Here is a 53524-nt window from a genome sequence, read left to right as displayed (position 1 = left end):
CGTAGAAGCGGATGGTCTTGACCGTGAGCCCAGCGTGCTCCGCCAGTTCGCCGATCCGCATCGGTTCACCGTAGGCGGCTTGACCTTCCACCGCAGGGGAAGCTTTACGGTCCGGCTCGACCGTCTCCCTCGACCTCTGCAGGAGTGACCGTGGATCGGCTCGATCTGGTCGTCGTCGGTACCGGCGGTGCCGCGATGGCCGCGGGCATCCACGCCCGTGCCCAGGGCAAGAGCGTCGTTCTGGTCGAACGCGGCGTGATCGGGGGCACCTGCCTGAACGTCGGCTGCCTGCCGAGCAAGACGCTGCTGGCCGTCAGCGGGCAGCGCGAGCACGCCCTGCGTAATCCGTTTCCGGGCGTGCCGACCAGCGCAGGGCCCGCGGACCTGGACTCGCTGGTCGACCAGAAGGACGCCCTGATCGAGCACATGCGCCACGCCAAGTACCTGGACGTGGCCGAGGCTCACGGGTTCGAGATACGCCGCGGCCAGGCGCGCTTCGCCGACCCGCAGACGTTGCTGGTGGACGGCGAGCCGCTGCCCGCCGCCGCGTATGTCATCGCCACCGGCTCCGTGCCCGCCACTCCGGACCTGCCGGGCCTGGACGGCGTGGAGTGGCTGACCTCGACCACGGCGATGGAACTGGAGGAGCTGCCGGAGAGCCTGATCGTGATCGGCGGCGGTTACGTCGGCATGGAGCAGGCCCAGCTGTTCGCCGGGCTGGGCACCCGCGTGTCCCTCATCGGCCGGCTGGCTCCGCACACCGAGCCCGAACTCGCCGACGTGATGCGCCAGGCGTTCACGCGCGTGGGCATCACCGTCATCGAGCAGCGCGCCGGCCGGGTCACCGCGGAGGCGGACGGGGTGAGCGTGACCACCAACGCCGGGCAGACGGTGACCGCGCAGCGGCTGCTCGTGGCAACCGGCAGACAGGCGAGGACCGACGGGCTCGACCTCGCCGCGGCCGGGATCGAGGTCGACGAGCGCGGGTTCATCGCCGTCGACGCCCGGCAGCACACCTTGAACCCGAAGGTGTGGGCGGCTGGGGACGTGTCCGGGGCGCCGCAGTACGTCTACGTCGCCGCCGAGACCGGTCGGGCCGCCGCGGTCAACGCCCTCGGCGGCAAGGCCGAGGTCGACTACACCGGCCTGCCCGCGGTCATCTTCACCCGCCCGCAGATCGCCAGCGCCGGGATGACCGAGGCCCAGGCGCTGGCTGCCGGGCACGCCTGCGACTGCCGGGTGCTCGGTGGTGAGGACATTCCCCGAGCGCTGACCAACCAGGACACCCTGGGCGCGCTGAAGATCGTGGTCGACGCCGACACCGGCAAGGTGCTCGGCGTGCACGCCGCACTCGACGGCGCCGGCGACGTGATGCTAGCGGCCACCTACGCCATCAAGGCCGGGATGACCGCCGACGACGTCGCCGACACCTGGGCGCCCTACCTGACGATGAGCGAGGCCCTGCGCATCGCCGCCGGACTGTTCCGCACCGACAAGCCCACCAGCTGCTGCGCGTGACCGACCCCGACCAGAGACCAGGCCGCGGCGGTCGAGGACTCCTGGCGCTACTGGCACTGCCCGTCTTGTACTGCCTCGGCCACACCGCCCTGCTCGTATCCGGCTCCGGGGCGGTGGGCGCACTGGCCTCCGCCAGCCGCCGATGGACCGCGCTGGCTGCCACCCTGGCGCTGGCGGCGCTGACTCCGCTCGCCGTCCTTACCGTCCGCCGCCACAGGAAGGGAAACGGTCGGTGAGCCGTGCGACCACAGCCCTTACCGATCTCGGCATCGGCGCCGTCGCCGGGTACGTCGGAACCAAGGCGATGGAGCCGGTGAGCATGTAGCCCTACCAACGGGAGACCGCCGCCGACCGGGCACGTGAAGACGGCGCCCGCCCGGGACCGCCCTACCGGATCGCCGCGAAGAAGACCACCGCGCTGCTCAGCCTGAACCTGACCGATCACGCGATTGACCAACCTGTCAGGGCAGTACACCAAATCGAGCACGGCCGGCCGCCCCAGACCCCGGTCGCCGTCATCCGCAACGGGTCGGTTGCCGGCCAGCGGCTCGCTCGGACCACCCTCGCCGGGGTACCGGCCGCCCTCGCCGCCGAGGAAGTCCGCCCGCCGGCGGTGTGGGTCATCGGCGATGTGGTGGCGTTGGGCGCGGGCACACCGTGGTCCACGCCGCACTGACCAGCGGCCGCTCACCGGTGGCACGACGGGGCCCTCGAGACTCCTCTGCGGGGACGACGGGCGCGGCAACGCAGGTGTCCCAGGGAACAGGCCCTCAGGCAGGCGGCAGATCCGTGACGACGCCGCGTACCCAGCCGACGATCGGGTCCACCCGGGCCGTCGTCTCCTGCGAACTGTGCGGGCAGGCCGGGCCGTCGCTCTCCACGGAGACCAGCAGCGGTGCCGATCCCGTCCGCGGCATGAAGTACGGGGCGCCGGAGTCGTAGGGACAGGCGCTGGTGTCCGGGGCGGGCCAGTGGCCCACGACCTGGACAGTGCTCGGTCGGACGCCGGCGACCTTCACCTGTCCCCAGTAGAGCTGGTCGCTCCACGACCCGGTGCTCGAGGTGGCTCCCCAGCCGGCGAAGGTCAGGATCTGCCCGCGGACCGGCTTCTGCGTGTTCAGGGCCAGGGGCGTGACGCCGTCGACCGGCGCATCCAGCTGGGTCACTGCAATGTCGGTCGTACCAGACTGCTCGACCCAGACGACCGAGCGTGTCACGCCGGCAGCAGGGTCGGCCGTGTTCGCAGTGCCGAGGCGGGCTGTGGTGCCGTACCGCGGCACGCCACCGACGCGGTTCCGGTCGCCGTCGTGGAAGCAGTGGCCGGCCGTCATGATCCATGTCGGAGAGATCAGCGCTCCCGAACAGGCGCTGTCGTATGTCGACCCATCCGAACGGGCGATGTCGTTCAGCCTCAGCTGGACAGCGAGGGGAAGGCGCCGTTCCCCGCCGCGACGCCGTTGGCGATCGCCGCGGCCGGCGCCAGCCCCAGCGCGCCCACGGTGAGTACCGAACTCAGAACCGCGATGGCTCCGGTCAGCAGCCGACGCGCGCGCATGGCATTCCCCCGTGATCGACCTGATGTGAGTTCGCGGAAGCTATCACCCAGGCCTCCTCGGGAGGCCCGCAGGCCACGAGCAGTGGCCTCCCTCCCCCAGCTTCAGGGCATGAGCACGGCCCTGCCGACGACCCGACCTGCGCGGAGGTCGTCGAGCACCCGTCCCGCATCGCTGAGCGGGTGCTCGGTGACCCTGGTGACGAGCCGCCCGCGGGCGGCGAGGTCGAGGGCGTCCACCAGCTCCGAACGCCGGTTGCCCACGGAGGTCACGATGCGCTGTTCCGGAACGACGAGCGACAGCGGGTCGATCTCGACGCGGTCGAAGCTGTAGCCGACGTAGACGAGGGTGCCGCGCTTGCCGAGTGAGGCGAGCGCCGCGGCGCTGGTCTCCCGCGTGCCGACCAGCTCGAAGACGACGTCGGCACCGGCGCCGCCGGTCGCTTCCCGGATCACGGCAGCCACGTCCTCGGTGGCGGCGTTCACCGTCGTCTCGGCCCCCAGCTCCCGCGCCAGCGCGAGCCGCTCCGGGTTGCGGGCCACGGCGATGGGTCGCGCCCCGGCCTCGCGCAGCACCTGCACGAGCGCCAGGCCCACTCCGCCGGTGCCGTAGACGACCGCCGCCGCACCTGCCGCGACGCCGGCCACGTCCACGGCGTGGAGCGCCGTGGTGCCGCTGCAGCACAGGGCGGCGGCCGACGCGAGGTCGAGCCCGTGCGGGACCGGCACGGTGGCGGAGGCAGGCACCACGATCTGTTCCGCGAAGCCCCCGTCCGTGGCGAAGGCCAGGAAGCCGAGCGGCGCGTCGCAGAGGTGGTCGTCCCCCACGCGGCACCAACGGCAGCGGCCGCAGGCGTGCAGATAGTGCACGGCGACCCGGTCACCCACGGCGAGGTCCTCGACCGCCTCGCCGACCTCCGCGACGACGCCGGCCACCTCGTGCCCGAGGGTGATCGGCGTCCGGGCCGGGGTGAGCAGGCCGTCCAGGAAGTGCAGCTCGGTGCCGCAGACCCCGGCCGCCGCCACATCGATCAGCACATCCCGCGGACCGGGTCGAGGGGTGTCGACGTCATCGACCACCAACGGCCGACCGGCCCGGTGAAAACGCACAGCACGCACAGCTGTCTCCCTACGCCGGCATGACCCGGACAGGTTCGAACGGTCGGCGGCCCCAGCCGCCCTCTCAGCCCATTCGGATGGGCTCCCGTGGTACGGACGGGCACGCTACCGGGGCCTGCGGATCCGCTCCAGCGGGGGTCGCCCGCCCATGGGGCTGTTAGGTTCGAGTCGTACGTGGCACGGGGTGTCCCGCCCGGGACTGAGAACACACCCGTCGAACCTGCTCCAGTTCGTACTGGCGAAGGGATGTCACCGGCATGGAATCCGTCGACCTGCGCGCGGCCCGGACGGCGCTGCGCGAGGCGGCACCCCTGGTGCACTGCCTGACCAACACAGTGGTGCAGACGCTCACCGCCAACGCGCTGCTCGCGGCCGGAGCCGCGCCGGCCATGGTGGACGCACCGCAGGAGGCCGGCGACTTCGCCGCCCTCGCCTCCGCGGTGCTGGTCAACGTCGGAACGGTGCACGAGCGCACCGCCGAGGCGATGCGGATCGCCGCCCGCTCCGCCGGAACGGCCGGCACGCCGTGGGTCCTCGACCCGGTCGCCGTCGGCGCCCTGGCCTACCGGACGGCGCTGGCGGCGGAGCTCGTGACGCTGCGGCCGACGGTGGTGCGCGGCAACGCCTCGGAGGTGATGGCGCTCGCCGGGGCCGGCGCCGGAGGTCGGGGCGTGGACAGCACCGCGGGCGCCGACGACGCCGCGGCGGCCGCCGCGGAGTTGGCCCGGCGGACCGGTGGCGTGGTGGCGGTCAGCGGGGCGGTCGATCTCCTGACCGACGGCTCCCGGACGGTGCGCGTGGGCGGCGGTTCGGCCCTGCTCACCCGGACCACCGGGGCCGGGTGCGCGCTCGGCGCCCTGGTCGCCGCCTATCTGGCCGTCACCGACGACCCGCTCGCCGGGGCGGTCGCCGCGCACGCCCACGTGGCGCTGGCCGCTGAACGGGCCGCGGTCACGGCCGGCGGGCCGGGCACGTTCGCGGCCGCGTGGCTGGATGCTCTCGACGCGGTCGACGGGGACACGCTGGCGAAGGCCGACGTGCGCATCGCCGGATGAGACCGCCGTTCGACCCGACGCTCTACCTGGTCACCGACACCGAGCTCTGCGGGCCGCGGCCGGTGGCCGACGTCGTCCGGGCTGCGGTGGCCGGCGGGGTGACCGCGGTTCAGGTGCGCGACAAGAACGCGTCCCGTCGCGATCTGCTGGCGCTCACGCGCGCCGTGCAGGCGGCGGTCGTGGACGCCCCGGGGGTGTGCGTCGTGGTCAACGACGCGGTCGACGTCGCGCTGCTGGCCGATGCGGACGGCGTTCATGTCGGCCAGGACGATCTCTCCGTCGTCGAGGTCCGCGCGTTGGTCGGGCCGGACCGCCTGCTCGGGCTGTCGGTGTCCTCGCGTGCCGAGCTCGACGCCGCCCTGGCGCTGCCGACCGGAACGCTCGACCTGGTGGGTCTCAGCCCCGTGTGGAGCACCCCGACCAAGCCCGATGCCGGTCCGGCGCTGGGCCTGGCCGGCATCCGGGATTTGGCCGCCGCCGCCCGTGCCGGTGGGCTGGCCGCCGTGGCGATCGGCGGGATCAGCGCCGGCCGGGCCGCCGAGGTCGCCGCCACCGGGGTGGACGGGATCTGCGTGGTGTCCGCCCTGTGCACGGCCGCCGACCCCACGGACGCGGCCAGGACGCTGCGTCAGGAACTCGGCCGGAGCCGGCCGGCGGAGGTGACGCGATGACCGCCGTGGCCCTCACGGTGGCCGGCAGCGACCCCAGCGGGGGCGCCGGTGTGCAGGCCGACCTGAAGACGTTCAGCGCGCTCGGCACCTACGGCACCGCCGTCCTCACCGCCCTCACCGCGCAGAGCACCCGCGGGGTCACCGGGGTGCACGGGGTGCCGGCCGCGTTCGTCGGGTTGCAGCTGCGCACGCTGCTCGACGACGTCGACGTGCACGCCACCAAGCTTGGCATGCTGGGCACCGCCGAGGTGGTACGGGAGGTGGCCGCCGTGCTGGGCGAGCGTCGGGTCGGACCGGTCGTCTGCGACCCCGTCATGGTCGCCACCAGCGGTGACCGGCTGATCGACGAGGAGGCGGTGGCCGCCGTCCGCACCGACCTACTGCCGCTCGCCGACCTGATCACGCCCAACGTGCCGGAGTCGGCGGCGCTGCTCGGCGTCGCTCCGGCCACCCACGTCGACGAACTGCCGGAGCAGGCGGTGGCCCTGTTGGCGCTGGGACCCGGCGCCGTCCTGCTCAAGGGCGGGCACCTCGGCGGCGCCGACAGCGTCGACGTGCTCGCCTCCCCCGAGGGGGTGCACGTCACCCGGCGCCCGCGGGTGAGGACGAACGCGACCCATGGCACCGGCTGCACGCTCTCCTCAGCGATCGCCGCGCTCGCCGCCCGGAGCCCGGACGCGGGGTGGCCGGCACTCGTCGAGCGCGCGCGCGACTACCTGCAAGGGGCCCTGGAGGCTGGCGGCGCGTTGGGCATCGGCTCCGGGCACGGACCGGTGCACCACTTCGCCGGGATCTGGCCGGACTGACCGGCTCGGCTCAGCGGTCGACCTGCGCAGTACCGCGCCGCAGCTGAAGACCGTCCAGGAGCAAACCGGTGGCTAGCGCCGCGCCCACCCCTTCACCGGCGCGCATGCGCACGTCCAGCAGGGGCTCGCAGCCCAGGTGTTCGAGGACCAGGGCGTGTCCCCGCTCGCGGCTGCGCTGGCCGGCGACCAGGCAGGCCTGCACGGCGGGTTCGAGCTGCACCGCCACGAGGGCCGCCAGCGAAACGGCGAAGCCGTCGACGACGACGACCGCGCGCGCCTGCGCCGCCCCCCACGCCACGCCCGCGAGCACCGCCAGTTCGGGACCGCCCACTTCCGCCAGCGCGGTCAGCGGATCCTCGCCCAGCGCCGGGTGGTTCCGCCGCGCCCGGTCAACCGCAGCGGAGACGACACCGCGCTTGCGGTCGAGCATGGCCGCGTCCGCGCCGGAGCCCAGGCCGATCACCGCGTCAGCGTCGGTACCGAGCATTCCGCAGGCGAGAGCCGCCGCCACCGTGGTGTTGGCGACGCCGACCTCCCCGAGCGCGACGATGCCGGCCGCACCGGCTTCCCGCCCCAGCCGCCGCCCGGATGCCACCAGGCGCCGCGTGTCGGCCAGCGTCATCGCCGGTGCGTTCACCAGGTCCCCGCGGTATCCCGACGGTCGCGTGGCCGTGACACCGGGGACCGGGTCCCCGGCCACGCCGGCATCGACGATCCGCAACTCCAGCCCGACCGCTCGCGCAGCGGTGGCACCGAGCGACGTCCCCGCCACCGCGGCGCGCAGCACGTCGCCGGTGACCGACTGGCTGTAGGGCGAGACCTGGTGCGCCGCCAATGGATGGTCCGCCGCGGCGAGCACGAGCACCCCTCCGGTGGCCGCTGACCGACCCAGCGCGACGGCGCGGTCGACGGCCCTGTCCAGGACCCCGAGGGAGCCGGGCACGGCCAGCAGCCGATCGGCCTCGTCGCGGGCGCCGACCACCGCCGGCTGGTCAGGAGCGCGCAGCCGCGACGGCGGTGGAGGTGGCGCGCCGGCCTCGTCCGGCCACCGGTCGGCGAGCACGACGTCGCGCAACGGGAGCCGCCGGGACCAGCCGGCGCGCTCGAGGCCGGGTGCCGGCGGGCGCTCGTCGGGCCAGCCGAGACAGAGCCAGCCGAGCGTGACCACGCCCTCCGGGAGCCTGAGCAGTTCGGCGAGGTCCTCGGGACGGAAGAGGGTCACCCAGCCGAGGCCCAGTCCCTCGGCCCGGGCGGCCAGCCACAGGTTCTGGATCGCGGCCGCGCAGCTCCACAGGTCGGCGTCGGGGAACGTCGCCCGGCCCAGCACTCCGGCGGCGGGGGCGCGCCGGTCACAGCACACGACGATCCCGAGCGGGGCCTCCCGCACCCCCTCGAGTTGGAGGTCGAGGAGACGACGGGCCGCGTCGGCCTCGAGCCGTTCGGCCTGGCGGAGCCGTTCGCGGTCGGTGAGGACTGCCGCCCGGTCCCGGATCCCGGGATCGCGGACGACGAGGAACCGCCAGGGCTGGCTGTGCCCGACCGACGGGGCTGCGTGGGCGGCGCCGAGGACACGCTCCAGCACCTCGTCGGGCACCGGATCGGGCCGGAACCGTCGGACATCGCGTCGAGCCCCGATGGCCTCGTACACGCCGGCCCGGGTGCCGGGCGGCAGCCGCCAGGCCGTGGGATCCGCCGCGCGCTCGGAGGCAGCGGTCGCGTCGCCGACGAGCGGCACCGGGCGGGGCCAGGGGTGGCCGGGCTGCGTCACGCGGCTACGGGACGACGGGCAGCTGGATACGGCCTCCGCTGGCGCTGAACTCGGCGGCCTTCTCCCGCAGCCCGGCCTCGATCGCTTCTCCCGACGTCAACCCCCGTTCCTCGGCGTAGCGGCGGACGTCCTGGGAGATGCGCATGGAGCAGAAGTGCGGGCCGCACATCGAGCAGAAGTGCGCCGTCTTGGCGGGAGCGGCGGGCAGGGTCTCGTCGTGCATCGAGCGGGCGGTGTCCGGGTCGAGGGCCAGGTTGAACTGGTCCTCCCAGCGGAACTGGAACCGCGCGTCCGAGAGTGCGTCGTCCCAGGCCTGGGCACCCGGGTGTCCCTTGGCGACATCGGCGGCGTGCGCGGCGATCTTGTAGGCGATCATGCCGTCCTTGACGTCGTCCCGGTCGGGCAGGCCGAGGTGTTCCTTGGGGGTGACGTAGCAGAGCATGGCCGTGCCGTGCCAGGCGATCATGGCTGCACCGATCGCCGAGGTGATGTGGTCGTACCCGGGTGCGATGTCGGTGGTGAGTGGCCCGAGCGTGTAGAAGGGCGCCTCGTGGCAGAGCTCGAGCTGCAGGTCCACGTTCTCCTTGATCTTGTTCATCGGCACGTGACCGGGGCCCTCGATCATGACCTGCACGTCGTGCTCCCAGGCGATTGTCGTGAGCTCACCGAGGGTGCGCAGCTCGGCCAGCTGCGCCTCGTCGTTCGCGTCGTACACCGACCCCGGCCGCAGCCCGTCGCCCAGGGAGAACGTCACGTCGTAGGCGCGCAGGATCTGGCACAGCTCCCCGAAGTGCGTGTAGAGGAAGTTCTCCTCGTGGTGGGCCAGGCACCAGGCCGCCATGATCGACCCGCCGCGGGACACGATGCCGGTCTTCCGGGCGGCGGTAAGCGGCACGTAGCGCAGCAGGACGCCGGCGTGCACCGTCATGTAGTCGACGCCCTGCTCGCACTGCTCGATCACGGTGTCGCGGTAGACCTCCCAGGACAGTTCTTCCGCCTTGCCGCCGACCTTCTCCAGCGCCTGGTAGATCGGCACCGTCCCGATCGGCACCGGGGAGTTGCGCAGGATCCACTCGCGGGTGCTGTGGATGTTGCGGCCGGTGGACAGGTCCATCACGGTGTCGGCACCCCAGCGGGTCGCCCAGGTCATCTTGTCCACCTCCTCCTCGATGGAGGAGGCGACGGCCGAGTTGCCGATGTTGGCGTTCACCTTCACCAGGAACTCCCGGCCGATGATCATCGGCTCGGACTCGGGGTGGTTGACGTTCGCCGGGATGACGGCGCGCCCGCGGGCGACCTCGGCCCGCACCTGCTCGGCCGGCACGCCCTCCCGGACGGCGATGAACTCCATCTCGGCGGTGACCAGCCCGCGGCGGGCGTAGGCGAGCTGCGTGACCGCGGCGTTCCCCGCGGCGCGCAGGGGACGGCGGCCGTCGCCCGCGAAGACCGCGTCGAGGTTGCGCAGGTCGCCGGGCCTGCGCCCGTCGTCCTCGGCACGGACCGGCCGTCCGTCGTAGTCCTCGGTGTCCCCGCGCTCGGCGATCCACGCCGAGCGCACGCCTGGCACTCCTCGTCGGACGTCGGCGTCGAAGGCCGGGTCGGTGTACGGGCCGGATGTGTCGTAGAGCACGACGGAGTCGCCGGTGCTGAGCACGATCTCGCGCATCGGCACCCGCATGTCCGGCCGTGGACCCGCCAGGTACGTCTTGCGGCTACCGGGGCGAGCGCCGGACTCGGCCGAGGTGGTGGACGGAGCTGTCAAGGGAATCCCCTCCCTACGCCGGTATGACCCGGATCAGGTTGTGGCGGTCAGCGGCCGTTGAGCCGTCTTCTCAGCCCGGTACGCCGGGCTCCCGCGGTGGCGAGGGGGACCCTAGACCTCACCCCGGAGGGTCTCGCCACGACCCCCGACGAGTCGCGTCGCACGCCTCGCTCTGGCCGCGGAGGGCGGCAGGATCGACGTGACAACCGTGTAGCGCCCCTCGGCCATGCCGGTGCGCCCATCGCACTGAGCACACTGAGGTGGGGCCGGTCCGGGGGGCATGGGTAGTCATCGACGGCGAACGGGCGGTTGAGCCCCGCCGGGCGCCCTGATCAGGGAGGCAACGATGCAACGTCACGCACGAAGTCGGGACCAAAAGCCAAGGAGCGTCCCGTGGCCGGTGAACGGCGATGCCGACGTCGTCGCGGTAGACACCACCTGGGGGGACCTCCAGCGGCTGGGTGCAGCGCCCGGGGTGCAGACCGTCGGCGAACTGGAGCTCGCCGAGCTGGTCGAACAGGGCGGCGTAGTCGTGGACTGCCGCACCGCCGGCTCCTTCGGCGGGCGCACCATCCCCGGTTCGGTGAACATCCCCCACGACGAGATCGTTGACCGCAAGGACGACCTGGACCCGGAGCGCACCTCGATCCTGTTCTGCAACGGCCCCCAGTGTCCCCAGTCACCCGACGCAATCCGGCGGCTGCTCGACGCTGGCTATCCCGCCTCCGCGCTGGCCTACTACCGGGGCGGGATGCACGACTGGGTGACCCTGTCGATGCCCACGGAGCCACGCGAGGACTGAACGAGTGGCTCGCCACGCCCGATCGGTGAACTCCGCCGCCGTCGCATCCACGGCTCGACCGGCGGATGGGTACAGGACCGAGGAGCCGTGGGACGCGAGACGATGCACAGTGGAGGCTTGGTCTGATGAGGAAGCCGTTTGCAGCTCGGGCGCGACGAGATCACGCTGGCCGAGCTGGCTGACCTGACCCCCCGCCCGCTTGCTGACCAGGGCATCTATTTCGGCTCGTGCGGCACCATGGCCGCGCCCGACGACGAGCTGCGTGACTTCGCCGCACGGACCGGCGTGTGGGCGATAGCCGGCTCCACGCGGGCGGTGGACTGGGCCGTGTCGGCAGCCTTCGATTTCACCCTGCTGCCGGAGCTGCTGGACAGCATCGACGTCAAGAAGCTGTACGCCCGCCTGTGCAAGCGCCATCCGTACTTCGTCGACACCCTGGGGCTGCGCCTCGCCACTGCGGATTGGGTCTCCCCTGCCCGTCGCGCCGCGAGCTGAGAGAGGCTTCGTGGAGCTGTAGGTCCGACGACGTAACGCAGAGTAGTGCCTGGGTCCTCCCTCGGTGACCAAGTGGTGGCGGACGTGAAGTACAGATGGCAGAATTAACGCGTTACCCGTGAACGCGTGAAAAGTCTCGCCCTCCATGTTTGCCGGCGTGACAAGTCGAAGGAGTCCGAGTGCAGGTCGATCGCTTCGCATCCTCGCCGGTTGGTCATCTGGAACGCATCCAGGGGACGGACGGGCGGACCGGGCGGGAGTACGACCACGTCGCCTTCGTCCCCGACCCGCTCGACGATGAGCCCGAGCTGTCCGGTGTCACGTGGCGGGCGGTGAGCCGGGCGGGGCACGCGCTCGGCCGCTTGCTGCAGGCCGGTCGCCAGGTGCCGGAACCGGCACTGTTGCGGCGGCCGACGCTGCGGCGGGAGGCCCAGAGCACGTCCGCGCTGGAAGGGACCTTCGCGCCGCTCGAGGACGTACTGGCCGCGGATGCGCTGGACGAGGCACCGCACTCGCTGGAGCTCACCGAGGTGCTGAATTACGTGCAGACGGCGGAGTTCGCCTTCGCGGAGATCGCGCAGGGCCGTGCGCTGGGGCTTGTCCTCGTGGAAGACCTGCAAGGGCGCCTGGCACGGGGCACGCCGGCCGATACCGACCAGGCAGGCCACGTCCGGACCATCCAGGTCGCCATCGGAGAAGCGGGCGGCAGCATCGAGACCGCCCGCTATGTCCCGCCGCCACCAGGGCTGGAACTCGAACGGTCGCTGCGTGATCTCCTTGACTGGACGAACGCCTCGCGCAGGCGGAACAGGGATCCGGTCGTCGCCGCTGCCATGGCGCACTACCAGTTCGAGGCGCTGCACCCGTTCAACGATGGCAATGGGCGCATCGGACGGCTTCTGGTGGTCCTCCAGCTGATCCAAGACGGAGCACTGGAAGATCCCTTGCTCAGCATCTCCCCCTGGTTCGAACAGCGCCGCCGCGACTACCAGGATCGCCTTCTCGAAGTCAGCGCCAGCGGCGACTGGGACGGCTGGGTCCGGTTCTTCGCCGAAGGAATCGAAACCTCGGCGTTGGACACCGCCGTCCGCGTCGATCGTCTCCTGCGGGTGCAGGAGGACTACGCCGGCCGGCTCCGGCATGTGGGCGCGACCGGGCTCATCCGGGATCTCGCCAAATCCCTCATCGCCTATCCGTACATCGACGTCTCCCGGACCGCCGCGCGCCTCGGAAGCACATTCCAGACGGTCAACAAGGCTGTGGCGCGCCTGGTCGACCTCGGCATCCTCCGGGAGCGAACAGGCCGCTCCTACGGCCGCCTCTTCGAGGCGGCCGCCGTGGTCGAGGTCATGACCGCCCGCCAGTTGCCCGCTCCCGAAGGCGTTGGGTGATCATGCAGTGCAGCAAGGCCGGGTCGCCGACGCGAATGCGGCCTTCGGTCAGCCGAGGATCATCGTCGATGAGCTTCTCGATGTGAGCTGATGAGATCGATCCGTCATCGTGCGCTGTCGGCCGTCTCCAGTCTCGCCAGCACCCGTCGCGAGCTCTCGAGCCGGTCCTGTGCTGCCTGTGCGAGGTAGTCGAAGTAGCCGTGCAGCTTCGCGCTCCCCTTCCAGTTGGCGTTGCGATTCCTCGTGCGTCCGGTCTTCGAGCTCGCGGAGGCGCGCGAACCCGAAGGCTTTCGCCGCCGCCAGGGCGTCGCCGAGCCGGCGGCGGTCCCTGAGCTTTTCCTCGGCCGCTCGGGCCCGCACGAGCTTCGACTCGAGCTGCTCATCGAAGCGCCGCAGCGCACGCTCACGTTCTTTGCCGCCCATCTGCAGGATGCGGGTCAGGTCGCGGGCCAGCCCCTGCTGCGCGACTCAAGACAGCGGGATGACCGTGGCGCCGATCATGCGGGTGCGGGCGTCGATGGCGTGACCGTCGCAGAGGTCGAGCTGATCGCCTTCGGCGTCGACGACGCGGTGGGTGACCGGTTCGGCGCACGGCTCGGCGACTCGGTCGTGGAACCACCGGCGGAGGTAGCCGGGGGCGGTGCACCAGCAGCGCCCCGAGGAGCTGCTGGACACCGCCGACGAACTCATCCGACTGGCCGCCCGGCGGACCGACGCCTGCCCGGTGCCGTGGGGCGCCTGCCCCGAGCACGGCGCCACGCTGCGGTCCACCACCGGGCTGGGGTGAGTCCCTCGTCGACGATGGCGCTCATCGCCGCACCGGAGACCAGCCCGGCGGCCAGCGGCCCGAGCGGGGTGCGTCAGCGCAGCAGCGCGTAGGTCCGCGCCCAGGAGACGGCCAGGCCGTAGTGGGAGCCGACCGCGGCCTTCCTCAGCGCCGCGTCGGAAAGTTCAGGCCGAGCAGGGCGGCGGTCTTCTGCGGGCGTCGTCGCCCACCTGGCGTTCGGCCTGGCCGTCGCCGCCGTCACTGAGACGGCGTGGGCCTTGCTACGCCGCCCTTGACCCTTGAATCGTCGCCGTGGCAGGACCCGGCGTCCCGCCACGGGGCGTATGGCACCGTGCGTGCCTCCTTCGCTTCCTCGACGGGCCGCGGCAAGGAACAGGTCCGCACGGAATGGCGCGCCGCCATGCAGGAGGATGACGGCGTGACGGTCCCGACGGCGGCGCAGGCGCTGGCCGCCGCCGCGACGCTCGGTCCCTTCTCGGCCGTGGCTGGGGTTCCCGGGCCCGGCTGGGTCACGTGGGCCGCACTGGTCGACGGCGGTCCGCTGGAGCGGCGGGTGGTCGACGTCCGCGCCGCGCTGGCCGCCGGTCCCGGGTCGCCCGACGTGGACCTGCGGGTCGCCGCCTCGCTCGCGCACCTCGGATTGGTGGCCCGGCTGGTCTCGCCTCTGCTGGGGGCCGCGCTGACCAGTGGCGTCCTGCCCGTGGCCCCGCCGAGCGGGGTGCACCTGCGGCTGGCCGGCCGCAACCCGCTGCCGCTGACGCTCCCTTCTGCGCAAGCTGTGCCCGTGGCCGACTCCGCCGCGCTGGCCGCCGCGCTGGACCGCTGCTGGCTGGCGCCGGCCGTGCTGCCCCTGTCGGCTGCCGTGGCCGTCCGCACCGGCCTGTCCCGTTCGGTGCTCGACGGCAACGCCGTCTCCGCCGTCGCCGGTGCGCTGCGGATGGCGGCGGCCGCGCGGCCGGAGCTGGTCGGCCCGGCCGCCGCGGCGCTCGACGAGGTGCTGTTCCACGGCGCGCTCGCCGGCACGGGCCGACGGCGGGACGACGGCAGTTTCGTACGCCGCTCGTGCTGCCTGTTATACCGGCTCCCCAGTGCCGGTACGTGCGGCGACTGCATCCTCGCGTGACGTGCCCCGCGACCGCAGCGACGGGGGTGTAGCGTTCCCCATGCCGCAGTGTCAGGGAAGCCGGTGCAAGTCCGGCACGGTCCTCGCCACTGTGACCGGGGAGCGGACCCCCCACGACACCACTGGTGCACCTCGCGGAGCGCGGGACCACCGGGAAGGTCGGGGCGAGCGTCGATCCGGGAGTCAGGAGACCGGCTGCGGCGCGCACCACGTCATTCCACGAGGCATGGAAGAAAGGCTCTCAATCGTCATGACCTCCTCCCCGCACGCCCTGTCCGCTGCCGGGCGCCACCGCATCGCCGTTCCCGCCTGGGCCTGGGCGCTGGCCCTGCTCGGGCTGTTCGGGCTCTACCTGATCGCCCAGGACAACGGCGCGGTGCTCGCCTCGCTCGGCGACACAGCGCACGAGTTGTTCCACGACGCCCGGCACTCGCTGGGCATGCCCTGCCACTGAGGGGCGGCGCCGTGACCGAGGTCCTCGACCGCCGCACAACCGCGCAGCCGCCCCGCTTTGGGCAACTCTTCGGCCGGCTGCTGCTCGCCGGGGTCATCGCCGGCACGCTGGCCGGCGTCTACTCGCTGCTGGTCACCGAGCGGGCCATCGCGCCTGCGCTCGAGCTCGAGGAGGCCCGCGCGGCCGCCGAGGGTGCGGGGCAGGAGCACGCCGAGGAGCTGTTCTCCCGCACCGAGCAGCTGGTCGGCGGCTTCTTGGGCACCGTGCTGGCCGGCGTCGTCCTGGCGGTGGTCTTCGCCGCCGTCTACGGCATGGTCCGCCACCGGCTGCCCGGACGTAACGACGTCGCCCGGGTGGCGCTGCTGGCTGCCGTCGGCTTCGGTGTGCTCGCGCTGCTGCCCGCCCTGAAGATCCCGGCCAATCCGCCGGCCGTCGGCGACGCCGCGACCGTCGGCACCCGCACCGCCATCTACGGCGGGGTGCTGCTGTGTGGCGTCGTCGGCGCGATGCTCGTGGCCGCGCTGGTCAGCTGGTTGCGCAGCCGGGGCACCGGCGACGCGGCCACGGCGCTCATGGCCGCCGTGGCCACCGCAGTCCTGCTCGCCGCGGTGATGGTGTTCGTGCCCGACAACCCCGACACCATCGCCGCCGACGTCCCGGCCGCGGTCGTGTGGGACTTCCGACTGGCCTCCCTGGGCCAGCTGGCAGTGCTCTGGGCCGCACTCGGCCTGGCCGGCGGCTGGCTGGTCGACCGGCTCACCCGGCCGTCCGCCGCCCTCAGCTGACCGAAGGCGGCTCGTCAGTGGGCTCGCAGCCCACCGGTCCGCGGCCGAGCGGAGCTTAGCCCGCGGACCCGGTCCTGGCCTTCTGCTCCTGTTGACACGTGCTGGCCTGGACCACCGGGATCGGTGACCGAGCGGCGGTGCGCCGGAACGGCGTGATCCCGGGCGCGTCGGTCTCTGTCGAGGCCCCGGCGCGGCTTATCCCGATGTGGACGGGGCGCCGCTTTGGCCAGCGGGAGGTGCGGGGGCTATGCCGGGTCGGCGGCATCCCCGCGGGAGGCCGCTGGAGCAGCCATGCCGGCGTCGTCGCCGGAGTGGCGGGTCAGCGCGGCTGGTCGGGGTCAGGGGCAGCTGGCCGCGCCGGCGGGGACGGGTGGAGGTCGGTCGGTCAAGCCGGGCTGGTCGATGCCGTGGTTGTCGTGTTGCGGCTGGTCCAGGCGGAGCCGGACCAGCGCCCGCTGCAGGGGCGCGGACGCTCCCAGGAGGCTCATCTGCCGGTCGTGCCGGAGGCTGCGGTGGTGAGTGGTGTTGAGCGCGCGCAGGTCGCCGTCGTCGGCGCCGGCCGGTCGGGCGCCGTCGAGGAGGGCGCCGCGGAGCTGGACGCGCAGGGGCCGTCAGCTCCGCGACGGTTCTCGGAACGCCTGTCCACCGTGCGGCGGCGGGTTCGGGCGGCGGCTGCGCGGTGGCCGGCGCCCCCACAGCGTGTCGTTCATGTGCTCCGCTCCGGACGTCGGCGCGCCCCGCCAAGCTGGGCTCCGGTCACGGTAGGGCACCCATGCCCGCGGGCCCCAGGCCAGCTCGGGAGCCGCTGGCACCGGGCCTGACCCCCGGCGACCCGCGCCGGCGGCGCGCCCTCCCGGAGCCCGCTGCTGGCGTACTGTCCCTGCGACCCTTCCTCGAGGAGCTGCCGACGCACGGGGGTCGTGGTGAGTGAGTCCGCCGCCGCCCGGCTCGGCCCGGCGCCGCTGGCCGCGGCGGTGGAGGCCGCGCCCGACGGTGTGGCGATCTTCGACACCGACTGGACGGTCCGCTACGTCAACCCGGCTGGCGCCCGGCTGCTGCAGCGCGCGCAGGCTGAGCTGGTCGATCGCAACCTGTGGATAGCGCTGCCAGAGCTCGGCAGGACGATCCAGCACAGCTTCCTGCTGCCTGACCGCAGCGTCGGGACCGCGGTGTCCTGGCAGGGGTCCTACCCGCCGGCCGGCCGCTGGCTGTCGGTCACAGCCGTCCTGGTCGGCGACCTGCTGCAGGTGTACTTCCGGCCGGCCGGCCGCTGGCTGTCGGTCACAGCCGTCCTGGTCGGCGACCTGCTGCAGGTGTACTTCCGGCCGCGCACCGCCCGGCATCCCGAGCGGCCGGACCAGGCGGATGTCGTGGACACGCGCCCCGGTGTCGGCGACGGGGACGACGACGTCGACGCCGATCGGCTGCGGTTCCTCGCGGAGGTCAGCGAGGCGCTGATCGGCGAGTTGGACACCCGTGAGTCCGCCGCCAGGCTCGCCGAGCTGGTGGTGTCGCGGCTGGCTGACTGGGCGATCGTTGCACTCCTCGAGGACGGGCGGCCCGGCGAGGAGGCGTGGGCGCACCGCGATCCGGCCCGACGGGCCGACCTGGACGCCTACATGCGGGGTCGGATCCTGGGCACTGCCCAGAACACGCCGCTGGCCGCCGCGCTGCTGACCGGCGAGCCGGTGCAGTTGACCGCCCTGGACCCGGCGCTGGTCGAGCCCAGCCTGCCCACCGAGGAGGTTCGGGCGGCCTGGGAGCGCCTCGAGGCTTCCTCCTGCAGCATCGTGCCGCTGCGTGCCCGCGCCGAGACGTTCGGCGCGCTCGCCTTATGAACAGCGCCGGCCGGCCGCCGCACACCGAGATGGAGATCGCCACTGCTGTCGAGGTGGCCCGCCGTGCCGCCGTCGCGGTGGACAACGCCCGCCTCTACGGCCGGCAGCTCATGGTGGCCGAGACCCTGCAGCGCAGCCTGCTGACCCCGCCGCCTCAGCCGGAGCATCTGCAGCTGGCGGTGCGCTACAGCCGGCGGCCAGTCACATGCAGGTCGGAGGCGACTGGTACGACGCCTTCTACCGGCCCGACGGTGCCACCGTGCTGGTCATCGGCGATGTGGTGGGGCACAACGTCGACGCGGCCGCGGCGATGGGCCAGATCCGCAGCATCCTGCGCGGCATCGCCTACGACCGGCCCGAAAGCCCCGCCCAGATCCTGACCCGCGTCGACAGGGTGCTCACCGGCCTGAAGGTGGGAGACCCTGGCGACCGCGCTGATCGCCCGCCTGAAGCAGCCGCCCGAACCGGGCAGGTCGGGACGGCGGACGCTGCGCTGGTCCTCGGCCGGTCACCTGCCGCCGCTGCTGATCCGCGCCGCCGGCGGCGTGGAGGTGCTCACCAGCCCCGCCGAACGGTTGATCGGCACTGAGCCGGCCGGGCCCCGCAGTGACCACCCGGTCGACCTGGAGCCCAGGACACGGTCGTCTCCTACACCGACGGCCTCGTCGAGCATGGCCGCTACGGCATCGACGAGGGCATCGCCCGGCTCTCCCAGACGCTGGAGCAGCTGCGGCACCTGCCGCTCGAGCAGCTCTGCGACGCGCTGCTGCACCGGATCGTGACTGGCCGCAGCGACGACGACATCGCCGTCCTGGCGGTGCGCTGCCACCCCGAGGACGGCGACCGGCCACGGTAGGCCTCAGCCCCCCCCGGGTGCAGTTTCCCCTCGCGCCGTGCCGGTCCAGTGCCCGTCCCGGTCGGCTAGCCGTCGGTGTCCTACCCGGTGCGGGCCTGCACCGAGTCGAGGATGCCCGCGGCAATGTCCCGCAGCTTGCGTTCATGCTCGCAACCCGCTCCGGGGCTCCCGGTCGCCGTGCGGCCGGTCAGGCCGGCAGCCGGGGCGCACAGCTGGCGGCGGGTCGTCGTTGTCCTCCAGGCCTCACCAGTCGACGATGCGGCCCTCGCGGACGGTGAACCAGTACACCTCGCGGACGTCGCGGAACGACCGACCGGTGGGTGGGCGGTCCATCTACTCGCCGGGCTGGGTGCCCGAGCGCCGGAAGTTGGCCGACGACGGTGTCGCCCTCGCCGACGAGGGCAACAATCTCCATCCGCACGTCGGGGAACGCGGCCCGGAACGGCGCCACCCACGCCCCGGGCGGCCGCGACGGTTTCCGGGGCGTACAGCTCGTCGACCGCGTCGAGGTTGCCGCCGTTGATGACCTCGGCGACGGCGCGGGCGACCAGCCGCTTATTGTCCTCGACGCTCACCGCAACCACCCGGTCGCGTCCGTGGCGGACGGCTCAGGGCGCATCGGGGCGAGATCCCAGCTCGACCGGGACCGGCCCGACGGAACCGGCGGCGGCCTCGGGAGCGCAGGTCTTCTGCCGGGCGCGGGGACTGTGCAGGACCACCGCGGCGACGGTGGCCACCGTGACCCCCAGGGCGAACACCAGGTCGGCGAAGGCGAGGGCGAACGCGTGGCCGCCGTGCCGCTGAGACCGATGCCGAGCAGCGCTGCGACGGGGGCGGCGCAGCAGACCGCACACGCCGCGGCCACCGCACCGGCCGCACCACCGCGCACGCGGGCCTGGCGCGGCGTCGGCCAGCCCGCGCCCCGCCCATGCGCGCCGCTCCCGACGCCCCTGCGGCGCCGGCGCCCGGCCGGACGGTGATCGTGGAGAACGGGATCGGGCGGCACTCGGTGTCGGCGCACTCGATCACGCCCGCGCAGCCGGCGTCGACCGCGGCACGCGTTTGTCCCGGATGGTGAGCAGGTCAGCGGTTCGCCGTCCTCGCCGGCTTCGACGTCTTCGGCGAAGAACAGGCCGACCATTCCGCCACCGGGTGCGCGACGTGTAGGCCTCACCGACCCGCTCCGGGTCGCGGGTCTTCCATGCGTCTTCTGCGGCCTGGACCTCCGCTTCGGCGGTCTCCAGGGTCAACGGCGGCAGAGGGGGATGGGACCGGTGGCCTTCTGGAAGGACGGCTGGGGGAGTCGACGCAGTGTGAGTCCGCGCGGGCTCCTGTGCCTGAGAGGATGCCCTGCCGACTCACCGCCATCCCGCGGGGATTATCGACCGATGCTCCGGGGACTGATGAGCCGGATGGCGGCAATGCCCGTCCGCTTTGCCGGCTGACCGGGACAGGGAGGTGACGGCGAACGGGAGGACGCGGCGTTGGATGTCCTGATGCGCGGCCCGGAGTCTCGCCCAGGCGGACGGTGCGCGCCTCAGCGGTCAGCGCGGCAGGCCGGACGATCAGGAAGGTGTGGAAGCTCGGAGCGCTTGACGCACCGCCTCCTCCGACCGTCCGATCACGGTCGTGCCGTCGTCGGCGGTGATCAGCGGCCGCTGGATCAGCAGCGGGTTGGCGGCCATGACGTCGAGCCAGCGTCTGCGGTCGCGCGGCAGATGCGCAAGGTCCAGTTCGTCGGCGAGAGGCTCGTTCATTCGTGCGATGTCCCAAGGCTCGAGACCCAGCCGGCGCAGCACGGCGTTCAGCTCATCGACCGTCGGCGGGTCCTCGAGGTAACGGCGGACCGTGTACTGGGCGCCCGCTTCGTCGAGCAGCTCAGTGGCCACTTGACACTTCGAGCACGACGGGTTGATCCATAGCTCCACTGACCCTGCTCTCCTCCGCTCCATCGCCACGGGCGGGCGCAGCTCCGGTGGCGTGGGTTTGTCGTGGTTCAGCCGAGCTCCTGCTCGATCGACTGCTGAGACACGTAGCCACCGCCCCCGCCACCCCCATCGTCGTCGGGGTCCCCACAACCGGCCAGAGTCCAGCTCAGGAGCGCCGCGACGCCGACAAGTGCGGTCCGGAGACGGGTCGAGCGGCGTCGAGGGCGATCACGGGTTGCCAGGTCCAGGGTCATCAGTTCCTCCTCGGGTCAGGATCCGCCTGGCCGGCGGACGTCTGCGGTTGCACGGCGAGTTCGTTGTCGGGCTTCTTTCCTGAAAGGGTCGACGGCTTCAGGCCGACGCGCACGGTGAGGAGCAGGTCGGTGCCCATCATGCGCACGACGGCGGCGTTGAACCTGCGGCCGATCAGACGCTGGCGGTCGCGTGCGTCGTCCTCGGGAAGGAGGACCGCTATTCCCGTGCGCCATCTCCTGCCCACCTTGATCCGCACCCGGGTGTCGGTTCGGATGGTGCGCACGTAGGCGGCGCTGCGGCCGTGCTCGGCGACGAGCCAGAAGGTGTCGCCGTCCAGTCCGTTCCCCACCGGGGTGCGGCGCGGCAGTCCCGACTTGCGCCCGGTCGTCTCGAGGAGGGCGTACCGGGGCGGCGCGATGCCCCGCTCGATGGCTCTGCGCATGATCGGGTTGACGACGTGGCGGGCCAGTGCCGTGGTGAGCCGCCGTTTCCGGTCGCGCATCACCCGGCCGCCTTCTGCTCGGGGACGGGCCGCACGGATGGAGCCGGTGAGGTCTCCGGCGCTGTCGTTGCCGGCTCGAGGATGCGGTCGAGGTTGGCGAGGGCGCGGTCGAAGGTGTGCTGCAGCCACCAGCGGCCGAGCAGCAGCAGCGTCCGATCGAGCAGGGACGCGCGCTCCGCGGCCGCCCTCAAGGTGACCAGCGACCCGCCGTTCTTCCCGACGGCGATCTCCCAGGCCACCCGTCCGGTGGTGCCCCTGCCGATGTCCGCGCGTCCGGCCAACCTGCCGGAACGGACCGCGGTGGGCGGGCGGGCCGAGAGCACGCGGGTCCGTGCTTCCCGGCTGATGGCGAGCGGCCCTTTGAGCCGCACGCGGCCCCCGCGGGGGCCGTTGCCCTCGTCGCCGTCGAGGCCGCTGAGTTCGACGAAGCGGTCTCCAGCAGCCAGTGGTTGCGCAGGTCGGCGAGGAACTCGAAGACCCGCTCCGGGGTCGCGCCCACGAGGCGGACCGCCACCACGTCGCCTGGGCGGCCGGCACGTCCGGCCAGGACCGACCCGACGACGGCTCCGTATGCGCGTGGTCGGCCAGCTGGGGGAGGACGGGCAGCTTCCGGATCCGGGGCAGGTGACGCCCCACCAGCCCCAGGTCGAGCGCGGCGATCGCGGCGCCGGCCAGCCCTCCGGCCAGAGCGGTGCGCCGGGTGGGAAGGGTCGCGGCGAGGACCAGCGCCCACCCCAGGGACATGCCGGCGTGGATCAGCGACGCCGCTGGCAGCAGCCGATGGGTGCGCTGCTCGTCGCGCAGGAGCAGGGTGCCGGCCGCGAGGGTGGCCTCCAGCGGGTCGCCGCCGGTGCGCAGCGCGTGCAGCATCGAGGGCAGGCCGCTGACCACGGTGGCGACCCCACCGGCGAGCACGGCATCGGACAGGGACCGGCCTGGTGCGCCGGTACGGCGGCGGAACTCGCCCCCGCGGACGACGTCGTCGAGCCGGTAGTTCTCCTGGTGGTGGGTCGTCGGGCGGCGCAGGCGGCTCATCTCTCTCCGATCGGTGGCGCGGCTCAACGCGGAGGCTGGTGCGCCGTGGTGAGTGACAGGAACGCCTGCCGGGTGCGTGCGTCCTCACGGAGGAGTCCCCGCAAGGCCGAGGTGGTGGTACGGACGCCGCGCAGCGACATGCAGGAGTGCTCCGCCTTCAGCACCACGCCCACCCCGCGGGGCCGGAGCGCTTCCTCCAGCCGGTCGGCCACCTGCGCGGTGAGGCGCTTCTGGACCTGCAGTCCCCGGGCGTAGGTCTCCACCACGCGGGCCAGCTTGGACAGCCCCACGATCCGCTCCCCGGGCAGGTAGCCGACGTGAGCCCGGCCGGTGAAGGGCAGCAGGTGGTGCTCGCACAGCGAGGTGAACGGGATCCCGGGCCAGGACCAGCTCGTCGTAGCCCTCCTCGTTGGCGAAAGTGGTCATGACGAACGGCGCGGGGCCCAGCAGTTCGGCGTAGGCGGCGGCGACCCGGCGGGGGGGTGTCCTGCAGGTGGTCGGCGGTCGGGTCCTGCCCGAGCGCCACCAGCAGGTCGCGGACCGAGCGGGCCGCGGCCTGCAGGTCCACCGTGTCGCCGGCCGCCGTTGCCGCAGGCCGCAACGAGATCCGCGGCCCGGCGGGGGCCGTCATCGACGGTGGGTGGCGGGGGCGCCCGCGCTGCTCTTGCCCAGGACCAGTCCGGCGGCGAGCATGCCCAGGCCCAGGCCGAGGTGCAGCACGTTGTCGGCGGCGTTGACCGGCACGAAGTTGGCGGGGCTGTCGTGTCCGACGAGTAAGCCGTACACGGTGAGCACCAGGTAGATCGCGCCCGCGCCGAGCAGGAACCCGCGGGCGCCGGCGAGGCTGCGGGCGGCGGCGAGCCCGACGACGCCGAACAGCAGGTGGACGACGTTGTGCAGCACGCTGACCTGGAACAGGCCCAGCAGGTGCGCCTCGGAGTGCCGTCCGGCGAAGGACAGGTCGGAGTAGCCGCTGGTGATGCCGGGCACGAAGCCGAGGATGCCGACGAGCAGGAACGCGGCGCCGGCGAGCATGGCGACGATCTGGACGGGGTGGCGGTTCTTCACGGAGGTCTCCTTGATCGGATCGGTCGGGAGGGGCGGTCAGGGGGTGCTGGTGTCGTGCCGGTCGATCGCCGGCAGCGGCCGGGGGGCGAGGTCCTTCTTGGCCGGCCCGCGCAGGACCTGGCCGGTGGGGGAGAAGCGGGCGCCGTGGCAGGGGCAGTTCCACGCCGTGTCGGCGGCGCTCCACTGGACGAGGCAGCGGGCGTGGGTGCACACCGGTGACAGGCCGTGCAGGTTGCCGGCGGGGTCCTTGTAGACGGCGACCTTCTCGCCGGCGACGTCGAGCACCCGGCCCTCACCGACGGCGAGCTCGTCGGCGGGGGTGGCGTCGGCGACGGTGAACCGGTCGCGGAGGAACTGCCGCACGAATTTCAGCGGCCCGGACAGAACACCCGTCTTGTTGGCGCCACCGCCGGTGGGGAGCGGCGGTGGGGAGACCTCGGCCAGGGGCACGCGGGGGTCGGCGAGCCGGTCGGGATCGACCTGGGCCCGGGAACGGAGAAGGGCCTCGACGTCGTCGCCGGCGTTCCAGACGTTGACGTTCATGCCGGCCAGCACCCGGCCGTCCTGCAACCAGAACGCCAGGAACTCGCGGCTGTCGGGATCGCCGCGGAAGACGACCCGGTCCCATCGCGTGGCGCGGCCGCGGTACTCCATGCCGGTGTCGTACTGGTCGGAGAAGAAGTACGGCAGCGCGTCGTAGGAAGCGCCCCGGCCGAGCATGCCGCGGGCGGCGGCCACGCCCTGGTCGCGGGCGGTGGCCCAGTGCTCGACGCGGACGTGCTGGTCGTAGAAGGAGTGGCGGGCGCGGGCGATGTCGCCGGCGGCGAAGATCCGTGGGTCGCCGGTGCGCAGCAGCTCGTCGACCACGACGCCGTCGTCGACGATCAATCCGGCCCGCTCGGCCAATTCGGTGCGGGGCTGCACCCCGATGCCCACCACGACGGCGTGGGCGTCGATGCGCCGGCCGTCGGAGGTGAGCACCTCCTGCACCCGGCCGGTTCCCCGGAAGGCCTCCACGCCGGTGCGCATCAGCAGCTGCACCCCGTGGCCGGCGTGGAGGCGGCGGTAGAACTCCCCGACCTCCGGGCCCAGGACCCGCGCCAGCGGGACCGGCGCCGGATCGAGGACCGTCACCTCCATGCCCTGCTGGCGGGCCGATGCGGCGATCTCCGCGCCGATCCAGCCCGCGCCCACGACGACGAGGTGGCCTCCGGGACGCAGGTCCTGGCGCAGCGCATCGGCGTCGGCCAGGGTCCGCAGGTAGTGGACGCCGGCGAGGTCACCGCCGGGCACCGGCAGACGCCGGGGAACGGCGCCGGTCGCCAGTAGCAACCGGTCGAAGCCCAGCCGCTCGCCGGTGTCCACCACCAGCTGGCCGCCGTTGCGGTCGAGGTCGGTGATTCGCGTGCCGGTGAGCAGTTCGATGTCGTGGTCGGCGTAGAAGGCGCTGTCCTGGAGGTGGACCTGCGCGCGGGGGGTCTCACCGCTGAGGTAGCCCTTCGACAGCGGCGGCCGGTCGTAGGGCAGCTCCGGCTCCTCGCCGATCAGGACGATCCGTCCGGCGAAGCCCTCCGCCCGCAGCGCTTCTGCGGCGCTGGCCCCGGCCAGTCCCGCGCCGACGATGACCATGGTGCCGCGTGTCGTCATCCCTGGAGCTCCTGCCGTCCGTCTGCCGGTCCTCCGGCGTGCTTGACTCCTTAGTGGCGGTGCCGGTCGGGCCTCTTACCTCGGACGTCGGAGATTCTTCGGATATGGCTCAGGAGCGACGTCGCGGCACAGCAGGGGTAAGACCAGGACGTCGCAGTGACACTCACCAGGCATGCAGACAGGCAGGCCGAGCACTGGCCCGGCGCCGCAGGGCGACGAGGTCGTCCGATGGCGGCGACGCTGGCTGCTCGAGGCTGGGTTCTCCTCCGCGCTCGCGGCGGTGCTCGCCGCGGACTTCCGGCTGGACCTGCACGCCGTGCTACAGCTGGTGGAGCGCGGTTGCCCACCGGTTCTGGCCGCGCGGATCCTCGCCCCGGCCGACGAGGACCCCGGAGCGTCGCGGTGACTGAGCGGGCAGGATGCGAAGTCGTGCAGGAGTCCGGAACTGCCCCGGCGGTGACGGAGCCGAGCGCGGCGGTCGGCCGTGACGACTTGCAGGAGTGGTTGACGCCGCTGCGGACCGCCGGCCCGGAGCGGGAACTGGCGATCGGCCGGCTGCACGGGTTGCTGCTGCGGGCCGCCCGGTTCGAGACCGCCCGTCGCCGGCCCACCGTGACCGGCGTCGGCGGCCAGCAACTGGACGATCTGGCCGTCCAGGCCGCGGACGACGCACTGATGTCCGTCCTGGCTCGGCTGGACTCCTTCCGCGGGGCCAGCCGCTTCACCACCTGGGCCTACAAGTTCGCCATCTACGAGACCTCCGTCAAGCTGCGCCGACGGGCCTGGCAGGACCGCGAGGTGCCCCTCCAACCCGAGACGTGGGCCCTCCTGCCCGACAGCGCAGCCCAGCCGCAGCAGCAAGCCGAGCACGCCGAGTTCCTGGCCGGCGTCCGCGACGGCATCACCGCCGCGCTCACCCCGCACCAGCGCCACGTACTCGTCGCCCTGGCCCTGGGCGGCGTGCCCATCGACGTCCTCGCCGACCGGTTGGGCACCACCCGCGGCGCGCTGTACAAGACCCTGCACGACGCCCGCCGCAAACTGCGCGCCCACCTCGCCGACCGCGGCCTCGGCCCCGCCCCCATCCCGACTTCTGAGGAGGCGTGATGAGCGACCAACAGCTCTCTCCGGTTCTGCGCCGCCTGCTCGGCCCCGGCCAGCCCGAGGTCACCTGCCAGGTGTGCTTCGACGAGCTCGACCGCTACGTCGACCTCGAGCTCGCCGGCGCAGACGCCGAGGCCGCCGTGCCCGGCATGGCGGCACATCTGCGCGGCTGCCCCGCCTGCGCCGAGGAGCACGCGAGCCTCAAAGCCCTTCTGGCAGAAGACCAGCCTGGCTGATCACCTCATCGAGACCCAGCCAGCCGATCGACCAGCCAGCCGCCGACGAGGCCGAGGGCGGCCCACAGCACCGCCGGCTGTCCGAGGGAGGCCAGGCGGAAGTTCCAGACCACGGTCGCGGGGACGTCGCCAGGAATGGTGTCGGGGCTCCCCGGAAGGAAGACGAGGACCAGCGCCAGCAGGACGGCGGTCGCCGCAGTGGCCGCCGTCGCGGTCCCGGCGACGCTGACACCGCGGCTGCGCAACAAGCTGACCAGCGCGACACCAGCATCACCATGACGGCGCCGCTGCAATTCGCGACCCTTGGGCAACTGCACGGGAGGCAGCGGCAGCCGGTCGTCCGCGGCGCTGGTCACGGACGTGAGACCTAACTGCGCCGGACACTTACCCGTGGTCCTGGACAGGGACAGGCTGTGCCTCTTGTGGTCTCCAGCACAGGGGCGTCCTGGGCGACGGGGAGGTGGCTCGTGCCGATCCGCGGGCTGAGTGCGTGCTTCGGGCTCGTGGTGCTGGTGGTGAGCGCCTGTTCCGGGGCCGATCCGGACGACGGCGCCACGGCGGACCCGAGCGCCACCGCAACCGGTGAACCGACGCGGGGCGGCACCCTCGTGGCGGCCATCGACAGCGATCCGGGCTCGCTGAACCCGGCGATCAGCACCAGCGGCGGCACCCACACCGCGTCGGAACTCCTGTTCAACGGCCTGGTTGAGCTGGACGAGCAGCTCGAACCCGTAGCCGAGCTGGCCGAGTCCTGGGAGGTGCTTGAGGACGGCGCCGTCTACCGGTTCGACCTGCGGAACGGGGTGACCTGGCACGACGGAGAACCGTTCACCTCCGCCGACGTGAAGTTCACGTTCGAGGAGATGCTGCTGGAGCTGCACTCGCGCACGGCCGCGTCGGTCGGTGCGGCGTTGCAGTCCATCGAGACGCCCGATCCGGACACCGTGGAGTTCCGGTTCCGCGAGCCCTACGCGCCTTTCCTGCTGCAGCTCGGCGTGACCGAGGCGCCCATCTTGCCGATGCACGTCTACGAAGGCACCGACGTGCAGGAGAACCCGGCCAACATCGACCCGATCGGTACCGGCCCGTTCCGGCTCGAATCCTACACCCCGGACTCCGAGCTTCGCTTCGTCGCCTACGAGGACTACTTCAAGCCCGACCTGCCCTACCTCGACGAGGTGGTCATGCGGATCATCCCGGACCCGGGCAACCAGGTGGTCGCGCTCGAGGCCGGCGAGGTCGACTGGCTGTTCGGTGCACCCGGCCCGGAGCTGGAGCTGCTGCGGCAGGCGGGCGGGTTCGGGTTCTTCGAGACGGCGGTCAACCCGGGTGGCTCGAACTGCATCATGACGGTGAGCTTCAACCTGGAGCGGCCGATGTTCCAGGACGTCGCCCTGCGCAGGGCGATCGGGACCGCGCTGGACCGCGACCAGTTCCTCGAGCGCGTGCTCTTCGGCCAGGGCAGGGTGGCCGAGGCGCCCATCTCCAGCGGCATCCCGTTCGCGCACGCCGCGGGACTGGAGGGGATGCCTCAGTTCGACGCCGCCGAGGCAGAGCAGCTCCTCGACGAGGCCGGCTGGCAGCGCGAGGGCGACGGCGTGCGGACGGCGAGCGGCGTGGACGGGGTGCCCGACGGGACACCGCTGGCCTTCGACTTCCTCCACTTCCCGTCCTTCGAGGCGTACGGCGACCTGGTCCGCGCGCAGCTCGGCGAGGTCGGCATCGAGGTGGAGCTGGTCCCGCTCGAGCCCCCGGTGTTCGCCGAGCGGGTCTTCACCGACCGCGAGTTCGACACCAACATCATCAGCTACTGCAACGGCGCCGACCCGGAGATCGGCGTCAAGCGCATGTACCTGAGCTCCAACGTCGGGCCGGTGCCCTTCTCCAACTCCTCGGCCTACCGCAACCCCGACGTGGACCGGCTGTTCGAGCAGGCGCGCACCACCGTCGACCTGGCGGAGCGCGGCGAGATCTACCGGGAGCTGCAGGAGCAGCTGGTGGAGGACCTGCCCTACCTCTGGATCGTCGAGACGGAGTCGGGACGGGTCTTCACCGACGACTGCGCCGGCTTCGGCCCCGCCGGCCACTTCGCCGAGACCGCCTACTGCGCGTCGTGAGCGGGGACCGTCCGGAGTGACGCGACGCTACGTCGTCCGTCGCGTCGCCCAGCTCGCGCCCACGGCGGCCGCCATCCTGCTGGTCGGCTTCCTGCTCATCCACCTGGCGCCCGGCGACCCCGTTTTGGCTCTGGCCGGCCAGAACGGGGACGCCGAGTACTACGCCCTCGTCCGGGAGAAGTTCGGGCTCGACGAACCGCTGCTGCAGCAACTGGCGACCTACGCGGGCAACGTCGTCCAGGGTGACCTGGGGACCTCCTACGTCCAGGGCCGGCCGGTGGTGGAGGCGATCGCGGAACGGCTGCCCGCGACGCTGCTCCTCACAGGGACGGCGCTGGCGCTCTCCACCCTGGCGGGCCTGGCGCTCGGCGTCTTCGCGGCGACCCGGCGCCGGCGCTGGCCCGACGTCACGGTCACCTCCGTGGCCCTGGCGGTCCACGCCGCCCCGGTGTTCCTCCTCGGCCAGCTGGCGATCCTGCTGCTCGCGCTTCGCGCTGGGTGGTTTCCGGTGCAGGGCATGACGGCTGCCGACGGCCCACCGTCCGGCCTCGGGCACGTCCTGGACGTCGCCCGCCACCTCGTCCTGCCGGCTGTCGTCCTCGCGTCGCAGGAGGTGGCCGCCGTCGCTCGCCTGTCCCGCGTCGGGCTGCTGGAGGAGCTTGCGCACGACCACGTCCGCAGTGCCCGGGCCAAGGGGGTTCCCGAGTGGTCGGTCGTCACCAAGCACGCCCTGCGGCGGGCGATGCTGCCGGTCGTGACGGTCATCGGTGGCCGGGTGGGTCACCTGGTCGGGGGCGCGGTGGTCGTGGAGGTCCTCTTCGGCTGGCCTGGCATCGGCCGCCTGCTGGTGACCTCGATGATCAACCGGGACGCGCCCATCGTCCTCGGCATCTTCCTGCTCGTCGCGCTCACGGTGGTCGTCGCCAATCTCCTGACCGATCTCCTCTACGCCTGGCTGGACCCGCGTGTCCGATATCGCTGAGGTCGCTGCCGAAGGGCTGGCCACCGGGCCTGTGCCGCGCCGCCCACGGTTGGCCGCCCGCGTGCTCCGCACGCCCACCGGCGTCGTCGGCGTGCTGATCACGCTGTGCTGGCTGGCCGTCGGGGTCGCCGCCCCGGCCCTGGCGCCCTACGACCCGTTCGCGATCGAGGGGTCGGCACTCGGACCACCCTCGGCCGTGCATCCCCTGGGCACCGACGCCCTCGGCCGGGATCTGCTCAGCGGCGTCGTCTGGGGTGCCCGGACCTCGCTCGTCGTGGCCGCGGGGGTCGCGGTGCTCGCACTGCTCATCGGCACGGTCGTCGGCCTGGTGTCCGGCTACCTCGGGGGGTGGCTGGACGACGTCCTCATGCGGTCCACGGAGGTCTTCCAGGTCCTGCCGCGGTTCTTCCTGGCCCTGGTCGTCATCGCCTTCTTCGGCCCGGGCCTCGACCGCCTCGTGCTCGTGCTCGGTGTGACGTCGTGGCCCCTGCTCGCCCGAGTGGTCCGGGCGGAGGTCTTCTCCCTCCGGCACCGGGAGTTCGTGGACGCCGCCCGCGTGCACGGGGCCTCGACGTCCCGCATCCTCGTGCGCGAGATCCTGCCCAACGCCCTGCCTCCGGCGGTCGCGCTCCTCGGGCTCGTCGTGGCGCAGGTGATCCTCATCGAGGCGAGCCTCGGCTTCCTGGGGCTGGGCGATCCGAACGTCACGAGCTGGGGCGCGCTGGCGAGCGAGGCGCAGCGCTTCCTCCGGGCCGCCTGGTGGCTGTCCGTCTTTCCCGGATTGGCCATCCTGCTGGCCGTGCTGGGCCTCAACCTGCTCGGCGACGCCGTCACCGACGCGGCATCGGGTCGGCGATGACCGGTCCGCCGCTGCTCTCGGTCCGCGACCTCGTCGTCGACTTCGCCACCCCGGAAGGGCCGGTGCGGGCGGTCGAGGGCGTCGACCTGGACGTCGGGGCCGGCGAGACCGTCGGGCTCGTGGGCGAGTCGGGATCAGGGAAGACGGTGACCGTGCTGGCCGCCGTCGGGCTGCTGCCGCCGCCACCGCGCTGCACCGTTTCCGGCAGGGTCCTCTTCGCCGGCCGCGACGTGCGCCGGATGGACCGGCGGGAGCTGCGGTCCCTGCGCGGCCGGGAGATCGGCATGGTGTTCCAGGACCCCCTGACGTCCCTGCACCCCTCCTTCCGGGTCGTCGACCAGGTCGCCGAGGCCCTGCGGGTGCACGATCCCCGGCTGCCGGGAGCGGGGGCCCGCCGCCGCGCCGTCGAACTGCTCGAGCAGGTCGGCGTCCCCCATCCCGGCCGGCGGCTCGGTGACTACCCGCACCAGTGGTCGGGTGGCATGCGACAACGGGCCATGATCGCGATGGCCATCGCCAACGCGCCCCGTCTGCTCATCGCGGACGAGCCCACCACGGCACTCGACGTGACCGTCCAGGCGCAGATCCTCGACGTCCTGCAGCGCTCCCGGGACGAGGTCGGCGCCGCGACCGTCCTGATCACCCACGACCTGGGTGTCGTGGCCGAGCTGGCCGACCGGGTCGTCGTCCTGCGGAACGGCCGGAAGGTCGAGGAGGCCGGTGTGACGGAGATCTTCACCGCTCCGCGGGACACGTACACCAGGACCCTGGTGACCACGCTGCCGAGACTGGACCGGCCCGTGCAGCCGCGGCCTCGACCGCCGGAACCCCGAGGGGAGGTGCTGGAGGTCGAGGACCTGGTGGTCCACCACCCCCGCCCCGGACGTGGCGTCGTCCACGCGGTGAACGGGGTCTCCCTGACCCTCGCGGTGGGCGAGACCCTCGGCCTCGTGGGGGAGTCCGGGTGCGGCAAGTCCACGCTGGCGCGCACCCTGCTGCGCCTGGTGGAGCCCACCTCCGGGCGGGTGCTCTTCAAGGGGCAGGACCTCACCGCCGCCCGCGGCAGGCGGCTGCGGGCGCTGCGCCGGTCGTTGGCGCTGGTGTTCCAGGACCCGTACGCCTCCCTCAACCCGAGGATGACCGCCGGCGAGACCATCGCCCAGCCGCTGCGTGCGGCCGGCCGCTACCGGGCGGCGGGCGGTGCGGGACGGGTCGCGGAGTTGCTCGACCTGGTCGGCCTGGCGCCCGCGGCGGCCGGCCGGCTGCCCGCCGAGTTCTCCGGCGGCCAGCGCCAGCGCATCGGCATCGCCCGCGCCCTGGCCCTCGATCCGGAGGTCCTCGTCCTCGACGAGCCGGTCTCGAACCTGGACGTCTCCATCCGGGCACAGGTGGTGGCGCTGCTCGACCGGCTGCAGCGAGAGCTCGGGCTGGCCTACCTGTTCATCGCGCACGACCTGGCGCTGGTGCGGCAGATCAGCGACCGGATCGCGGTCATGTACATGGGCAGCATCGTGGAGACCGGCACCCGGGAGCAGATCTACGGACGACCGACGCATCCCTACACGCAGTCGCTGCTCTCCGCGGTGCCCGTCCCTGACCCGGCGCAGCGCGGGTCGCGCCGCCGCATCCTGCTGGCCGGTGACGTCCCCGATCCCGCGGATCCGCCGTCGGGGTGCCCGTTCCGCACCCGGTGCTGGAAGGCCATCGAGGAGTGTGCCCGGGAGGTGCCGGCGCTGGTCGTCCGGCAGGGGAGCGACCACCCCAGCGCCTGCCTGTACGCCGAGGTGCTGACGATCAGCCCAGCAGGCGGCGGCCGGTGATCCGGCCGAGGGACGCCGCCACGTCCTGCACCGCGGTGAGCACGTCGCCGGTCCCGGGCCAGTCGGCGACCGCGACCCGCGCCCGGTCGGCCGCGCCGACGGCGTCACTCCACGGGACCGCGCCGGCGAACGCGAGGCCGTGCCGCGCGCAGAACTCCTCGACGGCCTCCCGGTCCCCCGTCGAGCGCACCTTGTTGGCCACGACCGCGACGTAGGGCACCGTCAACTCGGCAACCAGTGCGCTCATCCGCCGCACCGTCTCCAGGGACCTGTAGTACGGCTCGGCGACCAGGAGCACCGCGTCGACGTGCCGGACGGTGCCCCGGCTCAGGTGCTCCGGAGAAGCCTCCATGTCGACGACGACGAGACGCCCCGGGGCGCCGAGGTCCTCGAGGACGGAGGACACCACCGCGTGCGCGGCGCACAGGCAGCCCTCGTCGGCGTGCGCCGGGCCACCCATCCCGAGCAACCGGATGCCGTCGGGTCCCGCAGCGGCGTACCGGTCGAGCACCGTGTTGACCGGCTCCAGCAGCCCGGTGCCGCCACGGCGCCGGGAGACCAGCGAGACGGGGACGGGCTGCAGCCGGCCGGCCGCCGGCGCCGCCCCGAGCGCGGCGGCGAGATTGGGGTTGGCGTCGGCGTCGACGGCGACGACCTTCCGCCCGCCGCGGGCGGCCAACAGAGACAGGGTGGCCGACAGCGTCGTCTTTCCCGCGCCGCCCTTGCCGGCGAGGGCGATCCTCACCGTCGCAGCCTGCCCTGCTCGAGGACCGCCCGGTAGCGCGCGCTGTAGGCATCGAGGCTGCGGGCGACGTGCTCGAGGGAGCCGGCGACCGCGTGCAGCCACTCCCGGCCCTCGTCGGTCAGCTCGTACGTGCGTCGTGCCGGACCGCTGGCCGACGGTTGCCAGGCCGAGCGGACCAGGCCCTCCTCGTCCATGGCCCGCAGGCTGCGGTACAGCCCGCCAGGATCCACCCGGTCCAGGCCGAGGGCGGACACCTGCTCCAGCAGTTCGTAGCCGTGGGAGGTGCCCTCGGCCAGGAGCAGGAGCAGGCAGGGCCGGAGGTAGTTGCGGGGGAGGGCGACGGGGACCTCCTCGGGAGGTGCGCCGCTCACGCGTGCCCGCCGGGCGACCGCTCGGCGGCGCAGGCGAGCGCCTCCTCGACCGAGTTGTGGCACCAGCAGTCGGCGCTGCACTCGCCGTGCGCCGGCCGGGTGAGGTCGGAAAAGCTCAGGGCGAACTCGGTCCGGCCCTCCTCGAGGCCGGTCTCGGAGAGCACGTAGCCGGTCGGCGCCCGCTCCAGGTAGCCGTCGGCGACCAGCTGGTCCAGGTAACCGACGCCGACCCGCGCCTCGACCCCGAGGAAGCGTTCGAGCAGCGGTGCATCGATGACCTCACCGAGTCCTTCCCCGCGGAGCCAGAACATGACCTGCAGGATCTCGCTGCGCCAGTAGAGGGCACGCAGCGCCTCGGACTTGGGCGGGTGCAGCTCGTCCACGTCGGCTCCTCGGCCCGTTCAAGGGTGTGATGCACATTACACGGCAGGGGCCCGCTAGCTGTACGGTGCACCTACCGGCGTCCCCCTTCCCCCCGGGAGCGTGGCATGGCAGACCGACAGACCCGCACGCCTGCACTGCAGGCGCGCACCCCGGCGCAGGAGCTCCTGGACGCGCTCGGACCGGTCGAGCGGTTCCACGACACCGAGGAGGTCGGGGCCTTCGGTCTGCCGTCGGGCCGGGTCACCGAGGACATGCTGGCCGGCGGCGACGAGACGACGGCGGCGACCCGGTTCGGGCCCCTGCAGAAGATCCACGTCTTCTGGTTCGCGGGCATGAGTTGCGACGGCTGCAGCGTGGCCGTGACGGGGGCGACGAGCCCGTCGGTGGAGAGCATGCTCCTGGGCGCGCATCCGGGGCTGCCCCGCGTGGTGCTGCACCACCCCGTCCTCAACATGGAGTCCGGCCCGCACTACGTGCGCGCGGCTGAGCAGGCGATGGCAGGCACGCTGAACGCCCCCTACGCCGTCGTCCTCGAGGGCTCCATCTCCGACGAGCTGGCGGCCTACGCCACGGGTGGCTACTGGTCCGGCCAGGGCGAGGAGCCCTGGGGTCCGGACGGCGAGATGCGGCCGGTCACCGCGTCGGAGTGGATCGCCCGCCTGGCGCCGAACGCGGCTGCCATGATCGCAATCGGGACGTGCGCCACCTGGGGTGGCATCCCGTCGGCCGAAGGCAACCCGACGGGCGCGATGAGCCTGATGGACTGGCTCGGCAAGGACTACCGCTCCACCTTCGGGGTCCCGGTGGTCAACGTCCCGGGGTGCCCGCCCATCGGTGACAACTTCACCGAGACCGTGGCGGCGATCCTCTACTTCCTCCAGGGCTTCGGGCCGCTGCCCGAGTTCGACGAGCTCGGCCGGCCGGCCTGGCTCTTCGGGGAGACGGTGCACCGCCACTGCGTGCGGGGTGCCTACTACGAGGAGGGCACGTTCGCGCAGGAGTTCGGTGACCCGGAGTGCCTCGTCGAGGTGGGCTGCTGGGGGCCCGTCGTCAACTGCAACATCACCTCGCGCGGGATGATCAACCATGTCGGTGGCTGCATGAACGCCGGCGGACCGTGCATCGGCTGCACCATGCCCGGCTTCCCCGACAAGTTCACCCCGTTCTACAAGCGGCCGCCTGGTTCGTTCGCGTCGACCACGGTCTCGCGGATGGTGGGCAGCGTCATCCGGCCGCTGCGCAAGTTCAGCAACAACCACCTCAACCGGGAGGTGCGCTGGGACCGGCAGGGCGCGACGCCCAGCGGCTTCGGGCGGGAGAAGGCCGAGCCCTCCGCGCTGGCGGAGATCAACCACAAGTTCTACGACATGCTCCGCCGCTCCGGGGACCGGGGAAAGGCGAAGGCCGACGTGTGGGGGAAGCGGGACGAGGCCCCGAGCGGTGGCAGCCCCAACCCCCGCATCTGACGGGCACCGCAGCGAGCCCAGGAGTCGCCATGTGCTTCAAGACCCTGCCGGTCGAGTTCGACGAGCGCGGACAGGCCACGCTGCGCGGCGGCATCCCCAACCCGTACGACGTCACGGTCGCAAAGCCGGACGTCGGGACGACGGAGGAGGAGCGCACCGCGCGGATCGAGCGCCTGATGGCCCGCAACGGGCACATCAAGGACCTCAACATGGACCCGGTGACGCGCATCGCCGGCGCCATGGCCGTGCACGTCACGGCCGATCTGGAGAACCGGGCGTACCTCGACTCGCACGCCGTCGCCACGCTGTTCCGCGGGTACGAGGTGATCCTCATGGGTCGCGACCCACGCGACGCGATCTTCGTGGCGTCCCGCGCCTGCGGGGTCTGCGGCGGGGTGCACGCGCACGCGGCGGCGTACGCGATCGAGTCCGCGATGGGCATCACGCCGCCACCGCTGGGCACCGTCGTCCGCAACATGACCGAGGCGGCGGAGATGGGCTACGACAACCCGCTGCACCTCTACCTGCTGGCCGGGCCGGACTACTCCGAATCGGTCGTCAAGACCACCAACCCCGAGCTGTGGCCCAAGGCCGAGGCGTGGAGCTGCCCCAACGCGCACATCCACGGCTTCGCGACGATGGCCGACCTCATGACGGCGCTCAACCCCCTGACGGGGGCGCTGTACCGGGAGGGTCTGGAGTTCACCCGGCTGTCCCGCGAGATGGTCGTGCTGCTGACCGGCAAGTACCCGCACCCCGAGAACGTGGTGCCCGGTGGGGTGTCGACGACCCTGACCCTGCAGGCGCTCAACGAGTACCACTCGCGGCTGGGCAAGATCTTCGACTACGCCCAGCGGATGATGGCGGTGTGGGACGACATCCCCACCTTCTTCTACGAGGCCGACGAGCGGTACCAGCTCACCGGATACCGGCCGTCGAACCAGATCGATCCCGGCTACTGGGACGATCCGTACGCGTACGACGCCACCTACGCGAACTGCAACGCCTGGGGCGAGAAGCGCTGGTCCACGCCGGGCGTGGTGATCGGTGGTGAACTGCTGACCACCCGGCTCACGGACATCAACATCGGATGGGAGGAGTTCGTCGAGCACTCCTACTACGAGGAGTCCTCGACCACCCGCTTCGCGACCGACCCGCTGGGCAACCCCCTCTCGCCCTACCACCCCTGGAACAAGCGGACCCTCCCCAAGCCCGGCGCCAAGAACTGGAAGGACAAGTACACCTGGGCGTGCACTCCCCGCTGGGACCGCCAGGTGGTGGAGGCCGGCTGCTACTCCCGCCTGCTCATGACGGCCACGGCTCAGAAGATGCCCGAGAGCCGGTTCATGACGGCCACCGGGTCGAGCATGCGCTTCGTCGTGCCCAAGGGCGAGACCGGCGAGCGGGAGGTGGAATGGCGGGTGCCGGAGAAGTGGAATGCCTTCGAGCGCAACCGCGGCCGCGCCTACCACTACCTGTTCAGCCAGCTCGTGGCACTCGAGAGCCTGCTGCAGGCCTACGACCTGCACCGGCGGGGGGAGCGCAGGGTCGCCGCCCTGGATCCGGAGGAGCTCGAGAAGGCCATCCCCGACGACGAGCGGGTCAGCGTCGGCTGGTGGGGGGCCGGACGCGGGTGGCTCACCCACCACCTGGTCATGGACAAGGGCAAGATCACCAACTACCAGATCTGCACGCCGTCGACGATCAACGCCTCACCGCGCGACCCGTGGGACCAGCCGGGCCCGTACGAGGAGGCGGTGATGAACACGCCGATCCTCGAGCGGATGTCCGACCCGTCGGACTTCACCAGCATCGACATGCTGCGGGCCATCCGGAGCTTCGACCCGTGCATGCCGTGCACGACGCACGTGCACACCGGTGCCGGCGAGGTGGTCCGCGAGGTCAACACCTGCTCCTGCGGCGGTGACTGAAGGCGCCGTCCGTCGATGACGGTCTTCGTCGGTGGTGTGAGCGAGCTCTTCCAGCGTGACCTCGACCTGGGGCGGCTGGCCGTGGAGCAGTTGCGGACCGAGGACCTCGGTGCGGGCGTGACCGTGGAGGACCTGCACTACGGCGCGGTGGCCGTGGCGCAGCAGCTGGCCGACGAGGGACCCGACCTGCTCGTACTCGTGGCCGCCACGCGGCGCGGGCGCCCCCCCGGGACGGTGCAGCGCCGGCGCATCGACCCACCGCACCTGTCGACGGAGGAGCTGCAGGCCGCGGTGGGCGACGCCGTCGTCGGGTACGTGCACGTCGACCTCGTGGTCGACGTGGCGGCCGGCTTCGGCGTCCTGCCGCCGCGGACGGTCGCGGTGGAGGTCGAGCCCGAGGAGGTCGGACCCGGGGAAGGTCTGAGCGCATCCGCCTCAGCCGGTCTGCGAACGGCCCTGACACTCGTGCGCGACGAGGTGCGCCGGGCTCCGCTGCTCCAGCTCGTCGGCGAACTGCGACCGCTGCTGGACGGCGACCGGCTCGAGGACTCCGACGCTCTCCGCGTGCTGCGTGCGCTCCTGGACGAGCTGGAGGTCCTGGACCGGGACGGCCGGTGGGGCGCGGCCTTCGCGCTGTGCGACCGCTTGCGGCTGGCGATTGCCGGAGGCTCGGCGAGCGCCGGCATGGACCACCGCGACTGGGGTCTGTGGTGGGCGCTGATCGAGGGGCTGGACCGCCTCCAGGCGATCGAGGGGGCATCTCCGGCGTCCGAAGGCCCGCCCCGCTGACGACTCGGCGGATCAACCGATCCGGGCCGCCGACGCGCGCTCGTCGCCCGCCCGGTCGTCCTGGCGTTCTGCGACCAGCACCAGCAGCTCCACGTCCAGGTCGTCCGGGCCGTCGCCGACCGGTACGCCGTCCGCCCTGCGCCGGAGCCGGAGGAGGAACCCGAACCCGGCGACAGCGGCGACCGCGAGGGCGCCCAGGCCGACCTCGAGCGGCCCCGGCGCGGCATCGTCCGCGGTCTGCTGACCCGTGGCGGCGCCCCGTGCCGAGGGCACGGCCCGGGTGGGTTGCTCGGTAGCGGCGGTCGGGATGACGACGTCCGTCCACGCGTGCGTGCCGACGGGCGACTCGTCGCGGCCGGACGCCACGGCGATGACCTTGTGGGTGCCTGCAGCGTCGTCGGGAATCTCGATCCGGGCCGTCACGCTGCCGTCCGGGGCCACCGGCGCGTGCCCGAGGACCTGCCCGGCCGATCGGTCCCAGACCAGGGTGACACCTCCCGGGGAGAAGCCGCCGCCGCGGATGGTCACCAGGTCACCGGAGTCGGCAGGTCCCTCGATCGCCAGCCACGAGCCGGTGTCGCAGGCCAGCGCCGCGTTCCCGTTCACGACCAGAACCACGGCGGCGCAGATGGCGACCCCGATGCTCCGCACCAACCGGATGCCGCGCGCCATGGCGCCTCCCTCGGACCCGTCCCGCCGGTGACGGTTCCACCGCCGTCCGACGCCCGTCAAGTCGAACCCGGCGCCGGTCCGACTGGTCACCTGGACAGGAGCCCGACAGCATGGGCTGTGAGGGAGAGCACCCGGACCGAGGAGGCTGCATGTCCCGCTCCACGCTGTCCCTGTCCCTCGCGGTGACCGCCGGCTTGCTGGCCGCCGGATGCGGGGGCGGTGACGATCCCGCCGGGACCCGCGCAGGAACCACCCAGCCGGCGCAGGAGGGGACGGAGGACCGCGGAGGTGGGCCGATCCTGGAGCAGGGCGACGACGAGATCCGCGGATCGTTCAGCGTGGTCGCGATGGCGCACACGACGCCGTACGCAGGGGCCGAACTCGAGGAACAGCAGCCGACCCCCTGGGACGGCGGGGCGGGGGGCGAGGGCCCGTACCGCTACGCCGCCATCCCCTGCAACGAGGACGCTCCCGTCAACAACATCTCCGGTGACCTGCCGACGTTCAACGCACTCGTGCCCGGGAGCCGGGTCCCGGCCTCGACTCGGTCCCACCCGCTGGAGTTCACCGTCACGGAGGGGGACGACGGAGCGATGCAGCTGGAGGGGACCTTGGAGCTCACGGTCTGCCAACTGCGGCCGGGCGTGACGCCGGACCCTGATCCGGTCCCGGATCCCGAGAAGGACCGCATCCGTGTCGAGTGGACGGCCCAGGCGGTCGAGGCAGCGGAGGAGACGGTCGTGTGGCAGGGGTCGCTCGAGATCGTCGGTGGGACCGGGCCGTACGAGGAGCTCCGCGGGGAGGGCACCATCGCCGGGTACTTCTTCTGCTTCGCCCCTGAGGGTTGCGCGGAACTCGGCGAGTTCCGGGACGTGCAGTTCACCATGAGCGGCAGCTACACCGTGCCGGCGGAGGCGGTGGAGGAGGGCGGCTCGTGACCGCGCCGGCCCGGCAAGCCGATCACCGGCGCTCGAGCACCGAGGCCACCGCGTCGAGGTCGGCGTTGACCTTCTGCAGCGCGGGTCCGATCGGTTCGGTCTGGTGTTCGATGGCGCGCACTCCCATCGTGACCCGGGCCAGCGTCTGCGAGACCCGGCGGAGGGTCCGTGTGATGGCGACGAGGTAGCCGGCCAGCGCACCGACCAGCACCGCCACCTCACCCAGGGTCAGTGCGATCAGGCCCTTCCTCATCGAGTGCGCTCCTCGTCGCCGTCCGGCATCCCCACGTCCCGTCGCAGCACGGCGGTCCGATCCGTCGTGCCGGAGAGCAGGTGTCCGGTCTGGGTGTCCTGCGCGACCAGCTTTCCGGCCGTCCACGCCCGTCCGACCGCCGCGTCGACCTCCTGGACGCTCCGGCGCAGCGTCTCGAGCAGGCCGGCGACGGCGACGAGGACCACCCCACCGCCGGCGAGGGTGGCCAGCCAGCGCACCTCGGTCGCGTTCCGGTGGGTCATCGGTGAGCCTCCTCCGTCGACGACGCGCCGGCGGCGGCCCGGACGCGCGCGGCGCCGGCGCACAGATCCTCGAACAGCGGGGCCACCTCGGTGTTGCCGCGCAGTGCCGCGGCGGCCTCGGCGATGGCGTCGGTGTACCGGCGGATCTCCTGTGCCACGGCCAGCGTGCGGTGCAGGAGCAGACCGGCTGCGCCGACGGCGGCGGCTCCCGCACCCAGCCCGGCGAGGGCGGCCAGGCGCGCGTTGCCGCTCACCGGCGTCCCCGTGACGGCGCGACGATGCGGTCGAGGTGACCGTTGACGTGGACGAGGTCGAACAGCGGCGCGGTGTTGGCGTGGGTGCCCTCCAGTGCCGCGGCGATCTCGTCGGCCTGCCGGGCGATGCGCCGGGCCAGACCGATGATCGCCAGCAGCAGTCCCGCCGCGACGACCACGACGGACCCGCCCGCCCACCAGCCGGCCTTCCACCCGGCCGGGGCCTCGACCAGGGCGGACCGGACCGCGGGATCGTTCAGTGTGACCGGCATCACGTGGACGCTACTACATGCACGGGACACCTACATGCCCTCGGCGTCCGGCTCGGCGGGCTCGAGCACCCCGAGGTTCGGCGGGCGGACGGCGACGCGGTTGCCCCGAGGGGTGAGCAGGACGAGCGCGCCATCGGCCAGCACGCCGACGGCCTCCCCGACGACGGCCGGCCCGCCCGGGCCGAGTGGGATCATCCGCGCCCGCACGGACCGGCCCACGGTGCGGCAGCGCGGCCTGTATGCCGCCAGCACGGCGTCGACCGGCTCGGCGAGCCGGGTCTCGACGGCGGCGGCCAGGCGGGCGAGCAGCGGACCGCGCGGTGGCCCCGCGTCCTCCACGAGCACCGTGGCGACCCCCCAGTCGATCCGTGCCGGGCCGAGTTGGACGAACACGCCGATCCGAGCGAGCACCGTGGCGCCGTCCGCGGTGGTGACGGTCTCCGGCCAGTCGAAACCGGCGTCATCCCGGGCGTCGGCCAGGGCATCGGCCAGCGCGACAGAGACGACGACGTAGAGCCAGCCCTCGCGCTCCGGTGGCAGCTCAGGACGCAGGACCATCGAGAAGCCGAGTCCACGTCCGGCCCGCACCTGCCACGGCCAGCCGCCGCGCCCCCGGGGTGACGCCTGGTAGTCGGCGACGACCACGGCACCCGCCGGGGCACCGGAGCGGGCCCAGGCCATCGCCTCCGGCTCGGTGGACAGCAGCGCGGGGTAGGTCCGGAACGGCCGGTCGCCCAGCGCGGGGGCGAGCTCGTCCGCGGCGAGGTCGCCGGTCATCGCCAGCCGAGCCGCTCGCCGCGTTCGGCCGCCACCGCGTCGAAGCTCGTCGCCAGGCGCTGCCACTGCGGAAGGGGGAACCGGGCCATGGCCGAGCGCATGACGCCGGCGAGGGCATCGCCGGCCTCCGTGGACCGGCCGGTGCTCCCCACCCCCGCCGCCACGGCGGCCCTGACCATGGCGTCGTAGGCGGCGGGCGGCAGTTCGAGCAGCACGTGCAACAAGCTCTGCCCGAGCGCAACCGCGGCGCCCGGGCGAGCCAGGGCGCCCTCGAGCAGGCCGGCCACGGCGGCCTCCCGGTCGGACGCCGTCGCCTCGACCAGGCGCAGCACCTCCTCCCGGAGGGTGGCGGTCCACCGGTCGGGCGGCTCGGAGTCGAGCACGGTGAGCAGGTCGTCCCCCGGCGGGGGCGGCAGCACGGCGAGCACCTGCCGGGCCTGGTCCCGCACCGGTCCCGTGGCAGCCGCCACGGCCAAGGCCTGCCGGGCGGCCAGCCGGGCCCGGGAGTCCTGCCCTGCCCGTGCGGCCGCGAGCGCCAGGTTGGCCTTCGCCATCGCGTACTCCGCGGGACGGACGGCCCGGGGAAAACCGCCCAGCGCCCGGCGGAACGCCTCCGCAGCCTCGGCCGACCGGTCGGTCGCGAGCAGAGCGAGGCCAAGCCCGTTGAGGGCGGCGCCCAGGCCGGCCAGGTCGCCGCCCCGTTCGGCGAGCTCCACCGCCTCCTCCAGCAGGAGTCGGGCCCCTGTCGGGTCACCGGCGGTCAACAGGGAGGCGCCGTGCTCGCGTGCGCATGCGCCGGCCTCGGCGTGCTGCCCGGCCGTGAGGAAGGACCGCTGCGCGTCCTCCCAGGCGGTCTGCGCGCCGGCGAGGTCGCCGGCGTCCCTCAGGACCAGGCCGAGGTTGTACGACGCCGCGGCCCGCTCGACCGGCTGCCCGAGCGCCGCGAACCCCCCGACCGCGGCCCGGAACGCTGTTTCGGCGTCTCCGGGCCGTCCCGACTCCCGGAGCGCGATGCCGAGCATGTTGGTCGCCTTCGCCTCCTCCAGGCGCAGTCCCACCCGGCCGAAGACCTGCCGGGCGACGGTCAGCGCCTCCACGGCGACCGTCGGCTCACCCGCCGCCAGCCGGGCGGCACCGAGGTGGAACTGCGCCGTCGCGTGCTGCACCGGATAGCGCCCGACCGGATAGCGGCCGAGCCGGGCCTCCAGCGACTCCTGCTCCGCGACCACCGCCGCCTACGCTTCAGCCGTGAGCGCGATCGTCGCCTGCTTCGGCAACGTGCTCCGCGGGGACGACGGGTTCGGCAGCGCGGTCGCCGAGCGGCTCCTGGCGCGGGAGCTGCCCGCCGGGGTGGACGTCCTCGAGGTCGGCATCGGGGGCATCCACCTGGTGCAGGAGCTGATGCGCGGTATCGCCGTCTTGATCGTCGTCGACGCCGTCGACCTGGGCCGGCCGCCCGGCACCGTCGTGGTCCAGCGTCCGCAGGTCCTCGACGTCGCAACCCTTCCGCCCGAGCGGCGGCGCGACGAGCTCGCCGACATGCACCTGGCTACCCCGGAGAAGACGCTCATGGTCGCGCGGGCCCTGGGTGTGCTGCCCGACGTCACCTTCGTGGTGGGGGTGCAGACCACCGACACCGACCGGGTCGGACAGGGCCTGTCGCCGGCCACCGGACGAGCGGTCGAGCTCGCGGCAGCGGAGGTCGACCGGCTGCTGGCCGAGCACGTCGCCACCGGAGGCTGAGCCGGGTCCGGCGCCGTCACGCCGGCCGGGGCTGGATCTGCAGCAGCACCGGGCCGGGCGGCGGGTGCGGGGCCGCACCGCTGTCGGGGGCGACCTCCATCGCGACGAAGCCGGGTAGGTTGTCCCGCAGGGCCTGCTCCACGCCGTACCGCAGCGTCTGGGCCGCCGACGTGCAGCCCGAGCAGGCGCCGTTCAGGCGGACCCGGACCACGCCGCGCTCGACGCCGAGAACCTGGACGTCGCCGCCGTGCTCGGTGATGTAGGGCCGGACCGGATCGAGGGCGGCGGTGGCCGCCGCGACGTCGTCGACCCCCACCCCGTAGGCCTCGAACAGCCAGGCGACCGCCGGATCGCTGCGCCGCAGTCCGTCGACATCGGCGCCCAGCGCGTCGGCCAGCCGGGTCACTGCCAGCCGGTGGATCGAGTCCACGCCGTCGAGCAGCTCGAACACCTTGGCGCGGACGGCCTCGTCGAATTGTTCGACCTCGCCGAACAGCTCCTCGAGTCGGTCGAGCAGCGGGCCGAGCTCCGCCAGCGCCGCCTCGGAGGCCGGGCTCGGGTCAGCCATGTGCGGGGCGGACCGTGGCCATAGCGCGGTCCTCCTGCCTGTCGACGGTTCGGCGACGTGGTGGCAGTGTGCCTCGCAGTAGGTGACCTGCGCCACAACCGGCGATCGCAGCGAGGAGCAGCTGATGACCACCACGGCACGTCCGGTAGCTCTCAAGGTCGGAGTGGTGGGAAAGGGAGGGGTCGGCAAAACGACGGTCGCCGGGCTGCTCGCCCGCGCGTGGGCGGAACGGGGCCGGACGGTGGTGGCCATCGACACCGACTCGAACCCGAACCTCGGTCTGTCGCTCGGGCTCTCGCTCGAGGAGACCGAAGCCGTCCCCGTGCTGCCGCGCAGCGTGGTGGTCGGCCGGGCCGGCGGGCCGGCGGCGGAGGACCTCGTCGGGGAGTACGGACGGCCCACGCCCGCCGGCCCGACGCTGCTGTCGGCGATCAGGGTGGCGCAGGCCGGTGCGGGGTGCACCTGCGGCGGACACGCGACCGTCCGCAGCCTGCTCGCCGACGCGCTGGCGGACGTGGATCTGACGCTGGTCGACATGGAGGCCGGACTCGAGCACCTGAGCCGGTCCGGAGGCACCCTCGCCCACGCGGACCTGCTGCTGGTGGTCTGCGAGCCGACCCGCAAGTCGGTGGTCACCGCGGTACGGACGGCGACGCTCGCGGCCGAGCTGGGGATCCCGAAGGTGCTGGCGGTCGGCAACAAGGCGCGCTCCCCGGAGGACGAGGATTACCTCCGCACCGCGCTCGCCGAGGAAGGCCTGGCGGTCGCCGGCGTGCTGCCCTACGACGAGGACGTCGCCCGCGCCGACCGCGCCGGCGCGGTGGGCAGCCCGCCAGGAACACCCGCCGTCCGAGCCGAGCTGGAGACGGTGCTCGACGCCGTCGAGAGCAGCCGGGGATCGCTCGCAGCGGACGGATAACCCGGCCGGGTTTGGCGGACGCCGCGGAGCGGCACCGCACAGGCATGGACAGCACCGAGGGTCGTTTGGCCGGGCGGGTCGCGGTCGTCACGGGGGGCAGCAGCGGCCTCGGTCGCGCGACGGCGTCGGCCCTCGCGGCCGAGGGCGCCGCCGTCGCGGTCCTGGGGTTTGTCTGCTCTACCCCGGCGCCATGGACACCCACCGGGGCCGCTGGTCCCCGGAAGCCCGGGAGACGCTCGGGAGGGCGGCCGAGCCGGCCGAGGCCCTGCCGCCGGGGGACGTCGCGGGGCTGATCACCTGGATCTGCGCCGCTCCACCCGAACTCGTCCTCAACGAGGTGACCGTCACCCCGCTGCTGGAGCGCGGCTGGCCGTGACCGTCGGGCTGTCAGGCCCCACCGGGAAGGAGGTGCTCGGCAAGTCCGACCAGCGCCTTCACGCCGGCGGAGTCCGGTGCCACGTCGAGCGGTGCCTCGCCCCGCCGCTCGGCGGCGACGATCGCCGGTTCGTCCGGCACCAGGACGCGCTCCAGGTCCGGGAACGCCGCACGCACGCGGGCGACGTCCTCGTCGTCGCGCACCCGGTTGGCGGTGACGACGACGCGGCCCAGGCCGCCCTCCCGGACGGCGTCGGCCGCCCGGCGCCCGACCTCCAGCGACTTGGCGGTCGGCTCCACCACGACCACCACGACGTCGACGTGCTGCCCGTCGAGGCGCAGCACGGTGCCGAGGCCCGCTTCGAAGTCGGCGACGACGGCGCGACCGGGACGTTCCAGCTGCCCGAGCAACTGCTCAGGTGAGATCCCGCACTACGGGCAGCCCGGCTCCGGGTTCTGGATCGCCGAGACGACAGCGAGGCGGACGCCGTCCGGGGCGGGCGCGCCGAAGCGCTCGACCAGGTCGTCGGGGCTGACCGCGTGGTCCTCCTCGCCCGCGTCGACGGCGTCGCGGACGGTCACCAGCCGCTCGGTGGCCTCCTCGCCGAGACCCAGCGAGATCCCGAGGTTGGGGTTGGTGTCGCAGTCGAGGGCCAGCGTCTCGTGCCCGTGCCGGGCGAACGTCCGGGCGAGCACTGCGGACGTGGTGGTCTTGCCGGAGCCACCCTTGCCGACGACGGCGATCTTCACGACGACACCTCCCGTTCCCGCAGAGCGTTCACCAGCGACCGTACTGCCGCGACGGCCGGCGCGTCAGGCTCCGCGTCCACGACGGGGAGACCCAGCCGGTCGGCGTCCGCGAGTGCGCGGTCCATCGGGACGGCGCCGACGACCTCCAGACCGGTACCGGCCGCGATCAGCTCCCCGTCGTCGGGCTCCCGGACCTTGTTGGCCACCGCCAGCACCCGCGGCCTGCGGCTGCCCTCCGCCAGCCGGGCCAGGCGCCGCCCCGACAGCACGGACGCCGTGGACGGCTCCACGACCACCAGGAAGGTCCGCGCGTAGCGGCCCCAGGTCATGAACGGCTGCCGGGTGCCGCCCGGCAGGTCCCCGACGATGCTCCAGCCGTCCCCGGGGAGGTCGTCCAGCACCCCCTGGAACCCGAAGTGCTGACGGCTGTTGTTCCACCGGGGGCCTCGCGCCTTGCCCAGCTGCAGGAAGTGCACCCCGTCCGGCCCGCGGACGGCGTACCGGTCGACCGCCTCCGGGCCGGTCAGCCCGGCGCGCAGCCGGTACCGGCGGCGTCCGCGCTCCTCGTACTCCTCGACCGCGTCGTCCGGCAGGCCGGCATCGGTCACGCCGACGCCGAGCGAGAATGCCAGCCCGGGCATGGGATCGGAGTCCAGGGCCAGGACGCGCTGACCGGTGCGGGCCAGCAGGCGGGCGAACGTCCCGGCCAGCGACGACTTGCCGGCGCCGCCCTTGCCCACGAAGGCCACCCGCACGACGGGGACTGTAGGCGCGAACGGGGGGCAGTTCGCTAGTGGTTCCACACATCTACCTGGACGCCTACAGTGACGTAGGTCACCGACTCTCAGGAGCTCCCCGCATGTGCCTCGGCATCCCCGGTCAGATCGTGGCGATCAGCGATCCCGCGGCGCTGCGGGCGAAGGTCGACGTCGACGGGGTCCGGCGCGAGGTGTCCGTGGCGCTGATCGGGCTCGACGGGCCGGGAGGCGCCCGGGTGGGGGACTGGGTGCTCGTGCACGTCGGTTTCGCCATGGCGGTGATCGACGAGGCGGAGGCCAAGGAGACCCTCGACGCCCTCAAACGGCTCGGGGACATGTACGAGCAGGAGCTGTCGGACTACTCCGCGATCGTGGAGGGTCTCCACCCCGACCCGGCGGCACCGCGGGCGACCACGTCGTGACGGCGACCCGCGCGCCGGCCGGGACCGGGCTGCCCGCCGGGCTGGGCGAGGACCTCGCGGCGGCGTCCCGCACCCTGGCGCGCCGGCTGGCCGCGGGTGGCACGCTCTGGTGCGCCTCCCCGACGTCCCCGCACCACGCCCAGCACGTCGCCGTCGAGTTCGTCCACCCCGTCGTCGTCGGCAAGCCCGCACTGCCGGCGGTGGCGCTCCCGCCGCACGACCCGACCACGGTCGCCCGGGCCAACGCCCGCCCCGGCGACGTGCTGGTGGCCGTCGGACCGGCCGGTTGCACCGGTGTCCTCGACCTGGTCCGACGGGCACCGGCGTGGGGCCTGACGTCGCTGTGGATCGGAGCGGGCGAGCGCCCCACCGCCGGGGTCGCCGACCACGTGCTGTGGCTGCCGGACGAGGCCGCCGTGCACGACGGCGGGTTCATCCTGATCTACCACCTGCTCTGGGAGCTGGCGCACGTCTGGCTGGAGCACCCCGGGCTGCTGCGGCCGGACCCCGCCTGCGACGGTCCGGTCTGCATCACCTGCTCCGACGAGGGGCGGCTGGCCGAGGTCGTCGAGGTGCGGGGCGCCTCCGCGGTGGTCCGCGCCGGTCAGGGCCTCGAGCAGGCGGACCTGTCGCTCGTCGGCCCGGTCGCCGTGCACGACCTGCTCGTCGTGCACGCCGGCATGGCCATCACGCGGCTGGACGCCGGCCCGCAAGGAGGGGCGTCGTGACGGGCGGCGGCAACTTCCTCTACCCATTCCTCGACGCCGAGGAGACCGACGGCTCGGCGCTGTCGGCGGACCTCGCCGCCTCCGCGGAGGCGAAGGCCACCGAAAGCCTCGAGCTCCGCCGGACCTCCATCGCCGGTTTGGCCGCCGAGCTCGACCGGGCCGCGGCCGCCATGGCGGCCGCCTTCCGGGCCGGCGGCCGGCTGTTCACCTTCGGTAACGGCGGGTCGGCCACCGACGCCGCCGGGCAGGCCGCGCTGTTCGCCTCCCCGGCGTCCGGCCGGCCGCTGCCGGCGCGCTCGCTCGTGGCCGACACCGCCGTGCTCACGGCGCTGGCCAACGACGTCGGGGTCGAGGTGATCTTCTCCCGGCAGCTGATCGCGCACGCCCGAGCCGGGGACATCGCCCTTGGTCTGTCCACCAGCGGTGGCTCGGTCAACGTGCTGCAGGCGTTCGCGGAGGGCCGGCGGCGCGGGCTGCTGACCGTGGGGCTGGCGGGCTACCGGGGCGGCGCCATGGCGACCTGCCCCGATCTCGACCACTGCCTGGCCGTCGAGGGGCAGAGCGTGCACCGGACCCAGGAGGCGCAGTCCGCCCTGGCGCACGCCCTCTGGCAACGGGTGCAGCGGGAGTTCCAGCAGCTGGAGGTGCCCGCATGAGGTTCGTCGACGAGTACCGCGACCCGGCGGCGGCCCGTGTGGCGGTGCGCCGGATCACCGAGCTGGCCGACGGCGGCCGCGGCGGCCTGCCCTACGCCTTCATGGAGGTGTGCGGCGGGCACACGCACACCATCTACCGGCACGGCATCGAGCAGCTGCTCCCCGAAACCGTCGAGCTCGTACACGGTCCGGGCTGTCCGGTCTGCGTCATCCCGATGGGCCGGGTCGACGACGCCATTGCCCTGGCCGAGCGGCCCGGCGTCGTCTTCACCTCGTTCGGCGACATGATGCGGGTGCCGGGCAGCGCCGGCAGCCTGCTGGAGGCGAAGGCCCGCGGGGCCGACGTCCGGATGGTGTACTCGCCGCTCGACGCGCTGAAGATCGCCGAGGCCACGCCGGACATGCAGGTCGTGTTCTTCGCGGTCGGCTTCGAGACCACCGCGCCGTCGACGGCGGTGACACTGCTGCGGGCGCGGGAGAGGGGCATCCGCAACTTCAGCGTCTTCTCCAACCACGTGACGATCGTCCCGCCGCTCAAGGCGATCCTGGAGTCGCCCGACCTGCGGTTGGACGGTTTCCTCGGGCCGGGGCACGTGAGCACGGTCATCGGCAACCGGCCCTACGACTTCGTCGCCCGCCGGTACGGCAAGCCGCTGGTGACCACGGGGTTCGAGCCGCTGGACATCCTCCAGGCGATCGTGATGCTGCTCGAGCAGTTCGCCGAGGGCCGGTGCGAGGTGGAGAACCAGTACACCCGCGTCGTCCGGGACGAGGGCAACCCGATCGCGCTGGCCATGCTGCAGCAGGTGTTCCGGCTGCGGCCGCACTTCGAGTGGCGTGGACTCGGTTTCATCGCCCAGAGCGCGCTGGCGCTGTCCGAGGACTTCGCCGACTGGGACGCCGAGCGGCGCTTCGACCTGCCCGGCGTCCGGGTGGCCGACCCGAAGGCCTGCCAGTGCGGCGAGGTGCTGAAGGGAGCCATCAAGCCCTGGGAGTGCAAGGTCTTCGGCACCGCCTGCACGCCGGAGACGCCGATCGGCACCTGCATGGTGTCCTCCGAGGGGGCCTGCGCGGCCTACTACACCTTCGGGCGCCTGCACCGGACGGCGGCCGGACTCGCCGCCGCCTCCTCGTGAGCGCGACCGTGCACCCTCCGGTACCGGAGGGGCGCCAGGAACTGGTGCTGGAACGCATCGAGGCCTTCCGGCGCCGGCGGCCGCGTCTCACCGACGAGGTCGTCACGCTTGCGCACGGGGCCGGGGGCAAGGCCTCGGCCGCGCTCATCGACGCGGTGTTCCTCGAGGCGTTCCGCAACGAGGCGCTGGAACAGCTGGGCGACGGCGCGCTGCTGCCCCTGCCGTCCGGTGACCAGCTCGCCTTCGCCACCGACTCCTACGTGGTGCGCCCGCACCGGTTCCCCGGTGGGTCGATCGGCTCCCTCGCCGTGCACGGCACGGTCAACGACCTGGCGATGTGCGGAGCCCGGCCGTCCTGGCTGTCCGCGGCTTTCGTGATCGAGGAGGGCTTCCCGGTGGCCGAGCTGGCCGCGCTCGCGGCCGACATGGCCGCGGCTGCAGCCGCCGCCGGCGTCACGGTGGTCACCGGTGACACCAAGGTGGTCGACACCGGCGCCGCGGACGGCGTGTTCATCACCACCGCCGGGGTCGGGCTCGTCCCCGCCGGCCGGCGGCTGGCCGCGGACCGGGTCCGGCCGGGGGACGTGGTGCTGGTCAGCGGCACGCTAGGCGACCACGGCGTGGCGGTGCTGCTCGCCCGCGGGGATCTGGACCTGGAGGCCGACGTCACGTCCGACACAGCGCCCCTCGCCGGGCTGGTGGAGGTGCTGCTCGCCGCGGCTCCGGGGACCCGGTGGCTGCGCGACCCCACGCGCGGCGGGGTGGGCACCGTCTGCAACGAGCTCGCCGCGCAGGCCGGGGTCGCCGTCGTCCTGCAGGAGTCCGCGCTGCCCGTGCGGCGGCCGGTGGGCGGCGCGTGCGACCTGCTCGGCATCGACCCGCTCTACGTCGCCAACGAGGGCAAGTTCGTGGCGGTCGTCCCGGCCGAGGAGGCCGGGGCGGCCTTGACCGCCCTGCGGGCGCATCCGCTCGGAGCCGACGCCGCCGTCATCGGCCGCATCGCCGGCGAGCCCGAGCGGATCGTCCTCCTGGAGACCTCTTTCGGGGGCAGCCGGATCGTCGACATGCTGGTGGGCGACCCGCTGCCGCGCATCTGCTGACCCCTGCGCCCCGATGACGGTCGAACGGCGCCGGATCCGGGTCCGCGGCACCGTGCAGGGAGTCGGGTTCCGGCCGTTCCTCTACCGGCAGGCAGTGGACCTCGGGCTGACCGGGTGGGTCGGCAACGAGGGCGGCGACGTCGTCCTCGAGGTCGAGGGAGACCGGTCGGCCCTGGACGCGCTGCTTCGGTCCCTGCGGGAACGGCAGCCGCCGCTCGCCGCGGTCGAGAGCGTGGACGTGGCCACGGTGGCGCCTGCGGGCAGCGCGGGCTTCCGCATCGCGGCCAGCACGGCCGGTTCCGACCCCGATCTGCGCGTCAGCGCCGACGTCGCTCCCTGCGACGCGTGCCTGGCGGAGCTGGCCGATCCGGACGACCGCCGCTTCCGCTATCCCTTCATCAACTGCACGAACTGCGGCCCCCGGTACACGATCGTGCGGGCGGTGCCCTACGACCGCCCGGCGACGACGATGGCCGGCTTCAGGATGTGCCCGGCCTGCCAGAAGGAGTACGACGACCCGGCCGACCGCCGATTCCATGCCCAGCCCAACGCCTGCCCGGACTGCGGACCGCGGCTGGCCTGGACCGGACCCGGCGAGGAGGTTACGGGGTCGGCAGCTCTGACGGCCGCGGTGGCCCGCCTGACGCACGGCGGCACCATCGCGCTGAAGTCGGTCGGGGGTTACCACCTCGCCTGCGACGCCACCGACGCCGGCGCGGTGGCTCACCTGCGGAACCGGAAGGGCCGTCCCGACAAGCCGTTCGCCATCATGGTCCGCGACCTCGCCGCGGCGGAGGCGTTGTGCGACCTGGCTCCGGCAGCCCGTACGGCGCTCACCTCGCCCCGTCGCCCGGTCGTCCTGATACCGCGCAGGCCCGATGCGCTGGGGGCCGTCGCCGCGGAGATCGCTCCAGGACTGCACGAGCTGGGCGTGATGCTGCCCCCGAGCCCGCTGCACGCCCTGCTGGGTGCGGACCTGGACCGGCCGTTGGTGATGACCAGCGGGAACCTCAGCGACGAGCCGGTCGTCGGCGACGACGACGAGGCGCGGGAGCTACTCGGCCCGCTGGTCGACGGTGTGCTTTCGCACGACCGGCCGATCCATGTCCGGACCGACGACTCCGTCGTCCGCGCGGCGCCGGGCGGTCGGTTGCAGGTCGTCCGTCGCGCGCGTGGCTGGGTGCCGCAACCGGTCCGGCTGCCGGTCCCGGCAGACCGGCCGGTCCTGGCCGTGGGGGCGCAGCTGAAGAACACGGTGGCCCTCGCCCGCGGGGGGTCGGTGATCCTCAGCCAGCACCTCGGGGATCTGCAGCACTGGCCGACGGCCGCAGCTTTCCAGCAGGCCGTGGAGCACCTGACCCGGCTCGCCCGGGTCGAGCCGGCAGCGGTCGCCCACGATCTGCACCCGGACTACCGCTCTACCGCATGGGCGCGGGAGTCGGGACTGTCGCTCGTCGGGGTGCAGCACCACCACGCGCACGTCGCGTCGTGCCTGGTTGAGCACGGCAGGACGGGTCCGGTCCTCGGGATAGCGTTCGACGGACTGGGCCTCGGCCCCGACGGCAGCCTCTGGGGAGGAGAGTTCCTCCTCGCCGACCTCACCGGCTTCGACCGTGTGGCGTCCCTGGCCCGCGCGGTCCTGCCCGGCGGGGACGCAGCGGTGCGCGAACCCTGGCGGACGGCGCTGTCCTGGGTGCACCGCGGCCTGGGAGAGGAGACCGCCGCCGAACTCGGGCCGGCGCTGGACCCCCGGTGGGCGGCGGTCCTGTCCTTGGTGCGCTCCGGCCGCCAACCCGAGACCTCGAGCGTCGGACGGCTGTTCGACGCGGTGGCTGCGCTGCTCGGCGTCCGCGCGCGCATCAGCTACGAGGGGCAGGCGGCCGTGGAGCTGGAGGCCCTCGCTCGCACCGGCGACGCGACGACCGCGTACCCGATGGGGATGGCCGGTGATCTCCTCGACCCGGCTCCTGCCCTGCGGGCCGTCCTGGCCGCCAGGGCTGCCGGCGTGCCGGTGGCCGACATCGCCGCCGGCTTCCACGTGGGCCTGGCGACGTCCGCAGGGCAGCTCGCCATCCGGCTTGCCGACGCGCACGGCGTGGACACCGTCGCGCTGACCGGCGGCGTCTTCCAGAACGTTCTGCTCACCGATCTATTGGCGCGCCACCTCCGGCGCGCCGGTCTGGAGGTCCTGCTGCACAAAAGCCTGCCGTGCAACGACGGTGGTATCAGTGCGGGCCAAGCAGCCGTAGCCGCGGCGGTCCTTCAGGGAGCACGAGAGGTGACCGCCGTAACCCATCCGCAGCCCGAGGGACGGCGGTCCATCCGGCCGGAGCATGACCGGTCTGGCGGGTCGCTGCACTGACGTGGAGGCGCGCTACCGGCATCCCGCTCTCCAGTGATGCGGCTGGCCAGGGCCAGGCACCGGCCTGCGGAGACCGTGGCGCCCCAGCGACCGTCACCCCAGTCAGCCTGCCGGACACTCACGCTCTGCAGAGACCTCGAAGGAGGGGACAGGTCGAGACTCGGCCTCGTCCGTCGTCGTGGCCGGCCCGTTGCGCTCGATGTCCTCGATCAGCCAGTCCATCTCGTCGATCTCCGCCGCTGCGCCTCGCTGATCGAGACGGCCAGCTCACACACGCGAACATCTGAGATCTCGGCTCGCTCCGACCGGGTGATGGCCATCGAGTGGTGGGGGATCATCGAGCTCATCCAGCCGCTGTCCTGCACGGTCGTCTGACTGCGGTCGAGGAACACACCGACACCCAGCAGCAGGATGCTCGCCGCCACGATGGCGATGTTGCCCTTCACGTTCTTGTTTCGGCCTTTCCACGCTGCTGTCGCCGGTCCCACGCCGCCGTCCCGTCGGGCCGACGGATCTGGCCCGACAGGCGCTCCTGCACGTAGCCGCGCAGCCGTTCG

66 protein-coding genes, 1 pseudogene and 4 riboswitches (1 of these 71 cut by a window edge) are annotated in these 53524 nt (G+C 73.2%); of the genes and pseudogenes, 34 read left to right on the top strand and 33 right to left on the bottom strand.

The window, feature by feature from the left end:
* Positions 1-61, bottom strand: partial view of a heavy metal-responsive transcriptional regulator gene (locus tag CHB94_RS20385; RefSeq protein ID WP_089338387.1) — the 5' end (the start) only. 416 nt of this gene lie to the left of the window's left edge; the window shows 61 of its 477 coding nt (coding positions 1-61); it begins with the start codon at positions 59-61; the stop codon falls past the left edge of the window.
* Positions 62-150: 89 nt separating this feature from the next.
* On the opposite strand from CHB94_RS20385, the gene merA reads away from it, so the two are divergent.
* Positions 151-1518: a mercury(II) reductase gene (gene merA, locus CHB94_RS20380; RefSeq protein ID WP_089338395.1), complete on the top strand. Its 1368-nt coding sequence runs from the start codon at positions 151-153 to the stop codon at positions 1516-1518.
* Between the two features lie 770 nt (positions 1519-2288).
* On the opposite strand, the gene CHB94_RS20375 is transcribed toward merA, so the two are convergent.
* From CHB94_RS20375 to CHB94_RS20370, 3 genes are all read right to left on the bottom strand, one after another.
* Positions 2289-2918, bottom strand: a complete 630-nt coding sequence (locus CHB94_RS20375) for a trypsin-like serine protease (RefSeq protein ID WP_254920803.1) — start codon at positions 2916-2918, stop codon at positions 2289-2291.
* A gap of 11 nt (positions 2919-2929) precedes the next feature.
* Complete coding sequence (locus CHB94_RS25810; RefSeq protein WP_217899405.1) at positions 2930-3073, bottom strand: hypothetical protein; 144 nt, start codon at positions 3071-3073, stop codon at positions 2930-2932.
* Positions 3074-3175: 102 nt separating this feature from the next.
* Entirely contained in the window at positions 3176-4189 is a 1014-nt protein-coding gene (locus CHB94_RS20370; RefSeq protein WP_089338386.1) for an alcohol dehydrogenase catalytic domain-containing protein, read from the bottom strand.
* A riboswitch (TPP riboswitch) is annotated at positions 4180-4288 on the bottom strand. It overlaps the preceding gene by 10 nt.
* Positions 4289-4359: 71 nt before the next feature.
* Positions 4360-4453: riboswitch (TPP riboswitch) on the top strand.
* Between CHB94_RS20370 and thiM the strand changes: the two genes are divergently transcribed.
* From thiM to thiD, 3 genes are all read left to right on the top strand, one after another.
* Positions 4447-5244 carry a hydroxyethylthiazole kinase gene (gene thiM / locus CHB94_RS20365; protein ID WP_089338394.1) on the top strand — a complete coding sequence of 266 codons (798 nt, stop codon included), beginning with the start codon at positions 4447-4449 and terminating at the stop codon, positions 5242-5244. It overlaps the preceding riboswitch by 7 nt.
* Positions 5241-5915: a thiamine phosphate synthase gene (thiE, locus tag CHB94_RS20360; RefSeq protein WP_089338385.1), complete on the top strand. Its 675-nt coding sequence runs from the start codon at positions 5241-5243 to the stop codon at positions 5913-5915. The genes thiM and thiE overlap by 4 nt, the downstream gene beginning before the upstream one ends.
* Positions 5912-6721, top strand: a complete 810-nt coding sequence (thiD, locus tag CHB94_RS20355; protein WP_089338384.1) for a bifunctional hydroxymethylpyrimidine kinase/phosphomethylpyrimidine kinase — start codon at positions 5912-5914, stop codon at positions 6719-6721. The genes thiE and thiD overlap by 4 nt, the downstream gene beginning before the upstream one ends.
* A gap of 10 nt (positions 6722-6731) precedes the next feature.
* Here thiD and bluB read toward each other — a convergent pair whose 3' ends face one another.
* Both bluB and thiC read right to left on the bottom strand, forming a co-directional pair.
* Positions 6732-8489 carry a 5,6-dimethylbenzimidazole synthase gene (gene bluB / locus CHB94_RS20350; RefSeq protein WP_089338383.1) on the bottom strand — a complete coding sequence of 586 codons (1758 nt, stop codon included), beginning with the start codon at positions 8487-8489 and terminating at the stop codon, positions 6732-6734.
* Positions 8490-8493: 4 nt separating this feature from the next.
* Complete coding sequence (gene thiC, locus CHB94_RS20345; RefSeq protein ID WP_254920799.1) at positions 8494-10251, bottom strand: phosphomethylpyrimidine synthase ThiC; 1758 nt, start codon at positions 10249-10251, stop codon at positions 8494-8496.
* A riboswitch (TPP riboswitch) is annotated at positions 10245-10356 on the bottom strand. It overlaps the preceding gene by 7 nt.
* A 295-nt stretch (positions 10357-10651) precedes the next feature.
* Here thiC and CHB94_RS20340 point away from each other — a divergent pair.
* From CHB94_RS20340 to CHB94_RS20330, 3 genes are all read left to right on the top strand, one after another.
* Positions 10652-11053, top strand: a complete 402-nt coding sequence (locus tag CHB94_RS20340) for a rhodanese-like domain-containing protein (protein ID WP_217899404.1) — start codon at positions 10652-10654, stop codon at positions 11051-11053.
* Between the two features lie 138 nt (positions 11054-11191).
* The gene (locus tag CHB94_RS20335; protein ID WP_089338380.1) at positions 11192-11548 is read left to right on the top strand and encodes a hypothetical protein; all 357 of its coding nucleotides are present in this window, start codon (positions 11192-11194) and stop codon (positions 11546-11548) included.
* Between the two features lie 179 nt (positions 11549-11727).
* Positions 11728-12939, top strand: coding sequence for a Fic family protein (locus tag CHB94_RS20330; RefSeq protein ID WP_089338379.1), 1212 nt, complete (start codon positions 11728-11730; stop codon positions 12937-12939).
* 48 nt (positions 12940-12987) lie between these two features.
* Here the strand turns inward: CHB94_RS20330 and CHB94_RS24650 are convergent, their stop codons facing one another.
* Entirely contained in the window at positions 12988-13362 is a 375-nt protein-coding gene (locus CHB94_RS24650) for a hypothetical protein (protein ID WP_141137582.1), read from the bottom strand.
* A gap of 217 nt (positions 13363-13579) precedes the next feature.
* Here CHB94_RS24650 and CHB94_RS25410 point away from each other — a divergent pair, with 217 nt between their 5' ends.
* The 4 genes from CHB94_RS25410 (at position 13580) to CHB94_RS20310 (ending at position 16088) form a co-directional block, all read left to right on the top strand.
* Positions 13580-13726, top strand: coding sequence for a hypothetical protein (locus CHB94_RS25410; RefSeq protein WP_176445670.1), 147 nt, complete (start codon positions 13580-13582; stop codon positions 13724-13726).
* 418 nt (positions 13727-14144) lie between these two features.
* Entirely contained in the window at positions 14145-14849 is a 705-nt protein-coding gene (locus tag CHB94_RS20320) for a (2Fe-2S)-binding protein (protein ID WP_141137581.1), read from the top strand.
* A 29-nt stretch (positions 14850-14878) separates the two neighbouring features.
* Positions 14879-15063: riboswitch (cobalamin riboswitch) on the top strand.
* A gap of 36 nt (positions 15064-15099) precedes the next feature.
* A complete protein-coding gene (locus tag CHB94_RS20315) occupies positions 15100-15303 on the top strand; it encodes a CbtB-domain containing protein (protein ID WP_089338376.1) in 204 nt (67 codons plus the stop codon).
* A gap of 11 nt (positions 15304-15314) precedes the next feature.
* Positions 15315-16088, top strand: coding sequence for a CbtA family protein (locus tag CHB94_RS20310; RefSeq protein WP_089338375.1), 774 nt, complete (start codon positions 15315-15317; stop codon positions 16086-16088).
* Between the two features lie 338 nt (positions 16089-16426).
* On the opposite strand, the gene CHB94_RS25405 is transcribed toward CHB94_RS20310, so the two are convergent.
* Positions 16427-16576, bottom strand: coding sequence for a hypothetical protein (locus CHB94_RS25405; RefSeq protein ID WP_176445669.1), 150 nt, complete (start codon positions 16574-16576; stop codon positions 16427-16429).
* Positions 16577-17011: 435 nt separating this feature from the next.
* On the opposite strand from CHB94_RS25405, the gene CHB94_RS25400 reads away from it, so the two are divergent.
* The 3 genes and pseudogenes from CHB94_RS25400 to CHB94_RS26820 all read left to right on the top strand — a co-directional run bounded on the left by CHB94_RS25400 (position 17012) and on the right by CHB94_RS26820 (position 18782).
* Positions 17012-17926: a PAS domain-containing protein gene (locus CHB94_RS25400; RefSeq protein WP_176445668.1), complete on the top strand. Its 915-nt coding sequence runs from the start codon at positions 17012-17014 to the stop codon at positions 17924-17926.
* A 259-nt stretch (positions 17927-18185) separates the two neighbouring features.
* Positions 18186-18515: a SpoIIE family protein phosphatase gene (locus CHB94_RS26825; protein ID WP_368073872.1), complete on the top strand. Its 330-nt coding sequence runs from the start codon at positions 18186-18188 to the stop codon at positions 18513-18515.
* A pseudogene (locus tag CHB94_RS26820) lies at positions 18415-18782 on the top strand (PP2C family protein-serine/threonine phosphatase). Before CHB94_RS26825 ends, CHB94_RS26820 begins: the two are co-directional and overlap by 101 nt.
* Before the next feature lie 608 nt (positions 18783-19390).
* Here the strand turns inward: CHB94_RS26820 and CHB94_RS20300 are convergent.
* The 9 genes from CHB94_RS20300 to CHB94_RS20255 all read right to left on the bottom strand — a co-directional run bounded on the left by CHB94_RS20300 (position 19391) and on the right by CHB94_RS20255 (position 25217).
* On the bottom strand, positions 19391-19636 hold the full coding sequence (locus tag CHB94_RS20300) for a hypothetical protein (protein ID WP_089338374.1): 246 nt from the start codon (positions 19634-19636) through the stop codon (positions 19391-19393).
* Positions 19637-19807: 171 nt separating this feature from the next.
* Positions 19808-20032, bottom strand: a complete 225-nt coding sequence (locus tag CHB94_RS20295) for a DUF1348 family protein (protein ID WP_254920798.1) — start codon at positions 20030-20032, stop codon at positions 19808-19810.
* Between the two features lie 315 nt (positions 20033-20347).
* Positions 20348-20734, bottom strand: coding sequence for an ArsC/Spx/MgsR family protein (locus tag CHB94_RS20290; protein WP_254920801.1), 387 nt, complete (start codon positions 20732-20734; stop codon positions 20348-20350).
* A 44-nt stretch (positions 20735-20778) separates the two neighbouring features.
* Positions 20779-20964, bottom strand: a complete 186-nt coding sequence (locus tag CHB94_RS20285; protein WP_089338371.1) for a hypothetical protein — start codon at positions 20962-20964, stop codon at positions 20779-20781.
* Positions 20964-21467 (bottom strand): nitroreductase/quinone reductase family protein, encoded by a 504-nt coding sequence (locus tag CHB94_RS20280; RefSeq protein ID WP_089338370.1) that lies wholly within the window; start codon positions 21465-21467, stop codon positions 20964-20966. Before CHB94_RS20280 ends, CHB94_RS20285 begins: the two co-directional genes overlap by 1 nt.
* Positions 21467-21790 (bottom strand): hypothetical protein, encoded by a 324-nt coding sequence (locus CHB94_RS20275; protein WP_141137580.1) that lies wholly within the window; start codon positions 21788-21790, stop codon positions 21467-21469. Before CHB94_RS20275 ends, CHB94_RS20280 begins: the two co-directional genes overlap by 1 nt.
* Before the next feature lie 735 nt (positions 21791-22525).
* Positions 22526-22876, bottom strand: a complete 351-nt coding sequence (gene folE / locus CHB94_RS20265; protein WP_438264948.1) for a GTP cyclohydrolase I — start codon at positions 22874-22876, stop codon at positions 22526-22528.
* A 253-nt stretch (positions 22877-23129) separates the two neighbouring features.
* Entirely contained in the window at positions 23130-23570 is a 441-nt protein-coding gene (locus CHB94_RS20260) for a DUF4383 domain-containing protein (protein ID WP_254920797.1), read from the bottom strand.
* Between the two features lie 36 nt (positions 23571-23606).
* Complete coding sequence (locus CHB94_RS20255; protein WP_217899402.1) at positions 23607-25217, bottom strand: FAD-dependent oxidoreductase; 1611 nt, start codon at positions 25215-25217, stop codon at positions 23607-23609.
* Between the two features lie 172 nt (positions 25218-25389).
* On the opposite strand from CHB94_RS20255, the gene CHB94_RS20250 reads away from it, so the two are divergent.
* Genes CHB94_RS20250 through CHB94_RS20240 form a run of 3 tightly spaced genes read left to right on the top strand, consistent with a single transcriptional unit; the run spans position 25390 to position 26557 of the window.
* The gene (locus CHB94_RS20250) at positions 25390-25623 is read left to right on the top strand and encodes a hypothetical protein (RefSeq protein WP_089338367.1); all 234 of its coding nucleotides are present in this window, start codon (positions 25390-25392) and stop codon (positions 25621-25623) included.
* A 23-nt stretch (positions 25624-25646) separates the two neighbouring features.
* Positions 25647-26324, top strand: a complete 678-nt coding sequence (locus CHB94_RS20245) for an RNA polymerase sigma factor (protein WP_217899401.1) — start codon at positions 25647-25649, stop codon at positions 26322-26324.
* Complete coding sequence (locus tag CHB94_RS20240; protein WP_089338366.1) at positions 26324-26557, top strand: anti-sigma factor family protein; 234 nt, start codon at positions 26324-26326, stop codon at positions 26555-26557. The genes CHB94_RS20245 and CHB94_RS20240 overlap by 1 nt, the downstream gene beginning before the upstream one ends.
* A gap of 5 nt (positions 26558-26562) precedes the next feature.
* On the opposite strand, the gene CHB94_RS25380 is transcribed toward CHB94_RS20240, so the two are convergent.
* Complete coding sequence (locus CHB94_RS25380) at positions 26563-26913, bottom strand: CbtA family protein (RefSeq protein WP_176445666.1); 351 nt, start codon at positions 26911-26913, stop codon at positions 26563-26565.
* Between the two features lie 111 nt (positions 26914-27024).
* Here CHB94_RS25380 and CHB94_RS20230 point away from each other — a divergent pair, with 111 nt between their 5' ends.
* The 4 genes from CHB94_RS20230 to CHB94_RS26815 are packed head-to-tail and all read left to right on the top strand — an operon-like array spanning position 27025 to position 32335.
* Positions 27025-28674 (top strand): ABC transporter substrate-binding protein, encoded by a 1650-nt coding sequence (locus CHB94_RS20230; RefSeq protein WP_141137579.1) that lies wholly within the window; start codon positions 27025-27027, stop codon positions 28672-28674.
* 16 nt (positions 28675-28690) lie between these two features.
* Positions 28691-29656, top strand: coding sequence for an ABC transporter permease (locus tag CHB94_RS20225; RefSeq protein ID WP_089338363.1), 966 nt, complete (start codon positions 28691-28693; stop codon positions 29654-29656).
* Complete coding sequence (locus tag CHB94_RS20220; RefSeq protein ID WP_217899400.1) at positions 29640-30515, top strand: ABC transporter permease; 876 nt, start codon at positions 29640-29642, stop codon at positions 30513-30515. The genes CHB94_RS20225 and CHB94_RS20220 overlap by 17 nt, the downstream gene beginning before the upstream one ends.
* Positions 30512-32335, top strand: a complete 1824-nt coding sequence (locus CHB94_RS26815) for a dipeptide ABC transporter ATP-binding protein (protein WP_089338361.1) — start codon at positions 30512-30514, stop codon at positions 32333-32335. The genes CHB94_RS20220 and CHB94_RS26815 overlap by 4 nt, the downstream gene beginning before the upstream one ends.
* Here the strand turns inward: CHB94_RS26815 and CHB94_RS20210 are convergent.
* From CHB94_RS20210 to CHB94_RS20200, 3 genes are read right to left on the bottom strand one after another with little or no spacing between them, the layout of a single operon-like run.
* Positions 32310-33080 (bottom strand): ATP-binding protein, encoded by a 771-nt coding sequence (locus tag CHB94_RS20210; protein ID WP_176445665.1) that lies wholly within the window; start codon positions 33078-33080, stop codon positions 32310-32312. The genes CHB94_RS26815 and CHB94_RS20210 overlap by 26 nt on opposite strands.
* On the bottom strand, positions 33077-33451 hold the full coding sequence (locus CHB94_RS20205; protein ID WP_089338359.1) for a PadR family transcriptional regulator: 375 nt from the start codon (positions 33449-33451) through the stop codon (positions 33077-33079). Before CHB94_RS20205 ends, CHB94_RS20210 begins: the two co-directional genes overlap by 4 nt.
* Complete coding sequence (locus CHB94_RS20200) at positions 33448-33834, bottom strand: hypothetical protein (RefSeq protein ID WP_089338358.1); 387 nt, start codon at positions 33832-33834, stop codon at positions 33448-33450. The genes CHB94_RS20205 and CHB94_RS20200 overlap by 4 nt, the downstream gene beginning before the upstream one ends.
* A 105-nt stretch (positions 33835-33939) precedes the next feature.
* On the opposite strand from CHB94_RS20200, the gene CHB94_RS20195 reads away from it, so the two are divergent.
* From CHB94_RS20195 to CHB94_RS20185, 3 genes are read left to right on the top strand one after another with little or no spacing between them, the layout of a single operon-like run.
* Positions 33940-35301 (top strand): NADH-quinone oxidoreductase subunit B family protein, encoded by a 1362-nt coding sequence (locus tag CHB94_RS20195; RefSeq protein WP_217899399.1) that lies wholly within the window; start codon positions 33940-33942, stop codon positions 35299-35301.
* Between the two features lie 29 nt (positions 35302-35330).
* The gene (locus CHB94_RS20190; RefSeq protein ID WP_089338357.1) at positions 35331-37232 is read left to right on the top strand and encodes a nickel-dependent hydrogenase large subunit; all 1902 of its coding nucleotides are present in this window, start codon (positions 35331-35333) and stop codon (positions 37230-37232) included.
* 15 nt (positions 37233-37247) lie between these two features.
* A complete protein-coding gene (locus tag CHB94_RS20185) occupies positions 37248-38021 on the top strand; it encodes a hypothetical protein (RefSeq protein ID WP_089338356.1) in 774 nt (257 codons plus the stop codon).
* A gap of 12 nt (positions 38022-38033) precedes the next feature.
* On the opposite strand, the gene CHB94_RS20180 is transcribed toward CHB94_RS20185, so the two are convergent.
* A complete protein-coding gene (locus tag CHB94_RS20180) occupies positions 38034-38693 on the bottom strand; it encodes a hypothetical protein (protein ID WP_089338355.1) in 660 nt (219 codons plus the stop codon).
* A gap of 149 nt (positions 38694-38842) precedes the next feature.
* Here CHB94_RS20180 and CHB94_RS20175 point away from each other — a divergent pair, with 149 nt between their 5' ends.
* On the top strand, positions 38843-39631 hold the full coding sequence (locus CHB94_RS20175) for a hypothetical protein (RefSeq protein WP_089338354.1): 789 nt from the start codon (positions 38843-38845) through the stop codon (positions 39629-39631).
* A gap of 22 nt (positions 39632-39653) precedes the next feature.
* Here the strand turns inward: CHB94_RS20175 and CHB94_RS20170 are convergent, their stop codons facing one another.
* The 6 genes from CHB94_RS20170 to CHB94_RS20145 are packed head-to-tail and all read right to left on the bottom strand — an operon-like array spanning position 39654 to position 42679.
* Positions 39654-39884 carry a hypothetical protein gene (locus CHB94_RS20170; protein WP_089338353.1) on the bottom strand — a complete coding sequence of 77 codons (231 nt, stop codon included), beginning with the start codon at positions 39882-39884 and terminating at the stop codon, positions 39654-39656.
* Entirely contained in the window at positions 39881-40147 is a 267-nt protein-coding gene (locus CHB94_RS20165; RefSeq protein WP_089338352.1) for a hypothetical protein, read from the bottom strand. The genes CHB94_RS20170 and CHB94_RS20165 overlap by 4 nt, the downstream gene beginning before the upstream one ends.
* Positions 40144-40401, bottom strand: coding sequence for a hypothetical protein (locus CHB94_RS20160; protein ID WP_089338351.1), 258 nt, complete (start codon positions 40399-40401; stop codon positions 40144-40146). The genes CHB94_RS20165 and CHB94_RS20160 overlap by 4 nt, the downstream gene beginning before the upstream one ends.
* Positions 40398-40673, bottom strand: a complete 276-nt coding sequence (locus CHB94_RS20155) for a hypothetical protein (RefSeq protein ID WP_141137578.1) — start codon at positions 40671-40673, stop codon at positions 40398-40400. Before CHB94_RS20155 ends, CHB94_RS20160 begins: the two co-directional genes overlap by 4 nt.
* Before the next feature lie 30 nt (positions 40674-40703).
* On the bottom strand, positions 40704-41450 hold the full coding sequence (locus tag CHB94_RS20150; RefSeq protein WP_089338349.1) for a biotin--[acetyl-CoA-carboxylase] ligase: 747 nt from the start codon (positions 41448-41450) through the stop codon (positions 40704-40706).
* Positions 41447-42679, bottom strand: a complete 1233-nt coding sequence (locus CHB94_RS20145; protein WP_089338348.1) for a tetratricopeptide repeat protein — start codon at positions 42677-42679, stop codon at positions 41447-41449. Before CHB94_RS20145 ends, CHB94_RS20150 begins: the two co-directional genes overlap by 4 nt.
* Positions 42680-42698: 19 nt before the next feature.
* On the opposite strand from CHB94_RS20145, the gene CHB94_RS20140 reads away from it, so the two are divergent.
* Complete coding sequence (locus CHB94_RS20140) at positions 42699-43193, top strand: hydrogenase maturation protease (protein ID WP_089338347.1); 495 nt, start codon at positions 42699-42701, stop codon at positions 43191-43193.
* A 16-nt stretch (positions 43194-43209) separates the two neighbouring features.
* On the opposite strand, the gene CHB94_RS20135 is transcribed toward CHB94_RS20140, so the two are convergent.
* The gene (locus CHB94_RS20135) at positions 43210-43761 is read right to left on the bottom strand and encodes a NifU family protein (protein ID WP_176445664.1); all 552 of its coding nucleotides are present in this window, start codon (positions 43759-43761) and stop codon (positions 43210-43212) included.
* A gap of 124 nt (positions 43762-43885) precedes the next feature.
* Here CHB94_RS20135 and CHB94_RS20130 point away from each other — a divergent pair, with 124 nt between their 5' ends.
* Positions 43886-44680, top strand: coding sequence for a nucleotide-binding protein (locus CHB94_RS20130; protein ID WP_141137577.1), 795 nt, complete (start codon positions 43886-43888; stop codon positions 44678-44680).
* Between the two features lie 190 nt (positions 44681-44870).
* A complete protein-coding gene (locus tag CHB94_RS20125) occupies positions 44871-45056 on the top strand; it encodes an SDR family oxidoreductase (RefSeq protein ID WP_089338345.1) in 186 nt (61 codons plus the stop codon).
* A gap of 11 nt (positions 45057-45067) precedes the next feature.
* Here the strand turns inward: CHB94_RS20125 and CHB94_RS20120 are convergent, their stop codons facing one another.
* Genes CHB94_RS20120 through CHB94_RS20110 form a run of 3 tightly spaced genes read right to left on the bottom strand, consistent with a single transcriptional unit; the run spans position 45068 to position 46560 of the window.
* The gene (locus tag CHB94_RS20120) at positions 45068-45466 is read right to left on the bottom strand and encodes an ATP-binding protein (protein WP_141137576.1); all 399 of its coding nucleotides are present in this window, start codon (positions 45464-45466) and stop codon (positions 45068-45070) included.
* A 21-nt stretch (positions 45467-45487) separates the two neighbouring features.
* Positions 45488-45805: a nucleotide-binding protein gene (locus CHB94_RS20115; protein ID WP_089338343.1), complete on the bottom strand. Its 318-nt coding sequence runs from the start codon at positions 45803-45805 to the stop codon at positions 45488-45490.
* Complete coding sequence (locus tag CHB94_RS20110; RefSeq protein ID WP_176445663.1) at positions 45802-46560, bottom strand: nucleotide-binding protein; 759 nt, start codon at positions 46558-46560, stop codon at positions 45802-45804. The genes CHB94_RS20115 and CHB94_RS20110 overlap by 4 nt, the downstream gene beginning before the upstream one ends.
* A gap of 104 nt (positions 46561-46664) precedes the next feature.
* Between CHB94_RS20110 and CHB94_RS20105 the strand changes: the two genes are divergently transcribed.
* From CHB94_RS20105 to hypF, 6 genes are read left to right on the top strand one after another with little or no spacing between them, the layout of a single operon-like run.
* Entirely contained in the window at positions 46665-46985 is a 321-nt protein-coding gene (locus CHB94_RS20105; RefSeq protein ID WP_089338341.1) for a HypC/HybG/HupF family hydrogenase formation chaperone, read from the top strand.
* On the top strand, positions 46982-47713 hold the full coding sequence (locus CHB94_RS20100; RefSeq protein ID WP_089338340.1) for a HypC/HybG/HupF family hydrogenase formation chaperone: 732 nt from the start codon (positions 46982-46984) through the stop codon (positions 47711-47713). Before CHB94_RS20105 ends, CHB94_RS20100 begins: the two co-directional genes overlap by 4 nt.
* Entirely contained in the window at positions 47710-48369 is a 660-nt protein-coding gene (locus CHB94_RS20095) for a D-sedoheptulose-7-phosphate isomerase (protein ID WP_089338339.1), read from the top strand. The genes CHB94_RS20100 and CHB94_RS20095 overlap by 4 nt, the downstream gene beginning before the upstream one ends.
* Complete coding sequence (hypD, locus tag CHB94_RS20090) at positions 48366-49505, top strand: hydrogenase formation protein HypD (protein ID WP_089338338.1); 1140 nt, start codon at positions 48366-48368, stop codon at positions 49503-49505. Before CHB94_RS20095 ends, hypD begins: the two co-directional genes overlap by 4 nt.
* Entirely contained in the window at positions 49502-50605 is a 1104-nt protein-coding gene (hypE, locus tag CHB94_RS20085; protein WP_254920796.1) for a hydrogenase expression/formation protein HypE, read from the top strand. Before hypD ends, hypE begins: the two co-directional genes overlap by 4 nt.
* 13 nt (positions 50606-50618) lie before the next feature.
* Positions 50619-52967, top strand: a complete 2349-nt coding sequence (hypF, locus tag CHB94_RS20080) for a carbamoyltransferase HypF (RefSeq protein ID WP_089338337.1) — start codon at positions 50619-50621, stop codon at positions 52965-52967.
* A gap of 209 nt (positions 52968-53176) precedes the next feature.
* On the opposite strand, the gene CHB94_RS20075 is transcribed toward hypF, so the two are convergent.
* Positions 53177-53413, bottom strand: a complete 237-nt coding sequence (locus tag CHB94_RS20075; protein ID WP_254920795.1) for a DUF305 domain-containing protein — start codon at positions 53411-53413, stop codon at positions 53177-53179.
* Positions 53414-53524: the final 111 nt, after the last annotated feature.

Origin of the sequence: Blastococcus mobilis, from assembly GCF_900188025.1 — a bacterium.
Lineage (GTDB): Bacteria > Actinomycetota > Actinomycetes > Mycobacteriales > Geodermatophilaceae > Blastococcus_B > Blastococcus_B mobilis.
The sequence above is the reverse complement of the archived record's forward strand: the minus strand, read 5'-3'. Positions and strand labels throughout refer to the sequence as shown.

Bases quoted from the DNA above. Each gene is read 5' to 3' on its own strand.
- CHB94_RS20155 (WP_141137578.1), bottom strand. From the start codon at position 40,673: ATGCCGGTCACACTGAACGATCCCGCGGTCCGGTCCGCCCTGGTCGAG.
- CHB94_RS20250 (WP_089338367.1), top strand. From the start codon at position 25,390: ATGCAGACAGGCAGGCCGAGCACTGGCCCGGCGCCGCAGGGCGACGAG.
- CHB94_RS20150 (WP_089338349.1), bottom strand. From the start codon at position 41,450: ATGACCGGCGACCTCGCCGCGGACGAGCTCGCCCCCGCGCTGGGCGAC.
- CHB94_RS20190 (WP_089338357.1), top strand. From the start codon at position 35,331: ATGTGCTTCAAGACCCTGCCGGTCGAGTTCGACGAGCGCGGACAGGCC.
- CHB94_RS20185 (WP_089338356.1), top strand. From the start codon at position 37,248: ATGACGGTCTTCGTCGGTGGTGTGAGCGAGCTCTTCCAGCGTGACCTC.
- CHB94_RS20180 (WP_089338355.1), bottom strand. From the start codon at position 38,693: ATGGCGCGCGGCATCCGGTTGGTGCGGAGCATCGGGGTCGCCATCTGC.
- CHB94_RS26815 (WP_089338361.1), top strand. From the start codon at position 30,512: ATGACCGGTCCGCCGCTGCTCTCGGTCCGCGACCTCGTCGTCGACTTC.
- CHB94_RS20175 (WP_089338354.1), top strand. From the start codon at position 38,843: ATGTCCCGCTCCACGCTGTCCCTGTCCCTCGCGGTGACCGCCGGCTTG.
- thiE (WP_089338385.1), top strand. From the start codon at position 5,241: ATGAGACCGCCGTTCGACCCGACGCTCTACCTGGTCACCGACACCGAG.
- CHB94_RS20195 (WP_217899399.1), top strand. From the start codon at position 33,940: ATGGCAGACCGACAGACCCGCACGCCTGCACTGCAGGCGCGCACCCCG.
- CHB94_RS20255 (WP_217899402.1), bottom strand. From the start codon at position 25,217: ATGACGACACGCGGCACCATGGTCATCGTCGGCGCGGGACTGGCCGGG.
- thiM (WP_089338394.1), top strand. From the start codon at position 4,447: ATGGAATCCGTCGACCTGCGCGCGGCCCGGACGGCGCTGCGCGAGGCG.
- CHB94_RS20285 (WP_089338371.1), bottom strand. From the start codon at position 20,964: ATGACCCTGGACCTGGCAACCCGTGATCGCCCTCGACGCCGCTCGACC.
- CHB94_RS20240 (WP_089338366.1), top strand. From the start codon at position 26,324: ATGAGCGACCAACAGCTCTCTCCGGTTCTGCGCCGCCTGCTCGGCCCC.
- hypD (WP_089338338.1), top strand. From the start codon at position 48,366: ATGAGGTTCGTCGACGAGTACCGCGACCCGGCGGCGGCCCGTGTGGCG.
- CHB94_RS20135 (WP_176445664.1), bottom strand. From the start codon at position 43,761: ATGGCTGACCCGAGCCCGGCCTCCGAGGCGGCGCTGGCGGAGCTCGGC.
- CHB94_RS20290 (WP_254920801.1), bottom strand. From the start codon at position 20,734: ATGGAGCGGAGGAGAGCAGGGTCAGTGGAGCTATGGATCAACCCGTCG.
- CHB94_RS24650 (WP_141137582.1), bottom strand. From the start codon at position 13,362: ATGGGCGGCAAAGAACGTGAGCGTGCGCTGCGGCGCTTCGATGAGCAG.
- CHB94_RS20280 (WP_089338370.1), bottom strand. From the start codon at position 21,467: ATGCGCGACCGGAAACGGCGGCTCACCACGGCACTGGCCCGCCACGTC.
- CHB94_RS25810 (WP_217899405.1), bottom strand. From the start codon at position 3,073: ATGCGCGCGCGTCGGCTGCTGACCGGAGCCATCGCGGTTCTGAGTTCG.
- CHB94_RS20315 (WP_089338376.1), top strand. From the start codon at position 15,100: ATGACCTCCTCCCCGCACGCCCTGTCCGCTGCCGGGCGCCACCGCATC.
- hypF (WP_089338337.1), top strand. From the start codon at position 50,619: ATGACGGTCGAACGGCGCCGGATCCGGGTCCGCGGCACCGTGCAGGGA.
- thiD (WP_089338384.1), top strand. From the start codon at position 5,912: ATGACCGCCGTGGCCCTCACGGTGGCCGGCAGCGACCCCAGCGGGGGC.
- CHB94_RS20170 (WP_089338353.1), bottom strand. From the start codon at position 39,884: ATGAGGAAGGGCCTGATCGCACTGACCCTGGGTGAGGTGGCGGTGCTG.
- CHB94_RS25405 (WP_176445669.1), bottom strand. From the start codon at position 16,576: ATGAGCCTCCTGGGAGCGTCCGCGCCCCTGCAGCGGGCGCTGGTCCGG.
- CHB94_RS20125 (WP_089338345.1), top strand. From the start codon at position 44,871: ATGGACACCCACCGGGGCCGCTGGTCCCCGGAAGCCCGGGAGACGCTC.
- CHB94_RS20165 (WP_089338352.1), bottom strand. From the start codon at position 40,147: ATGACCCACCGGAACGCGACCGAGGTGCGCTGGCTGGCCACCCTCGCC.
- CHB94_RS20105 (WP_089338341.1), top strand. From the start codon at position 46,665: ATGTGCCTCGGCATCCCCGGTCAGATCGTGGCGATCAGCGATCCCGCG.
- CHB94_RS20130 (WP_141137577.1), top strand. From the start codon at position 43,886: ATGACCACCACGGCACGTCCGGTAGCTCTCAAGGTCGGAGTGGTGGGA.